Source organism: Scytonema hofmannii PCC 7110 (assembly GCF_000346485.2).
GTDB lineage: Bacteria > Cyanobacteriota > Cyanobacteriia > Cyanobacteriales > Nostocaceae > Scytonema > Scytonema hofmannii.
Genome location: NZ_KQ976354.1, coordinates 8,791,333 through 8,849,003 on the forward strand (window position 1 = coordinate 8,791,333; position 57,671 = coordinate 8,849,003).

General features: G+C 42.0%; 48 protein-coding genes and 1 pseudogene (1 of these 49 running past the window's edge). 19 read left to right on the forward strand and 30 right to left on the reverse strand.

Translation table 11 applies throughout. From position 1 onward, the window contains the following. Nucleotides 1-214 precede the first annotated feature (214 nt). A complete protein-coding gene (locus tag WA1_RS37230) occupies nucleotides 215-763 on the forward strand; it encodes a restriction endonuclease subunit R (RefSeq protein WP_272819315.1) in 549 nt (182 codons plus the stop codon). Between the two features lie 105 nt (nucleotides 764-868). Here WA1_RS37230 and WA1_RS37235 read toward each other — a convergent pair whose 3' ends face one another. Continuing rightward, nucleotides 869-2,473, reverse strand: a complete 1,605-nt coding sequence (locus WA1_RS37235; RefSeq protein ID WP_017750156.1) for a bifunctional ADP-dependent NAD(P)H-hydrate dehydratase/NAD(P)H-hydrate epimerase — start codon at nucleotides 2,471-2,473, stop codon at nucleotides 869-871. 52 nt (nucleotides 2,474-2,525) lie between these two features. After that, nucleotides 2,526-3,194 carry a hypothetical protein gene (locus WA1_RS37240; protein ID WP_148662850.1) on the reverse strand — a complete coding sequence of 223 codons (669 nt, stop codon included), beginning with the start codon at nucleotides 3,192-3,194 and terminating at the stop codon, nucleotides 2,526-2,528. A 363-nt stretch (nucleotides 3,195-3,557) separates the two neighbouring features. On the opposite strand from WA1_RS37240, the gene mnmA reads away from it, so the two are divergent. Together mnmA and WA1_RS37250 are read left to right on the forward strand one after the other, a co-directional pair. Continuing rightward, nucleotides 3,558-4,613, forward strand: a complete 1,056-nt coding sequence (gene mnmA / locus WA1_RS37245; RefSeq protein WP_017750158.1) for a tRNA 2-thiouridine(34) synthase MnmA — start codon at nucleotides 3,558-3,560, stop codon at nucleotides 4,611-4,613. A gap of 216 nt (nucleotides 4,614-4,829) precedes the next feature. Further along, nucleotides 4,830-6,305 (forward strand): IS5 family transposase, encoded by a 1,476-nt coding sequence (locus tag WA1_RS37250; RefSeq protein ID WP_026135401.1) that lies wholly within the window; start codon nucleotides 4,830-4,832, stop codon nucleotides 6,303-6,305. 495 nt (nucleotides 6,306-6,800) lie between these two features. Here the strand turns inward: WA1_RS37250 and WA1_RS53835 are convergent, their stop codons facing one another. Together WA1_RS53835 and WA1_RS37255 are read right to left on the reverse strand one after the other, a co-directional pair. Next, the gene (locus WA1_RS53835) at nucleotides 6,801-6,947 is read right to left on the reverse strand and encodes a type II toxin-antitoxin system RelE/ParE family toxin (RefSeq protein WP_272819316.1); all 147 of its coding nucleotides are present in this window, start codon (nucleotides 6,945-6,947) and stop codon (nucleotides 6,801-6,803) included. Then, a complete protein-coding gene (locus WA1_RS37255; RefSeq protein WP_017749289.1) occupies nucleotides 6,944-7,132 on the reverse strand; it encodes a hypothetical protein in 189 nt (62 codons plus the stop codon). The genes WA1_RS53835 and WA1_RS37255 overlap by 4 nt, the downstream gene beginning before the upstream one ends. A gap of 170 nt (nucleotides 7,133-7,302) precedes the next feature. On the opposite strand from WA1_RS37255, the gene sat reads away from it, so the two are divergent. The 3 genes from sat to WA1_RS37270 all read left to right on the forward strand — a co-directional run bounded on the left by sat (nucleotide 7,303) and on the right by WA1_RS37270 (nucleotide 12,171). Then, complete coding sequence (gene sat, locus WA1_RS37260; protein WP_017749290.1) at nucleotides 7,303-8,481, forward strand: sulfate adenylyltransferase; 1,179 nt, start codon at nucleotides 7,303-7,305, stop codon at nucleotides 8,479-8,481. Between the two features lie 383 nt (nucleotides 8,482-8,864). Beyond that, nucleotides 8,865-9,911: an RRXRR domain-containing protein gene (locus tag WA1_RS37265; RefSeq protein ID WP_017749291.1), complete on the forward strand. Its 1,047-nt coding sequence runs from the start codon at nucleotides 8,865-8,867 to the stop codon at nucleotides 9,909-9,911. A gap of 58 nt (nucleotides 9,912-9,969) precedes the next feature. Then, nucleotides 9,970-12,171, forward strand: a complete 2,202-nt coding sequence (locus WA1_RS37270) for a caspase family protein (RefSeq protein WP_017749292.1) — start codon at nucleotides 9,970-9,972, stop codon at nucleotides 12,169-12,171. Between the two features lie 161 nt (nucleotides 12,172-12,332). On the opposite strand, the gene WA1_RS37275 is transcribed toward WA1_RS37270, so the two are convergent. From WA1_RS37275 to WA1_RS53840, 3 genes are all read right to left on the reverse strand, one after another. After that, nucleotides 12,333-13,766, reverse strand: coding sequence for a tyrosinase family protein (locus WA1_RS37275; protein ID WP_017749293.1), 1,434 nt, complete (start codon nucleotides 13,764-13,766; stop codon nucleotides 12,333-12,335). A gap of 234 nt (nucleotides 13,767-14,000) precedes the next feature. Continuing rightward, complete coding sequence (locus WA1_RS37280) at nucleotides 14,001-14,879, reverse strand: S-methyl-5'-thioadenosine phosphorylase (RefSeq protein ID WP_017749294.1); 879 nt, start codon at nucleotides 14,877-14,879, stop codon at nucleotides 14,001-14,003. 189 nt (nucleotides 14,880-15,068) lie between these two features. Beyond that, nucleotides 15,069-15,641, reverse strand: coding sequence for a DUF2887 domain-containing protein (locus tag WA1_RS53840; RefSeq protein ID WP_017749295.1), 573 nt, complete (start codon nucleotides 15,639-15,641; stop codon nucleotides 15,069-15,071). Here WA1_RS53840 and WA1_RS37290 point away from each other — a divergent pair. Then, nucleotides 15,640-15,930 carry a recombinase family protein gene (locus WA1_RS37290; RefSeq protein WP_017749296.1) on the forward strand — a complete coding sequence of 97 codons (291 nt, stop codon included), beginning with the start codon at nucleotides 15,640-15,642 and terminating at the stop codon, nucleotides 15,928-15,930. The genes WA1_RS53840 and WA1_RS37290 overlap by 2 nt on opposite strands. A 213-nt stretch (nucleotides 15,931-16,143) precedes the next feature. Here WA1_RS37290 and WA1_RS37295 read toward each other — a convergent pair. Both WA1_RS37295 and WA1_RS37300 read right to left on the reverse strand, forming a co-directional pair. Continuing rightward, nucleotides 16,144-17,287 (reverse strand): annotated as a pseudogene (locus WA1_RS37295) (ISAs1 family transposase). Between the two features lie 39 nt (nucleotides 17,288-17,326). Next, complete coding sequence (locus WA1_RS37300) at nucleotides 17,327-17,812, reverse strand: hypothetical protein (RefSeq protein ID WP_017749297.1); 486 nt, start codon at nucleotides 17,810-17,812, stop codon at nucleotides 17,327-17,329. 67 nt (nucleotides 17,813-17,879) lie between these two features. Between WA1_RS37300 and WA1_RS57565 the strand changes: the two genes are divergently transcribed. The 4 genes from WA1_RS57565 (at nucleotide 17,880) to WA1_RS53845 (ending at nucleotide 19,105) form a co-directional block, all read left to right on the forward strand. Next, a complete protein-coding gene (locus WA1_RS57565; protein WP_158516742.1) occupies nucleotides 17,880-18,044 on the forward strand; it encodes a hypothetical protein in 165 nt (54 codons plus the stop codon). A 344-nt stretch (nucleotides 18,045-18,388) separates the two neighbouring features. Then, the gene (locus tag WA1_RS55920) at nucleotides 18,389-18,610 is read left to right on the forward strand and encodes a hypothetical protein (RefSeq protein ID WP_148662851.1); all 222 of its coding nucleotides are present in this window, start codon (nucleotides 18,389-18,391) and stop codon (nucleotides 18,608-18,610) included. Between the two features lie 25 nt (nucleotides 18,611-18,635). Continuing rightward, nucleotides 18,636-18,920, forward strand: coding sequence for a type II toxin-antitoxin system HicB family antitoxin (locus tag WA1_RS37305; protein ID WP_017749298.1), 285 nt, complete (start codon nucleotides 18,636-18,638; stop codon nucleotides 18,918-18,920). Continuing rightward, nucleotides 18,917-19,105 carry a type II toxin-antitoxin system HicA family toxin gene (locus WA1_RS53845; protein WP_081403017.1) on the forward strand — a complete coding sequence of 63 codons (189 nt, stop codon included), beginning with the start codon at nucleotides 18,917-18,919 and terminating at the stop codon, nucleotides 19,103-19,105. The genes WA1_RS37305 and WA1_RS53845 overlap by 4 nt, the downstream gene beginning before the upstream one ends. A 182-nt stretch (nucleotides 19,106-19,287) precedes the next feature. Here the strand turns inward: WA1_RS53845 and WA1_RS37310 are convergent, their stop codons facing one another. Then, complete coding sequence (locus WA1_RS37310; protein ID WP_017749299.1) at nucleotides 19,288-20,496, reverse strand: MFS transporter; 1,209 nt, start codon at nucleotides 20,494-20,496, stop codon at nucleotides 19,288-19,290. A 213-nt stretch (nucleotides 20,497-20,709) separates the two neighbouring features. Between WA1_RS37310 and WA1_RS37315 the strand changes: the two genes are divergently transcribed. Continuing rightward, nucleotides 20,710-22,398, forward strand: coding sequence for a GH3 auxin-responsive promoter family protein (locus WA1_RS37315; protein ID WP_017749300.1), 1,689 nt, complete (start codon nucleotides 20,710-20,712; stop codon nucleotides 22,396-22,398). Nucleotides 22,399-22,454: 56 nt separating this feature from the next. Here the strand turns inward: WA1_RS37315 and argJ are convergent, their stop codons facing one another. Continuing rightward, nucleotides 22,455-23,618 (reverse strand): bifunctional glutamate N-acetyltransferase/amino-acid acetyltransferase ArgJ, encoded by a 1,164-nt coding sequence (gene argJ, locus WA1_RS37320; RefSeq protein ID WP_017749301.1) that lies wholly within the window; start codon nucleotides 23,616-23,618, stop codon nucleotides 22,455-22,457. 270 nt (nucleotides 23,619-23,888) lie between these two features. On the opposite strand from argJ, the gene WA1_RS37325 reads away from it, so the two are divergent. Continuing rightward, a complete protein-coding gene (locus WA1_RS37325; protein WP_017749302.1) occupies nucleotides 23,889-24,176 on the forward strand; it encodes a type II toxin-antitoxin system Phd/YefM family antitoxin in 288 nt (95 codons plus the stop codon). After that, nucleotides 24,173-24,487 carry a type II toxin-antitoxin system RelE/ParE family toxin gene (locus WA1_RS37330; protein WP_017749303.1) on the forward strand — a complete coding sequence of 105 codons (315 nt, stop codon included), beginning with the start codon at nucleotides 24,173-24,175 and terminating at the stop codon, nucleotides 24,485-24,487. Before WA1_RS37325 ends, WA1_RS37330 begins: the two co-directional genes overlap by 4 nt. A gap of 241 nt (nucleotides 24,488-24,728) precedes the next feature. On the opposite strand, the gene WA1_RS37335 is transcribed toward WA1_RS37330, so the two are convergent. From WA1_RS37335 to WA1_RS60665, 8 genes are all read right to left on the reverse strand, one after another. Then, nucleotides 24,729-25,232 (reverse strand): DUF6174 domain-containing protein, encoded by a 504-nt coding sequence (locus WA1_RS37335; RefSeq protein WP_017749304.1) that lies wholly within the window; start codon nucleotides 25,230-25,232, stop codon nucleotides 24,729-24,731. Nucleotides 25,233-25,444: 212 nt separating this feature from the next. Then, a complete protein-coding gene (gene trpD, locus WA1_RS37340) occupies nucleotides 25,445-26,545 on the reverse strand; it encodes an anthranilate phosphoribosyltransferase (protein ID WP_017749305.1) in 1,101 nt (366 codons plus the stop codon). Nucleotides 26,546-26,646: 101 nt separating this feature from the next. After that, nucleotides 26,647-27,888, reverse strand: a complete 1,242-nt coding sequence (trpB, locus tag WA1_RS37345) for a tryptophan synthase subunit beta (RefSeq protein ID WP_017749306.1) — start codon at nucleotides 27,886-27,888, stop codon at nucleotides 26,647-26,649. 81 nt (nucleotides 27,889-27,969) lie between these two features. Then, nucleotides 27,970-28,779: a tryptophan synthase subunit alpha gene (gene trpA / locus WA1_RS37350; RefSeq protein ID WP_026135299.1), complete on the reverse strand. Its 810-nt coding sequence runs from the start codon at nucleotides 28,777-28,779 to the stop codon at nucleotides 27,970-27,972. Between the two features lie 139 nt (nucleotides 28,780-28,918). Continuing rightward, nucleotides 28,919-29,764 carry an indole-3-glycerol phosphate synthase TrpC gene (gene trpC, locus WA1_RS37355; protein ID WP_017749308.1) on the reverse strand — a complete coding sequence of 282 codons (846 nt, stop codon included), beginning with the start codon at nucleotides 29,762-29,764 and terminating at the stop codon, nucleotides 28,919-28,921. Between the two features lie 115 nt (nucleotides 29,765-29,879). Further along, nucleotides 29,880-32,075 (reverse strand): anthranilate synthase, encoded by a 2,196-nt coding sequence (locus WA1_RS37360; protein WP_026135300.1) that lies wholly within the window; start codon nucleotides 32,073-32,075, stop codon nucleotides 29,880-29,882. A 147-nt stretch (nucleotides 32,076-32,222) separates the two neighbouring features. Then, nucleotides 32,223-33,323: a 3-deoxy-7-phosphoheptulonate synthase gene (gene aroF, locus WA1_RS37365; RefSeq protein ID WP_017749310.1), complete on the reverse strand. Its 1,101-nt coding sequence runs from the start codon at nucleotides 33,321-33,323 to the stop codon at nucleotides 32,223-32,225. A gap of 323 nt (nucleotides 33,324-33,646) precedes the next feature. Continuing rightward, nucleotides 33,647-33,772, reverse strand: a complete 126-nt coding sequence (locus WA1_RS60665) for a hypothetical protein (protein WP_017749311.1) — start codon at nucleotides 33,770-33,772, stop codon at nucleotides 33,647-33,649. 591 nt (nucleotides 33,773-34,363) lie between these two features. Between WA1_RS60665 and WA1_RS37370 the strand changes: the two genes are divergently transcribed. From WA1_RS37370 to WA1_RS37380, 3 genes are read left to right on the forward strand one after another with little or no spacing between them, the layout of a single operon-like run. Continuing rightward, nucleotides 34,364-36,052: a prenyltransferase/squalene oxidase repeat-containing protein gene (locus tag WA1_RS37370; protein ID WP_017749312.1), complete on the forward strand. Its 1,689-nt coding sequence runs from the start codon at nucleotides 34,364-34,366 to the stop codon at nucleotides 36,050-36,052. A gap of 26 nt (nucleotides 36,053-36,078) precedes the next feature. Then, nucleotides 36,079-37,524: a cytochrome P450 gene (locus WA1_RS37375; protein ID WP_017749313.1), complete on the forward strand. Its 1,446-nt coding sequence runs from the start codon at nucleotides 36,079-36,081 to the stop codon at nucleotides 37,522-37,524. A gap of 40 nt (nucleotides 37,525-37,564) precedes the next feature. Next, entirely contained in the window at nucleotides 37,565-38,692 is a 1,128-nt protein-coding gene (locus tag WA1_RS37380; RefSeq protein ID WP_017749314.1) for a terpene synthase family protein, read from the forward strand. A 551-nt stretch (nucleotides 38,693-39,243) separates the two neighbouring features. Here WA1_RS37380 and WA1_RS37385 read toward each other — a convergent pair. The 3 genes from WA1_RS37385 to WA1_RS37395 form a co-directional block, all read right to left on the reverse strand. Then, entirely contained in the window at nucleotides 39,244-41,976 is a 2,733-nt protein-coding gene (locus WA1_RS37385; protein ID WP_017749315.1) for a CHAT domain-containing protein, read from the reverse strand. Nucleotides 41,977-42,152: 176 nt separating this feature from the next. After that, the gene (locus WA1_RS37390; protein ID WP_017749317.1) at nucleotides 42,153-43,937 is read right to left on the reverse strand and encodes a ShlB/FhaC/HecB family hemolysin secretion/activation protein; all 1,785 of its coding nucleotides are present in this window, start codon (nucleotides 43,935-43,937) and stop codon (nucleotides 42,153-42,155) included. After that, on the reverse strand, nucleotides 43,927-46,404 hold the full coding sequence (locus WA1_RS37395) for a beta strand repeat-containing protein (RefSeq protein ID WP_017749318.1): 2,478 nt from the start codon (nucleotides 46,402-46,404) through the stop codon (nucleotides 43,927-43,929). Before WA1_RS37395 ends, WA1_RS37390 begins: the two co-directional genes overlap by 11 nt. Nucleotides 46,405-46,878: 474 nt before the next feature. Between WA1_RS37395 and WA1_RS37400 the strand changes: the two genes are divergently transcribed. Further along, nucleotides 46,879-47,382, forward strand: a complete 504-nt coding sequence (locus tag WA1_RS37400) for a COP23 domain-containing protein (RefSeq protein ID WP_017749319.1) — start codon at nucleotides 46,879-46,881, stop codon at nucleotides 47,380-47,382. Nucleotides 47,383-47,489: 107 nt separating this feature from the next. Here WA1_RS37400 and WA1_RS37405 read toward each other — a convergent pair whose 3' ends face one another. The 8 genes from WA1_RS37405 to WA1_RS37440 form a co-directional block, all read right to left on the reverse strand. After that, complete coding sequence (locus WA1_RS37405) at nucleotides 47,490-49,994, reverse strand: tetratricopeptide repeat protein (RefSeq protein WP_017749320.1); 2,505 nt, start codon at nucleotides 49,992-49,994, stop codon at nucleotides 47,490-47,492. 532 nt (nucleotides 49,995-50,526) lie between these two features. Next, nucleotides 50,527-51,264 carry a peptidylprolyl isomerase gene (locus WA1_RS37410; protein ID WP_017749321.1) on the reverse strand — a complete coding sequence of 246 codons (738 nt, stop codon included), beginning with the start codon at nucleotides 51,262-51,264 and terminating at the stop codon, nucleotides 50,527-50,529. Between the two features lie 21 nt (nucleotides 51,265-51,285). Continuing rightward, nucleotides 51,286-52,335: an aldo/keto reductase gene (locus tag WA1_RS37415; protein WP_017749322.1), complete on the reverse strand. Its 1,050-nt coding sequence runs from the start codon at nucleotides 52,333-52,335 to the stop codon at nucleotides 51,286-51,288. Beyond that, nucleotides 52,332-53,468 (reverse strand): T3SS effector HopA1 family protein, encoded by a 1,137-nt coding sequence (locus WA1_RS37420; RefSeq protein WP_017749323.1) that lies wholly within the window; start codon nucleotides 53,466-53,468, stop codon nucleotides 52,332-52,334. Before WA1_RS37420 ends, WA1_RS37415 begins: the two co-directional genes overlap by 4 nt. A gap of 24 nt (nucleotides 53,469-53,492) precedes the next feature. Further along, nucleotides 53,493-54,683 (reverse strand): phosphotransferase family protein, encoded by a 1,191-nt coding sequence (locus WA1_RS37425; protein ID WP_017749324.1) that lies wholly within the window; start codon nucleotides 54,681-54,683, stop codon nucleotides 53,493-53,495. Between the two features lie 198 nt (nucleotides 54,684-54,881). Continuing rightward, nucleotides 54,882-55,142: a hypothetical protein gene (locus WA1_RS37430; RefSeq protein ID WP_017749325.1), complete on the reverse strand. Its 261-nt coding sequence runs from the start codon at nucleotides 55,140-55,142 to the stop codon at nucleotides 54,882-54,884. 118 nt (nucleotides 55,143-55,260) lie between these two features. Further along, nucleotides 55,261-55,506, reverse strand: coding sequence for a hypothetical protein (locus tag WA1_RS37435; RefSeq protein WP_017749326.1), 246 nt, complete (start codon nucleotides 55,504-55,506; stop codon nucleotides 55,261-55,263). 123 nt (nucleotides 55,507-55,629) lie between these two features. After that, nucleotides 55,630-55,887, reverse strand: coding sequence for a hypothetical protein (locus WA1_RS37440; protein WP_017749327.1), 258 nt, complete (start codon nucleotides 55,885-55,887; stop codon nucleotides 55,630-55,632). Between the two features lie 1,454 nt (nucleotides 55,888-57,341). Between WA1_RS37440 and WA1_RS37445 the strand changes: the two genes are divergently transcribed. Next, nucleotides 57,342-57,671, forward strand: partial view of a helix-turn-helix domain-containing protein gene (locus tag WA1_RS37445; protein WP_017749328.1) — the 5' portion only. It continues 276 nt past the right edge of the window; the window shows 330 of its 606 coding nt (coding positions 1-330); the start codon lies at nucleotides 57,342-57,344; its stop codon lies beyond the right edge, outside the window.

Sequence of the window (57,671 nt, forward strand, 5' to 3'; positions counted from 1 at the left end):
GTAAGTTTACGGCTCCCAGGGATTGGGTAGGCGCAGTTAACATTATGTTGGCTGCTTTGCAGGCTACCGCCTTCCAGGTTAAGGGAACACAACTGTCTATTGAGTCCTTAACCCAGGATGTTGTAGTTTCATAATCTCGTGAGAGATGTGAGGCTTAAAGGTAGCACTTCAGCTAGTTGAGGATGAGCAATTTTTCCGGGAATGGCAAGATAATTTGCCAGAAATTACAGAAATAGAAAAGCAGCGACTTGACGGAGTTAAAGCAAGTTATGCCAACATGCTCCGATATCCTCCTATGCTGGAGAATACTGTCAAAATGGTGGCGTTATCTCCTCTGTTAGAATTAGCTGGCTTTTATTTACCTCCTTTTCATATTAGATCGGAAAAATCTATAGAAATTTCTGCTGAAGATGAAGGAGTCATTGTCAAAGGAGACATTGATGTCTTAGTTTTATTTGAACAGATGTGGATAGCAGCGATTGAGTCTAAGCAAGCACATTTCTCTCTTGATGCAGCAAGAGCACAGCTACTAGCTTATATGCTGGCTGATTCGCATTCAGATAAACCAACCTTTGGATTAATTACAAATGGTGCTAATTTTCGATTTATTAAATTAGTAAAAGGAACAAACCCTCAATATGCTTTATCCAAGCTTTTCGATATTTTTAATCCTGGAAATGATTTATATCAAGTTTTGAGCGTGTTGAAAAATCTGGGATTTATGATATCTGTAGGTTGGGTTGAGGAACGAAACCCAACATGAATTCTCTTGATATGAATTTCCATACAAATCGTTACAGGTATGAGATGATTAGTTTGTAGTTGAGATGCATGCGCTAAAGCGCAACTACAAACGTAATATGACTTCTTAACGCAGTACTTGTAATAAATACTGTGTAAGTGTATGTGCATCTACGCCTAGCTCTGTTCGCTCTTGTGCTGCTAGAATCGCTGCTTGAGAGTGCCACCAAGCTGCAGTTGCAGTAATATCTTCTATGGGAATGTTTTTAGAAGAAGCTTGAGCTAGCAATCCACCTAGTAAACCGGTTAGTACATCCCCACTACCTCCTCGTGCTAAAGCTGGGGTACTTTCGGGATTAAGCCAAACTATACCTTGAGGAGTGGCGATCGCAGTTCTTGCTCCTTTCAACAACACGACTGCAGTACTTTGTTCGGCTGCTTCTCTGACTGCCTTCACTCTATCTTTATTGGGATCGGAAATATTGGGAAATAATCGCTTAAATTCACCAGCATGGGGAGTGAGTACTGTAGGTGCTTGTCGCTTTTGTAATGTAGGAATAGTTCCCATATCGGCTAAGATATTTAAGCCATCGGCATCTAGAACTAGCGGGACTGTACTGTCTAGAACTTCTTGTAAAATTGGGCTAGCATCTCTTGTTAAACCAGGACCGCAAGCAATAGCATTAAATTTACTGAGGTCAGTATTTTCTGGTAGCTGAAGTTGCGCGAGCGCTCCTGACTCAGTTTCCGGACAACCAATAATCAGTGCTTCTGGTAACTGTGCCACCATTATAGACTTGAGAGATTCTGGTACAGCAATGGAAAGCATCCCGACACCACTTGCTCTTGCTCCTAACCCAGTGAGTAATGCTCCTCCAGAATAGCGACGCGAACCACAAATAAGTAGTAGATGTCCTTCCTTGTATTTGTGGGTGACTGGTGGACGGGGTAAAGGGAGAGTGGAAAGCGCAGTTGTTCTGGCGATACGTTTTATACTTAGTAATTTACCTAGTATGGCGTGTATGTCAGCCAAGGGGATATCAAAATCTATTAATTCTGCTTTGCCAACATAGTCTAAAGCATGGTCTTGCAATAAACCAAGCTTCCATAAACCTAAACAAAGTGTATGGGTCGCACGTACCGCAGTTCCCAAAACTTCCCCAGTATCTGTATGCAATCCTGAAGGTAGATCGATGGAGATCGCTGGTTTATGCCATTCATTTAGCTGGTTAATAGCTGTAGCAATAGGATCGGAGATTGCTCTTTCCAAGCCAAATCCAAACAACCCATCAACGTATAGGTGACAATCCGCCAGTTGCTCAATTGATTGGTAAGAAGGAATACCTATACTTTGAGCGTACTGTAAGTGTTGGGAAGTTAATTCTTTAAGTTTGGAGAAAGGACAATAAATGCTAACTTCATAACCGCGAAAGTACAACTCACGAGCAACAACTAAAGCATCACCGCCATTGTGACCGGGACCGACGAGAATTCCAACGCGGGGAGAAGGGGAGTAGGGAGTGGTGAGTGGGGAGTGGGGGAGGAGGTGGGGAGTGGGAGGGGAATAGGTATTAGTTTCTGCCAATTCTCTTTGGATGCGATTGGCAATTAATCCCGCTACTTTTTCCATCAAAGCTGCTACAGGCATTCCCCCGGCAAAAATACGTCCTTCGATCTCCCGCATTTGTTGTGCGGTGACGACTACCTGTGAAATAAGTTCTTGTCTATTCATAAATTTTGGATTTTAGATTCTAGATTTTAGATTAATGCAAAATCCAAAATTGTTATTTGCCATAATAAACTCTGGCATTCGATAAAGCCCGATTTCGGAGATAGCTGTTTAAACTTTCTGCTTGCGATCGCTCTTTAAAAGGTCCAACTCTCACGTGTTCGCCCCGTGGCTCATTTCTGGCTTCCACATATTCTCCATACCTGACTAATCCTTTAATCCGTTTTTCAAGATCGCGCAAGTCTTGGGAAATAGCAGGAACGACTACATAGTAACATTTATCACCATAAACTCTGCATTTACTACCAGGGAAGGGTCTGTCTGGATAGGGTCTATCTGGGTAAGGTCTGTCACCGACAATCTGTCCATTTGAAATCTGGATAGCTCTAACGCCTCTTAAACCATTGGATACTAGCCTGTTAGCTAGCCTTTGCATACGATATTCTCCACACTCATACCCTGCTTGAATGGCATCCCTATAAAAGAAAGCGTCGCGTACTACTCGCCGGACTCGACTTAGCCCGTTACTTCTATCCACCAATATACGATAGCACTCTCTATTATCTCGGTAGTCCCAATCTAGTCTCTGAGGTGCGCTGTCTTCTTGATAGCTTTCAAAAGGTGGAGGGGGAGGTAATGTTTCGTATTGACCATTTGCAGAAGTCAATGGCATCAGCACTACTACCCATCCTCCTAAAAGTAAAAACAGACAGTTAATGCTCAAAAATGTTGTGTTCCTGTTTAGTATGTTTTTTGACATATTTATTGGTAACTAACACGCAAAAAGTTGGAAGTATAAAGTATGAAAAATAAAATGTTTTTTGGTAAGTTTACCGTGTCTCGTAAGCGGAAACAATTGAATTAGTCGAAATTTAAGCGATCCATCCCCTTATCGGTACAATATTTCACATTTTATCTTTTATCCTTCACACTTTATCCTTGAGTCAGGTGGGCAAGAAAGCGTCAAATTTGGTACGCTTAAATTACCGCTTTGCATATCATGGGTAAAGCTTACAAAGTTTGACACAGAGTGCCAAACTGTATTTCTTAGGAAGCGGTCACTAGCGATCGCAAAATATAACGGAGTATGAACAAAGTCGTAGTAGGTCTTTCTGGTGGCGTTGATAGTTCCACCGCTGCAGCCATTCTGCACAATCAGGGCTATGAAGTGATTGGTCTGACCCTTTGGTTAATGAAAGGAAAGGGTCAGTGTTGCTCTGAGGGTATGATAGACGCGGCTTACATTTGCGAACAGCTAGGCGTTCCCCATCACGTTGTTGATATTCGGGATGTCTTTCAAACAAATATTGTCGATTTCTTGGTAACTGGTTACAGCGCGGGGATCACACCTTTACCTTGCTCGCAGTGCAATAAAACAGTGAAGTTCGGTCCAATGTTGCGGTACGCTCGCGAAAATTTGGGATGCGATCACATTGCTACGGGTCATTATGCCCGCATTCAGTACGATGAAGCAACAGGGCGTTACCAACTGTTGCGAGCTGTTGATCGCAATAAAGACCAGTCCTATTTTCTGTATGACTTGTCACAAAATTTACTATCAGGTTCCGTGTTCCCTCTTGGTGAAATGCTCAAAGCGGATACCCGTCGCATTGCCGCAGAACATGGTTTGAAAACTGCTGATAAGCCAGAAAGTCAAGACCTATGCTTGGTAGAAAGTAACGGTTCAATGCGAGCATTTCTTGACAAGTATCTTGCGCCCAAAAAAGGGGATATTATAGATACCACAGGGAAAGTTGTGGGACAGCACGAAGGTGTCCATCACTACACAATCGGACAGCGAAAAGGCTTGGGGATCGCAGCCGCCGAACCACTGTATGTCATATCTCTAGATGCAGTGAATAACCGCGTGGTTGTAGGCGATCGTACAAAAGCAACTCAGCCAGAATGCACGGTAGGTCAAGTTAATTGGGTATCCATAGCCGAAGCATCCAGCCCCATTGGAGCTGAAGCACAAGTCCGCTATCGGTCAACACCCGTACCAGTTACAGTCATTCCTCTAGAAAACTCTCGCGTCCGCATAGTATTTGACGAACCCCAATTCAGCATTACCCCCGGACAAGCAGCAGTATGGTATGACGGAGAAAAGGTTTTAGGTGGCGGAATTATTGAGCAATTTAATTAGAGTGGTTAGTAGTTAGTAGAGGCGCAAGGCATTGCGCCCGTACATGGTTAGTGGTTAGTTGTACTTTTAATTAGGGCTTGCTGAAAAAGAAAAAAAGGAGACAGTCTCTAAATTCTCAGACTATAGAAGTATATTCAGGTGCAAGAGAGGAGGGTAGAATAGCCAAAAATGCTTGCATCACTGCGATCGGCAGCATCAAGTATGCTGTTAGTAACCATGTACCGAAAACAGGGACAAACTTCAATCCCAACTGAAAACTTTGAACTCCCGTTCGAGGGCAAGTTATCAGAAGATAATCGTTGGGTAATGATGGCTGCTTTCATTCCTTGGACAGAATTTGAAGAAGAATATTCTTCATTTTTCTCAGTAGAGATGGGAGCACCTGCCAAATCTTTTCGGATGGCATTAGGGGCATTAATAATCAAAGAAAAGTTGGGGATAAGCGATAGAGAAACAGTAGAGCAAATTAAAGAAAATCCTTATCTACAGTACTTTATAGGAATGTCATATTATAGTAATGAAGCTCCATTTGATGCATCAATGTTGGTACATTTTCGGGAAAGAATTAGTGTGGAGCTTGTTAACAAAGTGAATCAAGAAATGGTGAAGAAGATGCTAGAAGCAACATCTTCTAAACTATCTGAAAAAAAAACAGAATCACCAGAAGAAGAAGGTGAGACACCCAAAAATCGGGGAAAATTAATAATAGATGCAACTTGTGCTCCGGGTGATATCAGCTATCCGACAGATTTAGAGCTACTCAATCAAGCAAGAAAACAGACAGAGAAAATTATAGACTTACTTTACGAACAGACTTTGGGTCAATTAGAGAAAAAACCAAGAACCTATAGAGAGAGGGCTAGAAAGGATTATCTAGCAGTCGCTAAAAAACGTCGCGTTTCCCAAAAAGACAGGAGAAAAGCAATTAGAAAACAACTTCAATATATCAAAAGAAACTTATCTCATATTGAACAGCTAATTATTTCAGGAGCCTCTCTGGAAGATTTAAGTCACAGACAATATAAGATGTTGCTTGTAGTTGCAGAAGTCTACCGTCAACAACTCTGGTTGTATGAAAATAAAAAACAGAGTATTGACGACCGCATTGTCAGTTTAACCCAACCACATATCCGTCCAATTGTCCGAGGGAAAGCTGGTAAATCGGTAGAATTTGGGGCAAAATTGTCTGCTAGTTGCTTTGAAGGATATATATTTTTAGACCATATAAGTTGGGATAATTTTAATGAATCAGGAGACTTAAAAGCTCAAGTAGAAGCCTTTAAAAATTACACAGGGTACTATCCAGAATCTGTTCATGTTGATAAAATTTATCGCACAAGAGAGAACCGAGCTTGGTGTAAAGAAAGAGGTATTATAATGAGCGGACCTCCTTTAGGAAGACCCCCAGCTAATGTTAGTAAAGAAAAAAAGAAACAAGATTTAGAATCTGAGAGAATTCGTAATTGTATTGAGGGAAAATTTGGACAGGGGAAAAGAAGATTTAGCCTCAATCGCGTGATGACGAAACTTGCTCATACTTCTGAAACTGCAATTGCTATTACTTTTTTAGTGATGAATCTTTCTACTCAGCTCTCGCGGCTATTTTATGCTTTTTTATGTCTATTTTTTAAAACTACACCTTTTTCCCCATTTACTATTATTGAAAATAATCAGTCCTTAAATCATAGATAGCATCTGCTTATATTAGACCCTTGTTGAGTAACTAATCAATTCTTATCTTGCTGTTTTCTGACTTTTTCAGCAAGCCCTAATTAGGGACTTCCAAATAAAAAAGTCTCCCAAAATTTCTTGTGGTGCGGGCTTCTAGCCCGCCAATAATATAGGACGGGCGAGGACGCCCGTACCACAAGATTGGGTAATTTATTTCTTGGAAATCCCTAATAGGGGTAAAAAAATCCCATAGGGCGTAACCGTACCAGATGGTTGACGCTCCCCATACCTAAAGGTAAGGGGATTCTGCAAGAGTTTCAGCCGTATTTCTTGCATACCCGACTGTTGGAGTTTCCCGCACGTGGCGGTGATTCCCGTAGGCTTGGTTCCTGGACTCCACCCATCAAGGATCGATATCTTCCGAGGTATGACTTTCCCCCAGTCCGGGGGTAGGGTTTTAAAAACCTGTTTGATTAAATTTTAACATACTTGACTGCGATTAAAATCGCCCGCGCCTTACCCCCATGTCGCGCATCCAGGGGCTTGCACGGCGCGGATAATTCGGTCAACTACTCTAGCCGCATACTGTGGTGAGTTTTGTGAAACGTAAGCATAAATAGCAGACAGATTTTCTACGGCTGTATCAGTCCAAAAAACTTTCACTCTCGTATTCCAAATTTTGCCCGAACGTCTTGCACAGATGTAACTCTACCAGCTTTACTGTCAGCAAGTCCAGCTTCAACTACTTGCCTAACATAAATCTCGTACATCAAGTCGTCCCATGTGCAGTTTTCTGGCAATCTATCTATCAACTTTCGAGCTTCTTCTTTAATGTTTAGACTGTCCATGAGTTTAGCACGAACCTAGCTTTACTTATATATTATAGACGACCCGTGACCACTAACCGCTCATCCCTAACCTCTAATCCCTAACCCCTAACACTTAACTAGTGCTCAAGATTTGGTAACTTAATTAAATAGCTAAAAAAAAATGTAGTTATCACACAGAAGGCACAACCTTGAGTTATCATCTTGATGCTATTGCGCCGCATGGCGGGCAGTTGGTGAATCGCATCGCTACACCCGAACAAAGGCAAGAATTTCTCTCAAAAGCTGACTTTCTACCGCGAGTGCAACTGGATGAACGGGCGGTTTCCGATCTCCAAATGATAGCAATTGGTGGTTTTAGTCCACTCACTGGTTTTATGAACCAGGAAGATTACAATCGCGTTGTTACAGAAATGCGGTTGGCTAACGGTAGTGTTTGGGCAATTCCCGTAACGCTATCTGTAGAAGAGGAAGTCGCTGCTTCTTTAAAGGAAGGCGGATTCATTCGCTTAGATAATTCTGCAGGTGAGTATATCGGTGTTTTAGAACTCACACAGAAGTACAGCTACGATAAAAGTCGCGAAGCGATTAACGTTTACCGTACTGACGATTCCAACCATCCTGGCGTACAGGTGTTGTACAATCAAGAACCAATACACCTTGCAGGTGATGTGTTGTTGCTACAACGCGATCCCCATCCTTTCTTTCCCAAATATCAAATCGATCCCGTAACATCGCGGCAAATGTTTGGGGAAAAGGGTTGGAAAACTATCGTTGGGTTCCAAACTCGTAACCCCATCCACCGCGCTCACGAGTACATCCAAAAGTGCGCTCTAGAAATTGTGGATGGTTTGTTTTTGCACCCCTTAGTAGGCGCAACAAAAGAGGATGATATTCCGGCTGATGTGCGGATGCGCTGCTATGAAATTTTGCTAGATGGATACTACCCTAAAGATAGAGTCATTCTGGCAATTAATCCTTCTGCAATGCGCTATGCTGGGCCTAGAGAAGCAATTTTTCATGCCTTAATTCGCAAAAACTATGGCTGTACTCACTTCATCGTGGGTCGGGATCATGCTGGAGTAGGAAACTACTACGGTACTTATGATGCTCAATACATTTTTGATGAGTTTCAACCAGAAGAATTGGGCATCGTACCAATGAAGTTTGAACACGCTTTCTACTGCACGCGCACCCAGCAAATGGCGACAAGTAAAACAAGTCCAAGTAGCCCTGAGGAGCGCATTCACTTATCGGGAACAAAAGTGAGGGAAATGCTGCGTCGGGGAGAGTTACCCCCACCAGAATTTTCTCGTCCAGAAGTGGCAGCAGAATTGGCAAGGGCAATGCAAGTGCCATTACCAGTCTAAGGCACATTCGGTACAAAGAATCAAGTATAAACTTTTACTTTACACTACAGACCTCAGCCCTTAAGCTGATACTGAATCCAGTGCTAAACTGAAAGTTTTTTTGTGCAAGCATCTGGCAAACTAAAAGGGCGGACGGACTGAGGGCTGATAGCTAATTGTCACTGACCCCCGAATAGAATTCAGGGGCTTGCAACAGGGAGATTCACCAATCCTGAATGCGAGACTAAACCAGAGTCTAGACGCTAACCATTCACGTTAGGACAAAAAACTGAACTGCTTGGGCGTAGTAGCCCACAAGACGTTAGAAATGCTTCCCTAGTTTTTACCTTCTCTAGCAGTCAGTGTCGAAGGGATATATATACCTAGCAATAGGACTTATCGTAATGTTTGTACCAGTAGTAGACAAAAATAACCGTCCTTTAATGCCAACAACTTGTGCTCGCGCAAAACGTTGGATTAAATCGGGAAAAGCGACACCGTTCTTTAAAAAAGGAGTGTTTTGTGTTCGACTAAATCAAGAACCATCAAATAGAAACACGCAACCAATAGCAGTGGGCTTAGATCCAGGATCTAAGCGCGAAGGTTACACGGTAAAATCAAAAGCTCATACCTACCTGAATATCCAAACTCATGCCATTGATTGGGTAAAAGACCACGTAGACACTAGGCGAAATATGCGGCGTGCTAGGAGATATCGTCATACTCCGTGCCGCAGAAATCGCAAAAATCGACTGGTTAACAAACAAAAACTACCACCCTCAACACGTAGCCGATGGCAGTGGAAGCTGAGGATTTGCAAGTGGTTAGTTCAGATATTTCCGGTATCGGTTTTCGTGGTTGAAGATATCAAAGCCAAAACTTGGAAAAAGGCACGTAAATGGAATTCAATGTTTAGTCCATTAGAGGTCGGGAAAAAATGGTTTTATTCCGAAATAGAACAATTAGCTCATTTAGAGATTAAACAAGGTGCAGAAACTTATGAAATGCGCCAAAACTTGGGTTTGAAGAAATCCAAAAACAAGCTGTCCAACAAATTTGACGCGCATTGTGTTGACTCTTGGGTATTAGCTAACTGGTTTGTTGGCGGACACGTTAACCCCGATAATACCAAGCTCATCGAAGTTATACCTTTAGAATTCCATCGTCGTCAATTGCATAGGTTGCAGCATCAAGCGGGACATATGCGACCTCGCTATGGTGGGACAATCAGCGATGGTTTCAAGCGAGGGTCAATCATCAAACATCCCAAATATGGGTTTTGTTATGTTGGGGGTTGGCAAGAATTTCCTACCAAGAAAGATCCCAATAGAAAAACGATTTCGCTCCACGCGCTTGCTACTGGTAAGCGATTGACTCAAAATGCGCTGTCCAAAGATTGTAAGTTTTGCGCTTACAGTTCTTGGAGAGCGACGCCTGATAAATCAGGCTGAGTCGTGTTTCCTCCGTGGGCTAAAGCCACACGGTTTCCACACTCTCAGGAGTTTTTAGATGAAGCGGCGGACGTTTTTACAAAGGATTGGCTCCATACTCGCGATCGTGGGTGTCACTGACAACGAGTGGTTGACTTTGGGAAACCGCTATTCTCAAGCTTTGGCACAACCAAGACCGCACAAGTTGGCATTATTGGTAGGCATTAATCAGTACCCACAATTTTCATCACTAACAGGTTGTTTGACAGATGTAGAACTCCAAAAGGAACTGTTGATTCACCGCTTTGGTTTTCAACCGTCAGATATTCTCTGCTTAACGGACGCTAAAGCAACCAGGGAAGACATTGAGCTAGCTTTTTCAGAACATCTCGTTAAGCAAGTTCAGCCCGATGATGCGGTTGTATTTCACTTTAGCGGTTATGGCAGTCGCATTCAGTTGGAAACTTCGCAAGATACCTTGCAAAACGCTCTGGTTACCGTTACGGAAAAAGAATATACACAAGATAATAAAAATGTCAACTATTTATTAGAAGACACATTGCTGTTATTAGTGCGATCGCTACCCACACATCGCGCAACAGCAGTCTTGGATACAAGTTACTACGTTCCCCAAACATCGTTACCAACAGGGCTAAGAACTCGCGCCCGTCCGGTTTCAGTAGATACTGTTGTGGTAGAAGAGGAAGTTCAGTTACAAAAACAACTGAAGGAGAAGGTGTCTGCGCCCTCGCCCGGTGTTGTACTCACAGCAACCTCTCATTCCAAACAATTGGCACGAGAGATACAATTATCTGGGTTTAGTGCGGGATTATTTACATACGCCTTAACACAATATCTGTGGGAAACTACCCCAGCAACAACAGTTCAGGTTTGCATCTCTCATGTGGCAGGTACTTTACAGCAGTTAGGTAGTACCAAACAGCAGCCTGCAATACTAGCTGATAAAACTGATAAAAACAATCCACAAGCACGTGCATTCGTTGCCAATCATTTTCTTCCAGACTCGAACTTGGGGGCGTCTGGAGTAGTGATGGGAATTGAAGAGGATGGGAAAACTCTTCAGCTTTGGTTGGGAGGCTTACCTTTAAACGTATTGGAATACTTGGGAGCTAATTCCCGCCTGACTCTCGTTCCGTCAATACCAAACTCCCAACTCGTATTGCGATCGCGAACTGGTTTAATGGCAAAAGCACAAATTGTCAATATTGAGAGCGAACCAAAAGTTGGGCAACTCATTCAAGAAGCAGTGCGGGTGCTACCTAAGAATGTAGGTTTAACAGTTGCTCTTGACACCAAACTCGAAAGAATAGAAAGAGTCGATGCGACAAGTGCTTTTTCAACAGTTTCTCGCTTATCGACTGTAGTAGCGGGAGAACAACTCGCTGACTACGTATTTGGAAAACTGCCAGAATCCAAGAGTAAAGAATCAGGTGCAACAAATTCAACAGTAGTCTCTCTCAGTCGCTATGGTTTGTTTTCTCTGGGTGGAGAACAAATCCCCAGTACCTTTGGAGAAGTGGGAGAAGCTGTAAAAGTCGCAGCCCTGCGCTTAGTACCAAAACTGCAAACCCTTCTAGCTGCAAAACTATGGCGACTTACAACAAATGAGGGTTCATCACTTTTGGGTGTGAAAGCAACATTGGAGATGCTTGGCACTCTAGCACCGCGAACGTTAATGCAACGAGAAACATTGCGAACTCAAAATACAGAAGCATCAAGTAAAAAGACATTTAGCCCCGAAACTGGGGATATACCCACCGTGACGATTGGTAATCGGATACAGTATCGAGTGGAGAACACAAGCGATCGCTCAGTCTATTTAATGCTGTTGGGGCTAAATAGTAGTAAAACAGCGATCGCGTTATTTCCTTGGTATAAAATGATTGAAACTGAAGCTGCAGAGGGTCAACCACAGCTTGTTAATTTAGTGATTCCTCCAGGAGAAACCCGTGTTTTCCCGCAAACAACTTCCGGTTTTGAATGGGTTGTACAAGCACCAGCGTCTTTAGCTGAAACCCAACTCATTTTTAGCACTGCACCCTTTACTCAAACTCTTGCTGCGTTAGAAACTGCCAAAAACCCAAAAGCAGAACAGCAACGCATTCAGCCTGCAATGAATCCTCTAGAAGTTGTACAAGCCGTGCTGCAAGATTTACACAATGCCAGTGCAGCCACTGAGATGAATGGTACAGCCTCTGATTCTTATGTGTTGGATGTGAATCAATGGGCAAGTTTAAGTTTCATTTATCAAGTAGTTTGAGTTGAAAATAGGGAGTAGGGAGTAGGGAGTGGGGAGTAGGGAGTAGGGAGTGGGGAGTAGAAATGTAATATTTAAGCGGAAATTAGAACCCCGGTTTCTTGAAGAAACCGGGGTTCTGACAACCCAATTATCGCATCCCTTGCAGTATTGCTATGAGTCTTTCAAACACCTGCCACTTTTTTCACACCACCTTTAGAGAGTTGGCGTGATGAAACCTTAAGAGTATCGTAGGTATAGCCATACTTTTTGTAATTCAAAGTATTGGCGGGTGTAACAATATCATCTGAAGAAAAACTAGGCAGTAGAGATAATAAATCTCCCGGACCCCAGTTTGCAGGAGTCGATTCACCTCCATCCCAAGGCCACAATCGGTCATTGAGATTCTCTCCGTATTTGTTACCTGAAGCAGGATAATAAGCGCTACCTCTATGACCTTTTTCTTGCCACTCAGCCCAAAGGCGATCGACATTGGAATGAATCAACCAAAAGACGGGATCGTTGATAGAACCAGCCAGGTCAGCCATTGTACCTAGAGGTTCGGGACGACCTACGGCAGGGTCAAACGTAGCCCCACCAACAAAGCTATGGAAATAGTTATGTTGAAAAACTCCGGGTGTTGGTTGTCCTGTAGAATTTGGTTTAATAAAACCTTCTAACGTTAGGCGAAAAGTTTGATAGTCGTTAATGGGAAAAAGTTGGTCTACATCTTCTTTAGGCACAGGATAATTATTTGTGGGAGGCACTTGCAAAAACCGCAAGATTGTGTTGCCTAATGTTTCTCCAGATGGCTTAAAGTGCAAGTCTGGATTTAAAACCCATCCGCTTGCTAAGGAGAAAGGTCCGGATAAAACTGGTCCCCCTTGAACCTCTACCAAATTTGGAGCGCCAGAACCGCCGTTTGAACTGTTCGGTGGTGTAAAGCCATTTGGAGCACCATTGGGAGAACTGTTTGAAGATGTGGGTAGACCTCCTTGAGCGTTACCCAAATCTAAAGGTATGCTAATGGTTACCCCTTGACCATTTGGTCCCATAAAGTCATCTTGAAAGATAACTGACAAAGCTTTAGCATCTGTCCAATCCCAGTAAGGAAGCGTTACGCTGGCGTCTACCGATCGCAAAGCTTGTTCAAATCTGTGTATAAACTCACGATGCCAGGGTAAGAAGAGGTCACTTTCATGAGCACCATCATGTCCAGCCGCAGGACCTCGAGCACTGTCAAACATTAAACCCATGGCTGCAACATGCACTGCAACAAATTGGTCGTAGATACTCAGCTGACTACCTTCTGAAAAGGTATGCTTTAGTGTCTTCAGGGCATTGACAAATGCATGTTTCTCTTCTGAAGTCAAATCAACAACATTCTTTCTCACTTTTGCAGTCACTACTTGTCTGCGAGCAAGACGAATACTGTCGGAATATCTGCTAGCAGAACCATTATGATTAACATCAAGTGCGGCTAGATTAGTATTAATACTGGCTTGCTCGTGCTTGTAAGGCTCAGCATTATAAGAAATTGCTGGGGTTCCAAACACGATTAGGACTGCAACCAGCCCAGCAAGAATGAGTGTTTTGATAGCTTTGCGAGAGATTTTCATAGTCTGTATGCGATTTTTGTTAAGCTCCAAGACTTTTTAGAGACTTGGAAAAAACAATAAGTACTAAGTATATAAATTTACAGAATACAGAATTGACCGCAATAGAAAATCTTTAGCAAAACCCTTCTATTCTTTCGTAAGTAAGGCAAAAGCTATCTTTTCTCATACTCATTTTTTTAAGCCAAGAAGGAATAAAAAATTACTGGTCACTGGTCACTGGTCACTGGTCACTGATTACTGGTCACTGTATTTTTTCAGCAACAACTCCAATTTCTCTTTTGTCGCTGGTGGTGCTTTTTCTAAGTTAGTTAAAATTGCATACTTCAAAGCTGAGTGTGCATCGCTAGGCGGTGGATTGTCGCTCAAACGTTTGACTGTTTCTTGAATAACCCTTTGGGCATTGACAGCATTTTTCTGTAAATTACTAACTACCATCTCCACGGTCACGCTGTCATGGTCTGGATGCCAACAATCGTAATCTGTGACTAGCGCCAGAGTTGCATAGGCAATTTCTGCTTCTCTCGCTAGTTTTGCTTCTGGCAAATTTGTCATCCCAATGACAGTTGCATCCCAGCTACGATAAAGATTTGATTCCGCCTTTGTAGAAAATGCGGGTCCTTCCATACATACATATGTACCACCACGATGTAGGGTGATATCGGGGAGATTTAAGTCAGCGATCGCATTCGCTAAAACTCTAGCCAAATTCTTACAAATGGGATCGCCAAAAGCGATGTGAGCAACAATTCCTTCACCAAAAAACGTCGAAACTCGATTTTTAGTCCTATCGATAAACTGATCGGGAACCACCATATCCAATGGTTTAGCTTCTTCCTTTAAAGAACCAACGGCTGAAGCAGAAATTAGATACTCTACGCCGAGTTGCTTCATGGCATAGATATTGGCGCGAAATGGCAACTCTGAGGGTAACAACGTATGATTGCGTCCATGACGAGCTAAAAATGCTACTGGAGTTGCATCCACTGTCCCCAGTATTAAGGCATCAGATGGCGAGCCAAAAGGCGTTTGAACTTGTACTTCTGTCACATCTTTCAGTGCATCCATTTTGTATAAACCACTACCACCAATAATTCCAATACGAGCCTTTGCCATTATTTTTAACCAAATTTGTCATTTGCCATTTGTCATTTGTCATTAGCACAACACAAATGACAACGGACAAATGACAGTTAAAAATATTTTCTCACTTTCTTAGTTCCGTGAGTGCTTCTCTCTAAGTCATCAAGCAAACAATTGGTTAAATATAAGTGTCCTATAAACAGCCTGTCCTGTAAGCAGGTTTTACTGTTGAGTATTTTTTCTCACAGTTTCGACATCCACTTCTAGGGAGTCTGCAATTTGCTCAATGCTTAACCCTAACTTTATTAGTTTGGGAATCATCTTTAACTTTGTCGATAGCGCACCTTCTTCTCTACCTTCTTCTCTACCTTCTTCTCTACCTTCTTCTCTACCTTCTTCTCTACCTTCCTGTTTACCTTCTTGATAAACTCTACTTGTTTTCAAGGAATCTAAATTCAGCATCACTTCAAGTTCCTCCCGACTTAAGTTGACAAATTTATCGATCGCCACTGCTTTAATAAATTCTAAAACCTTTTCCTCCAAAGTGGTATCAGTTAGTTCTTGTTGAGCTTGACCGATCAACTGTCTAGCTAGTTCTCCAGTTTTTTCTTGGCTTTTATTCTCGACTATTAAACGCATCACTCCTACAGACAGAGATGGGTTGGGAGTTTTCGCCAGTTCATCCAAATAAAAGCAGCGTAAATTTGGTAAGAAGAAATTCAAGTATGATAAAACTTTATCGATAATATAGTAGAATATAGTCATGTAGTACCAAGTCAAGGCTAAACATGACATGAAACTTGCGGATTACGCAAAGGCAATAGGTATATCTTATCAAACAGCATGGAGACACTTTAAAGCAGGTAAGATTCCATACCCCACAAAGCAACTAGACACAGGGACTGTGATTGTTGATTATAACCCTCAATTGAATGCGGCTAAATTACATAAAGCTGCCATATATGCTAGGGTTTCTTCGGCTGAAAATAAGGATAACCTAGATCGTCAAGCAGAGCGATTAATAAATTACTCCCTAGCTAAAGGTTATCAAATAGCTCACGTCGTGAAAGAGGTGGGGAGCTAGGGCAAACGCATTAAAATTTTCTAAAAAATAAGAATCATCAGATATATAGCTTTCAAATGATTTCAGCTATCGGAGAGAAGTCACTTTTTATTAATGCAATTGTATTTTCCCAATTCTCTTAATAATTTTCTTCTAAAATAAGATAAAATCTCACAAAAAGATGAGAACAGAATGCATTAACCCTGTTCAGAAAAATCAGAAATTCATAAAAATTCAAAATTTCATAATTCCCGCTAAAATTTTTTCCAGATACTCGTTATCCCATCCGGCTTTATTTCGTTTCCGTTTGACGCCTGCTTTTACTGTTTTATCTTGATTTAAAAGATTCAGGGCAATATGCCTAATGATTGCCAAATTTTGAGGAGCATTATCTTTTCGGATGCGCGAACTATCTTCATTAAATTGGACATCAAGAACCCAATGCAACTTATTTTCTATGTTCCAATGTGTACGTACTCCTTGGGCTAATAATTCAGCATTATTAGGTAAACTACTAATAAAATAACGAGTTTCTAGTGTGGTTGTCTCATTTTCTGTCCGCCATGAATTTATCATCCCAACGCTTGTAAGTTTTGACCATTTATTTTCTGGATCTATTAAGTCTTGAATATTACTTAACACCACACATTGTCGAATTTCCTGACGACCATGACCCAATTCATCTTGACGAACTTCGCTCTTATCAAACCCTTGAAATTGGTTACTAATCGCTGATTTAAATAGAGAGTCAACTCGTTCATATAATGAATTTTGATTTCTTTTTAAAGCAATAACGTAATCTCCACCTTGTTCCACAATCTGGTTGACGATTTCTTTCTGACATCCAATGGCATCTATGGTTACAATGCAGCCATGAAGACATAAAACTTTTAATAATTCAGGAATTGCTGTAATTTCATTTGATTTTTCATTAACTTTCACTTGTCCTAAAACTAGACAATTAGCAGACGCCCAAGCGCTAACCATATGTATGGCTGCTTTATCATTCGACGTATCATAAGAACCACGAAGTGTTTTTCCATCAATTGCTATTATCTCTTGATTGGTTAACTTACTAATAGATTTAATCCAACATATAAAACTGTTTTGAAATTGTTCTGGATTAATGCGGGCGAAGACTCAAAGCAATTGTATCGTGACTCGGAATACCATTTGGTAATTCTAAAAATTTTTTCAACCATTCTTGTTTTGACTCTCCAAACAACTCAATATCTTCCCATGTGTCTGCTCCACAAATGACAGCACAGATAGAAATTGTGATGATATCAATTAATTTGTGTAGTTTTCGGCGTTCTATTCTCGGATCGTCAATATTTCTAAAATGTTCAGCTATTGTAATTTGAGGTTTTAGTTTCATAATCATTAATTACTTATTTTTTCAACATAAATAAAAAATTTATTTTAAATCATTAAATGATATGGCATTTGAATAAAGCTTTGAAAGAAGCTTGGCAACTGTTTGACGAGCTGACTTTTTGTGTTTGAGAATTTTTTTGGCTAACTCAATTGCCTCATTCATCCTAATTGATTTTGTAACATTTTCAATACTGTCCGAATTGGTTAACATAGAATTTGTGATTGTTTCAAATTCACTCTCGAACCCCGGCCTTGATTTTGTGATAATTTCATCTTGGCGATGCTGCAAGGCAGCCGCTTCGCGAGCGCAATCCGATGATTTCGTGATTAAGTCAAAATCTGCTCGTTTTGATTGTGACACATTTTCAAAACTTTCCCCAGAATCAAGTCTATGAGCTAGCTCCATCACTTGTGTGGCCAGAACTTTTGGTACACGAATCGTAATTGTGTCTTTATTATTCCAAATTGCTTTTCTACCCGCATTTTCACGTCTTCCTCCCCTGTTCCCGTGGCGTGATAATTTCATGTGCTGAACTTTCTACTGAATTAATCACACAATCATTTTAACTACTACACGGAGGCTAAATCAACTTATGACAATTTATGAGAATAACTATCTCCATTTTATTGGATTCGGGTATGGGTTGCGATCGCAAAAACCAGTGATCGCAACCCACACCCGAATCTTGATTTTGTCACATATTCATTTTCTGGGAGTTTTGATTTTGATACAAATTCAAATTTGGCTTCAGCATTAAGTCTGAAAGCTAGTTCTATTATACTTTCCAATTCTTTTTATCACTCCAATAGGGTTGTTTTTCACGCCGCCCGACCCAATTGTCTTTTCGTAATAATTTCATTTACTAAATCTCTGACAAGCATCCCCATCCATATCTACGTATTTTTGTCAAGCTCATTTTTGACAAGTTTTAATGCGTTTGCCCTACTCTGGTTGACCGATGAGTTCAAAGAATAATTCAGGTATTTCTTTGAATATTTCATAGAAAAGTGGGTCGGCAGTCATACATTTTTTGTTAATGAGATTGAAATTTCATTAGTATAAAATACTTGATTTTTATTTAATAAAAAATATTTTATTGTCATGCTAGCAATTCACAAGGTATTATCATTCAATGCTATGAGGGAATTGTTCTTACTACTATACCCACGACTAGCAGCACCTCCGCGATCGCCTGCTGTACCCTTATTAGAAGGAGGTGGTGGAGGTACAAATTTGATTGGAGTTGCTATAATAGCAGTAAAATCTCTACCACTGCTGGTAAAAATCGTTTATTTGAAGTGCCTGCTGATAAAACTAAGTTAAGTAGTAAGTTCTATCACTAACGAGAATGCTAACTTATAAAGCAATGTATAAGTTTCTCAATGAGGGCGTGCATGGGGAGGTACTAGACTTCCCTGGAACAATTACGTTTGCTCCTAATTTGGAAAAAGCGCGAAGTTCATTGGCAAATGCACTTGTTGAGATGGCGGAGACAAACCTGGTCAATGGTGAACCTTTGCCTAAGCCTAATCCGCTATTTACAGATCCTGAGGCCGATCTAGAAGAACCTATTCACCTGATTCTCTCAGCAGCTTCTCGTATACGAATTGTTCCCGATCTAGCTGCATCATGAAGCGCCGAGATTTAATTCGTCATTTGAGCCAGCACGATTGTATATTGGTACGTGAGGGAGGAGAGCATTCTATCTGGGAAAACCCTGCAAACAGCCATCGTACCTCCGTACCTCGTCACAGAGAAATTCCTGAATACACAGCACTGAGAATATGCAAGCAGTTGGAAATTCCTCCTCCATTTTAGGCTAACCCAAGAGTTTGGAAAATTACTTGTTTGCTACTTCAACTTAAAAGTGCCGATCTAAAGATGCTGGGAATGTGAATGTGAAAGTTACTGGGGAAGTGGATATTGCCGATGTGAAAAATGGATTTTCCAGTGGGATGGACGTGAGAGAATATCCAGCGTCTTGACACAAGTTCACAATATCACCGTGAACCGTCACTGGTCACCGATCCCTGGTCACTGTTAATGTTTTTTTGGCTTAAGAAACTGAGAAAACTAATGACGATCCCTACAGCACCTGCTACATAAAACACGGTTTCACCACTGCTTTTCCACACGGGTCCGAGAAAAACTGGGGACAAAAATTGTCCTAAGGAAGAAATTCCCGTGCCGATCGCCAATATACCAGAACGCTGATTTACAGGGGATAAGTCAGATAATATACTGTAAAGATTGGGCATAACGATGCCAAATCCCATTCCAAATAAAAGCGCAGCGATCAAAGCTAATTGAATGTGTTGCAGATGGGGAATTGTGATTAATGTGAGCGCCATCAACCCAAAGCCCACACCAATAGCTGGGGTAACCCCGAATCTCTTGGCTAGCAAACTAGCACCTACTGCGGACATGATAGCCGCGCCGATGGCTCTTGAAGCGAGAATCGCGCCATTGAGTACCGTATCAGCTCCAATGGCAGCTTTAAAATAAAGAGGAGCATAAACAATCACGACATAGAATATACCTGAGGCAAGTCCCAGTACCAACAAAAGTATCAGAACACTAGGCTTTAGCAGGCTTGTACTTAGCTTTTGGGTGTTAGTTAAGTCAAGAGTCGCTGCTTGTTGAAACTTTCTTTTTTTTAAAACCAACGCTGCTGCTAGCGCTACAGGCAATGCCAAGACGTAAAGACAGAAAGCAAATCGCCAGTGAGTAGACCCTAACCATCCGCCTAAGAGAGGAAAGATTATACTGGCAGTTGCTAGCGCACTAGTAGCGTAACCCATAACTCGCGATCGCGACTCTCCTTCATACATACCACCCAGCAGACCTATACTGGCAGCTGCAATACCGCCATTACTTACACCCAATAGAGCACGCGTCCATAGCAGAGAGTCAAAGTTCTGCATTAAGCCCCCTGCTGCGCCAAACAAAGCATAGCAGATTAGAGAGAAAATCAAGACTTTCAGTTTACCGATACGGTCTGCCAAAATACCCAGCACTGGACTGGAGAGGGCGGTCATCAAAGTGTGTATACTGACAACAGTTCCTGCCCACCCCGGATCGATCCGTAGTTGCTCTACAATCTCTGGAAAAACAGGTGCCACGATACCACCCGTCATGCTAGTTAGACAGCCTGCCGCCAATAGTACTAATAGTGTGGGAGCCTGCTTAGAAAAAGAAATGTTGGTCATCTATGTCTGAGTTACTTAGTTACCAGTTAACATACCAGGATGCAGAAGTAGACACATAAAAGACCAAAATAGCTCCCGTTAGCTTCAACTTTATGAGTTATTCATAAAATGACTTTCAGCATAACAAAGCTTTCTGATGTAAAATCAGCACCTGTGGATAGACTGATATACAGTAATTCTTTCACAAAAAGCTCTGACTTTTACAAAACCTCAATGGCAAATTTCTTTTTTTCACTTTTAAGCACTGCAGCCAGACAGTCGAAAGCAAATTTTGTGAGAAAAACTCGTCGAATCAGTGCAGTGCAAGAGAATTTTTTACGCAACCTGTTGCTGGCACATCAAGATACTGAACTAGGTCGGAAATATGGGCTAAGAGATATCAAAACTATCGATCGCTTTCGAGAGCAAGTCCCAATTCTACCTTACAGCAGCTATGAACCTTATACTACGCGCATAGCAAAAGGTGAAGCAAACATTCTGACAGCAGAACCAGTGGCTCACCTCATTCAGACTAGTGGTTCGACTGGAAAAAAGAAACTAGTCCCAGTGACTCGGCGAACTCAGAAATCTTTGGAAAGGGCTTATTGGACGAGTACTGGCTTTTTATGTGAGGCGCTTTCAGCACGGGGGCTAGAGTTTGGTAAAATAATGGTGACCAAGTCAGTACAGCTGCAAGGACGTACCACTGGCGGTATTGAGTATGGCACAGCTGGTGAAGTTAACCTTCGCATGAGTAAGTTTATCTGTCAGCAGCTATTTGCTAACCCTTATGAAACCCTACAGGTAGCGGATAGCTTGGCGCGTCATTATATTTGTTTGCTATTCGCCTTGCGTGAAGAGTCCATGCGGGGGATGGCGGAAAGCTTTCCCATGCTTATATTGCGGAATTGCAGTTATTTAGAACGCTACGCAGAAGAATTAATCCGAGATATCGATACTGGAGCGATCGCAAGTTGGTTAAAAATCGATCCAGAACTGCGAGCAAAATTAGAGAAGGGATGGTTTGCCAATCCCAAGCGAGCCGCACAATTAAAAGAAATCTGGAAATCCCTTGGACGAATAGTCCCCAAACTCGCTTGGCCTAATTTGTCATTTATTATCGCTGCACGTGGAGGAACGTCAGACTTTTATTTTGAGCGATTTCCTACCTACTTTGGAGATATACCAGAATTTGGCGCAGGCTATTCCACCTCAGAAGCTATTTTTAGCATTTACCACGACCTGAATGACGATAGCAGTATCTTAGCGATTGAGCAGGGCTTTTTTGAGTTTATTTCAGAAGACCAATGGGAAGCAGAGCATCCCAAAACCTTACTAGCCAATGAAGTAAAAACTGGAGAGCGGTATCGCATTTTGGTAACTAATTATAGTGGTTTCTACCGTTACGACATTGGTGACATTGTGGAAGTTCTTGGGTTTTACGAACAAACACCCCTAATCGTTTTTCGCTACCGTCGAGGCGGACTGCTTTCTGCAATAAATGAGAAGACAACTGAATTTCACGTAACACAAGTAATGCAGGCTTTGCAACGAGACTTCAGCGTACCCTTAGAAGATTTTTGTATCACCTTGTCCGAAAATGATTTCCCATCCTACTATTTAGTAAACATTGAACTTGCCTCTGGTCATACACTCAGCAATCCCCAAGCCTTCCTAGCCAACTTTGACAGCAAGCTAAAGGAAATTCATATTTCCTACGAAGTCAACCGCCGGGATCAAGTACCACCTCCCCGACTCCGAATCTTAGCGCCAGGTAGCTTTGCGACCCTCCGCCAACGCCAACTGCAAAATGGCATTCCAGATGGGCAATTGAAAGTCCCTCATATTAGTGAAAATAGGGCTTTTCTTACTGGTTTACCAGTTCAACATGAGGTTAGGTTAGCAGTGACCAGTGACCAGTGACCAGTGACCACTAACAACTAACCACTAACAACTAACCACTAACAACTAACCACTAACTAAGTTGAATATTTAGAATTAGTGTCTACATACCCTTCTGATAAGTCGCACCCCCATACAGTTGCAGAAGCTTCACCAATATTAAGGCTTACATGGATATTCACTTTATCCTTTGACATAACTTGTCGCAATTGTTCGAGATTTTCCTCATTTGAACTATTCGGATAAAGTTGAATATCATCAAATCTAATGACAACATTATCTGGATTGATTTCGCGAGCGCTTTCACATTTTCCCATCGCCATAGCCACTCTTCCCCAATTTGGATCTGCTCCATACACTGCAGTTTTCACCAATGGCGAATTCACAATTGCTTTGGCAACTCGTCTAGCTTGTGCATAATTGCTAGCTGAATCTACCATCACCTCAATCACTTTAGTAGCGCCTTCTGCATCTCGCGCAACCATTAAGGTTAACTCATGAGCAATTTCATATAATGCACGCGTAAATTCATGTTCCTGAACTTCTCCAGCCAAACCATTAGCAAGAATAATAGCAGTATCACTAGTAGAAGTGTCAGTGTCTACACTCAGGCAATTAAAAGTTTTATCTATAGTGGGTCGAAAAATAGAACGCAGTACATCTGGAGGAATTGCAGCATCTGTAAAAAAGAAAGTAAGTAGTGTTGCCATATTAGGCTCAATCATACCGACACCTTTGGCAATTCCTACTAGTTTGGCATTACCAACTTGCCGTGTTGCCAATTTAGGTGTATTATCGGTGGTCATAATAGCACGAGAGGCTAAATGAAAATCAGCAGAAGCTAATTTTTTTCCTATACCTGATAAACCTGCTCGAATTTTTTCCATTGGGTAACGTCTCCCAATGACACCTGTAGAAGCTATCAAAATATTGTTTGCTGGAACTCCAGTTTCAGTAGAAACAATTTGTATAATTTCTTCTGCATCCGTTTTGCCAACAACACCATTAGCAACATTTGCATTTTTAGAGATCACAATAATTCCTTGTGCTTTTGAATCCTTTAAGTTCTCACGGCTAATTGTCACGCTTGAGCCAGCAAAAAGACTTTGAGTAAAGACTCCATCAGCAACACTTTCAACGTCTGATTTAACAAATAAAAAATCCTCGCGAGTATCTCGTATTCCCAAATTAGTCACAAATGTACTAAATCCTTGAGGTATGGAAGATGCCGTTAATTGCATATTTTTCCTAAGTTAATACTTTATGATGATATTGACCAGATGGTATTTTTATATTTGCTCCATAATGACTTGCTTAAGTCCAAATAATACATTTATTCGCTCAGTTTACCGTGTATTTAAAAAAAGAGATGAATGTAAGCTTCATATCAAGCTGATTCTTGAATATCATCGCTACTCTCAAAAATATTTGCATTATACTTGTGATAAGTGTACACTTAATTTGCACTAAATTTAGTGTACGTCCAAAAAAGTGCCTGCTTAGGAGGTAATGTGTTAGATATCAGCAGAGGTATTAATTCTCTCTCAAACTTCAAGCGAAATACCACTGAGTTCATGGAACAGTTACGGAAAACAGGTAAGCCAGTAGTTCTAACGGTTAACGGGAAAGCCGAGCTTGTAGTGCAAGATGTAGAATCTTATCAAAAGTTGCTTGAGCTTGTCGAAAGGCTTGAGACAATTGAAGCGGTCAAAGTAGCACTGCAAGAGATGAAGGAAGGAAAAGGGGAGCCTGTAGACGAGGTATTTAAGGAGATTATGCAATCGCTGGATGAGAAATGAAATATCGAGTCATTATTCTTCCAGTAGCAAAAGCTGATATGAAAACAGCAGCTAAATGGATCCGGCAGAATGATTCTTCAGAGAAGGCAAAAGCCTGGGTGAGTGAAATAAATAAAGCTATTGTAACTCTCAGTACTTTCCCTGCTCGATGTGCCTTAGCTCCTATTAGTGATACTTTTGAAGAAGAAATACGGCAACTACTTTATGGACAAGGACGGGGGATATATCGCATCCTTTTTACTATTCAAGATGAAACAGTTGTAGTACTTCGCGTACTTCATAGCGCAAGAGATATTGATTCAGAGTTTTAAACACTTTCTGAGAGAGCATCTTAATTTAGATTATGTAGAAAAAACATTAGAAGCGGTAAAAAAACCGATTTTAAAGCCAACTTTTGAAAGGAAATAGAATCTAATTTGAAGATAGGCGCTGGTGGACTAGAACGAAATAACGAGGTATTCTGGTCTCAGGATACCTTTATTTTATCCCTCTAGGTATGGGGTGAAGCTCTTGCTCTTCCCCTAACCTCTACTACCTATTTTCAAGAGCTTTCTATCGAATTTCTGCAAAATTCTCAATAGTTAAATAGACTTCTTCATCAGCTATTTGAGCACTGTAATCAATACTAATTTGGGTTGGGTAGCCGAATTTAGCATTGTATTGAGCATTTACGCTCTCTGCTCTACGCTTAATAGCATCTTGAATTACATTAAAAAGCTTGGGAATTGTATCGTATTGCTGAAAAAATTCTGGATTACTGACTGGTTGACCTGTTTCAACAGAAGTGATGGAAGTTGTTTGACCGTTTCGGACTTCAATGATGACTGGTCCTCTTGCATCAGGTATACAGAAGCAACTATTGCTAAGTGTATAGCGATAGTTGACAATATTCCGTTCATTCCAGAGATTTTGATTAAATCGCAACCGTCTTAAGTCCAAATTATTTGCTGCTGACGATTGTGTTGGTCGTCTGAAAGGTTCAGATAATACTGGAGTGGTTGAACTTAAAGACAGCATGATCCCCATACCAATAGCGATAGCAACAGGTAAGCGCATATAAATTTATAATAAATGTGCTCTAACACTTTAATACGCTCGCACCTAATTCACAACATTAAATATATTCTTTATTGGAATTTTAAATAAACTTTAAAAGTATATGAAAAATGCTTAAAGTTCGTCTGAGTCCTATATTTATCACGATCTTTATCAAATAAACAATTGGTTGATTGAGGACTGAAAATCTTCCAAATCCTCAATCCTCTTACTTATTGAAGAAATTGAGAAAGTTGTTCTAACTTATTCCAAGCAAGACCGCTTTGAAGAATATCTTTCGCGATCGCACAGGCGTTAGTCAAAGTCTCAAAATAATCGCCAGTCTCCGATACCGCTTCACCAACATACAGTGCTAAAGCTGTATTGAGAGCAACAATATCCTGCTGTGCTTGAGTCCCTTTCCCTTGAAGAACAGCTTTGAGAATTTCTGCATTTTCTCGGACATCTCCACCCTTGAGTTCGCTAATTGGCGCTGGAGTAATACCCAAGTCTCGCGGATCGAGTTCTAGCAAGTGCATTTGTTTGTTAGACACAACAGCTAAGTCAGTTTTATCTCCTAGCCCTGCTTCATCTAATTTTTCGCGTCCATACAACGCAACAGCCCGATGAGTTCCTAATTGATACAAAACTTTAGCAAACGTTTCTACCAAAGCTGGCTTATTCACTCCAATAACTTGTCCGGTTGGTCTTAAAGGATTAATCAGTGGACCGAGTAGGTTAAAAATTGTGCGGACTTTGAGAGTTTTTCGTAAAGGAGCGATCGCTTTAAGAGCAGGATGCCAATCTGGTGCAAATAGAAAAGTAATGCCAACTGCGTCCACGGCTTCTTGAGTTCTCTTACTGCTGGCTTTGAGATTTAAACCCAAAGCTTCCAATACGTCAGCCGAACCAGTTTTACCCGATGCCGAACGATTACCGTGCTTGGCAACTTTTACCCCAGATGCGGCAACCGTAAAAGCAACAGCTGTAGAAATATTAAACGTTGATGCTCCATCTCCGCCAGTTCCACAGGTATCAACGAGTGGTGAGTTACCAACAACGCTGTCTCGTAGTGTCGCTTTGATGGACTGGGTATATAGAACTTTAACCATACCCAACAATTCTTCAGCAGATACACCCTTCGCCTGAATTGCTGCTAAAATTGCACCCGACAGCGCAGGTGGAATACCTTCTGTCAGCCAACCATACATCAAATCGGAAGCTTGAGAAACTGTCAGTGATTCACCATCTAGCAATTGCTGTAATAAAGCAGACCAATTGGGAGGTTCGTAATTGAAAGCATCTTTTGCAACTTGAACTGGTGCTGATACCATAATCTTTGCTCCTCGTAAAGTACTTTCGTACACCAAAACAAATGAAAATTTTCTTCTCCTGTAGAGACGCGCCATGGGGCGTCTCTACAAATCCCTATTCCCTACTCCCCACTCCCTATTCCCTTCTTCAAGTTGGCAACTGTCTGTACATCCTTATCACCACGCCCAGAACAGCTGATGACAATTCGGGGGCTACCCGTTAATTGCGGACACAGGATTTCTAGAAATGCGATCGCATGAGATGTTTCTAGTGCTGGAATAATTCCTTCTAATTGAGACAGTCGTTGGAACGCGGCTAAAGCCTGAGAGTCTGTAACGCTGTAATATTCAGCACGTTCCATATCCTTTAAATAACTATGTTCTGGTCCAACACCGGGATAATCCAAACCAGCACTAATAGAATGTGCTTCCACAATTTGACCATCTTCATCTTGAAGCACAAAACTCATTGCACCATGCAAAACACCTATGCGTCCTTTTGTTAAAGTTGCTGCGTGTTTCTCAGTATCAATACCTTCACCGGCTGCTTCAACGCCAATTATGCGTACAGATTGTTCATTTAAAAATTCATGGAACAGCCCAATGGCATTAGAACCGCCACCTACACAAGCCAAAAGAATATCTGGAAGCCCTCCCCATTTTTCCTCACATTGAACGCGAGTTTCTTTACCAATAATTGCCTGAAATTCTCGTACAATCATGGGATAAGGATGGGGTCCAGCAACAGAACCTAAGATGTAATGGGTTGTTTCTACATTTGTGACCCAATCCCGAATTGCTTCACTGGTTGCATCTTTTAGGGTTCCAGTCCCTGCTTCCACACCTCGTACTTCTGCTCCCATCAACTTCATACGGAAGACATTGAGGGCTTGTCTTTCCATATCATGAATGCCCATATAAATGACGCACTGCAAGCCAAAACGAGCACAGACTGTAGCAGTAGCAACACCATGTTGACCTGCTCCTGTTTCTGCAACAATGCGCTTTTTCCCCATCCGCTTTGCTAAAAGCACTTGCGCTAAAGCATTGTTAATTTTATGTGCTCCTGTATGGTTTAAGTCTTCGCGTTTGAGATAGATTTGTGGTCCTGTTCCATCAGGTTTTTGATAGTGAGTGGTGAGCCGTTCTGCAAAGTAAAGAGGGGTCGCACGTCCAACGTAGTCGCGTAGAAGTGGTTGGAGTTCTTGTTGAAAGAGGGGGTCGTTTTGATATTTTTTAAAAGCAATTTCTAATTCGCTGAGGGCGGACATTAATGTTTCTGGGACGTATTTACCGCCAAATCGACCAAATCGACCTAGTGTATCGGGTTGTTGGGTGAAGAGGGAAGTATCGTTTGCTAACATTGAAAGTTCCTTTTTATCTAAAGAATATTGAACCGCAGATGAACGCAGACGGACGCTGATGAATGTATTTGTGTGTGAGGTTTAGCGAATATTCGCTACTGATATTGATGCTTTCAATTCTTGACAGAAGGTTTTAATTGTTTCTAGTCCTTGTTGGGGTGTTCCTTCTGCTAAACGTTGGACAAAAGCACTTCCTACAATGACTGCATCTGCACCCCAGTTAAGGGCTTGGCGAGCTTGTTCTGGACTTGAAATACCGAAACCAATTCCGATGGGTTTGTTTGTAACGTTTCGGATTTCTTTTAGTACGTCTTTAACTCGCCCTTGCAGTTGCGAGCGTACTCCTGTGACTCCTGTGACGCTTACTAGGTAAATAAATCCTTGAGATTGTTGGCTAATTGCTTCTATGCGTTCTTTGGAACTGGTTGGGGTGACTAGCAATGTGGTTTCGATTCCAACTTGAGTGGCGGAATTTAGCAGTTCGCTGGCTTCTTCTAGAGGTAGATCGGGTACGACTAATCCTTTGATTCCTGAAGCTGCAATTTGTTTGAGGAATGGTTGAATACCTAGGTTTAAAATGGGGTTGTAGTATGTGAATAAAATGAGAGGCGATCGCAAACTGGGGGTTATTTCTTGAGCCATTTCCAAAACATGAGCCAAGCGAGTTTCTTTTTTTAAAGCACGGGTTGCTGCTGCTTGAATGACTGGTCCATCTGCTAGTGGATCTGAGTAAGGAACTCCTAATTCGATAAAGTCAGCACCATTAGAATCTAAAATTTGTAGAGCTTGTGCTGTGCTTTCCAGATTGGGGTCACCAGCTGTGATAAAAGGAATTAGAGCACACTGGTTATTCTTGCGTAAAGATTCAAAACGTTGAGAAATAGAAGTCATATTGATGGGTAATACCATTTTGGATTTTAGATTTTAGATTTTGGATTGGGAAAGCTTTGCATGGACTAAATTTTACATTTATTTCATAGTCCGCGCAGGCGGACTTCGTTTGTATAGCCACGACTTCCAGTCGTTAGGTTTATAAATTCAACAAAACCTTAACAGCCTGCTCTAAATTTTTTTGCTTCACTAAAGATTCTCCTACCAAAACAGCCTTAGCACCAGCCTGAGCAACTAAATCCAAATCAGCAGATGTATACAATCCCGACTCACTGACAACTGTAATATCCATGCTGTCTAATTTTTCTCCGCGCTGTGCTAACAAATGCTGAGTGATTTCTAAATCAACAGTAAAATCTTCAAGATTGCGATTGTTAATACCTACTAATTGTACATTTGATAGTGCCAAAACTCTATCAAGTTCAGTAAGAGTATGCACTTCTATAAGAACACTCATGCCAAGATATCGAGCAAGATTGATAAACTCTTGAAGAGTGTCATCTGATAAGATAGCAGCAATCAGTAGAATAGCATCTGCACCACTCACGCGTGCTAAGTAAATTTGATAAGCATCAATGATAAATTCCTTACATAGCAAAGGTAATGTGACCTTTTGTCTGATAACCTGCAAATTTCTAAAACTACCTTGGAAGAATTTTTCGTCAGTCAGCACTGATAGACAAGAAGCACCACCTCGTTCGTAAGCTTGAGCAATTTTCACAGGATCGAAATCAGCACAAATAACTCCTTTACTGGGTGAAGCTTTCTTAACTTCTGCAATTAAACTCGGTTTCTTGGAATTGTTTTGTAAAGCAAAGAGAAAGTCTCGAACAGAAGGAGCCGTAGCAATTTGATTGAGTAAATTGGGGAAAGGTAATAGCTCGCGTCTTTTGGAAACTTCTTGTTGTTTGTAACGTACAATCTCTTCAAGAATATGGCGAGGTTTGAACGATTGAGCGATCGCTTGGTTATCTATTTGAAGCATAAGAATAACATTTGATGATTTACAAGTGGATTTACCCCCCTTAATCCCCCCTTGGAAAGGGGGGAAATCGGATTTTCGGTTCCCTCCCCTTTACAAGGGGAGGGTTAGGGTGGGGTTACGCAACCAGGGCTGCAGAAGGTATTGAAGTGAATGCATGGACTACATTCTTGATAATTTCTAGCCCGACTCCTCCGGTCATGGTCATAATTGATTCGGGATGGAATTGAACGGCTGCGATCGCTAGTGTCCTGTGCTCAATTCCCATAATCACACCATCATCTGAAAGTGCTGTCACTTTTAATTCTTCGGGTAAACGTTTGGGTAGAGCATATAATGAGTGATATCTACCGACTTCAAATGATTGTGGTAAACCTTTAAAGGTGATGGAGTCTGAAGCAACAACAGAAACACCAGAGACTTTTCCATGTTGAGGATAGTTAAGAATTCCTAGTTCACCGCCGTGTGCTTCTACAATTCCCTGCAATCCCAAACAAACACCAAAGATGGGAATTTGACGTTTTTTACAAGCTGCAATTGTCTCTGTTAATTGGAAGTCACTGGGTCTACCAGGTCCTGGAGAAAGGACAACAAGGTCTGGGCGTTCTGTATCAAATACGGATTCTGAAAAACCATGACGCAGTGTTGTAACCGTTGCGCCAGTTTGACGGATGTAATTTGCTAGAGTGTGAACAAAAGAATCTTCATGGTCAATCAGTAGGACGCGTTTACCGATCCCAGGATTTGTTTGAGAGGAATCAGCAATAACGCGATCGCAGGAATTAGAATTTTTCTGTTTGCTCTGGTTGAGGGTTTGGAAGAGAGCAGCTGCTTTAGTGATGGTTTCTTGGGCTTCGGCTTCTGGTTCGGAATCATAAAGAACTGTTGCACCGACGCGCACTTCTGCTATAGAGTCCACATATCGCATGGTTCTGAGAATTAAACCCGTGTTTAAATCTCCTTTAAAGGTTAAGTATCCAACCGCACCACCATACCAACGTCGAGCACTGCGTTCGTGTTGTTCGAGAAACTGCATTGCCGATCGCTTTGGTGCGCCTGTAACTGTAACCGCCCAAAGATGAGTGAGAAATGCGTCTAATGCATCAAACTCAGGTCGCACTATACCTTCAACGTGATCCACAGTATGGATTAAATGACTGTACAATTCAATTTGGCGGCGAGCAATGACTCGAACCGAACCAGGTTCGCAGATGCGCGACTTGTCGTTGCGATCCACGTCCGTACACATTGTTAGTTCAGATTCGTCTTTACGGGAGTTAAGAAGCTTTTGAATTTGAGCGGCATCATCAATTGCATCTTTTCCACGTTTGATTGTACCGCTAATAGGGCAAGTTTCAACGCGCCTGCCTTCAACTCGCACAAACATTTCAGGAGATGCACCAATCAAATACTCTCCACCGAGATTAAAAATGAATCCGTAAGGGCTGGGGTTAATTTGCTGCAATGTTCGGAATAGTTCGGTGGGAGGCTGTTCGCAAGATTGGAAGAAGCTTTGACTGGGTACAACTTCAAACAAATCGCCACGGCGGAAGTAATCAAGGGCTGTCTCTACTTGGTTTTCATACTCACCTTTTTCATGGTCGGAAGTTTTACTGGGAGTCAGGCGTTTACCTCGATAATCAATCACTTCACCAGTGCGAGGTAAGCCGCGAGTACTACCAAACTGGGTCACAAATTCGTACTGCAAACGGAATGCGCTTTGTAAATAGTGGTCAACAATGACTATTTCATCAGGTAAATACAGTAATAAATCTCGTTGGTCGTCAGCACGTTCTATACGCTTTGGCATTTGTTCAAATTGGAAAACCAAGTCATAGCCAAATGCGCCGTAGAGTCCTAAGTGCTGGTCTTCAGGGCTGTGGAAGGTATATAACAATTCTCGCACAATACTGAAGACTGATGGTTGTTTACTTCTTTCTTCTTCCGCAAAGAACCGTTGTGTTGGTTGGACAGAGCCAGTAACACGATTGTGTTCTCTAATAACTGCTTGTAAATGTGAGTTTTTGCCAAGGAGTTCTGCTAGATAAGGTAGCAAAACCATACCCCGCTCGTTATGTGCTGTGATTGTAAAGGAGTTGTCACGAGTCACTAGTTCTAGGGGGGGATTGACAAAACCAATTTCCCATCTTTTATAACGTCCAGGGTACTCGTAGCTACTCTTAAGCACACCTCCGCGTTGGGAGTCAAGACGTAGTAACACTTCTTCAATACCAGTTTTAATGGAAGTCTTAGTTACTGAGCGAGACACAAAAATTCCACCGTTGGTTGTGTAGCAATGAATATCTAGATACACTGGTTGTTCCTCTATTATGAATGGGGAGTGGGGAGTAGGGAGTGGGGAGTGGGGAGGGAGTGAGGGAGGGAGTGAGGGAAAAAATGACAATTGACCAATGACAAATGACAAATTCCCATTCCCCATTCCCCATTCCCCATTCCCCAATTAGAAATATGGGGTTGAAAAACTTTTGGAAAGGTCTGCTGGTGCTGCTACTGCAAAAGGTAATCTGTTCCAACGACCATAGAATTGAGCCAGAGGAGTTATCTCTTGCATGATTTTCTCAAATCCTTCAAATGTCAGAGATTGAGGACCGTCTGATAACGCTTTTGCTGGATTGGGGTGAACTTCAATCATTAAGGAATCTGTTCCAGCTGCGATCGCGGCTTTTGCCATTGAGGGTACAAATTCTGACTTACCTGTAGCATGACTGGGATCGATCATGATGGGTAGGTGTGTCAATGTACGCAACACGGGAAGTACGGAAAGATCGAGAACGTTGCGAGTGTATTTTTGGTCAAAGGTACGAATACCTCGTTCGCACAGAATGACATTTGGGTTACCAGCAGCTAAAATATACTCAGCAGCCATCAGCCATTCTTCGATAGTGGCTGACAATCCCCGCTTTAAGAGAACGGGTTTACCCATAGGGCCCACTTTTCTTAGCAGTGGGAAGTTCTGCATATTGCGAGCACCAATTTGGATGACATCGGCTACTTCAGCCACCTTTTCCAGATCGGCGGTATCCATCACTTCTGTGATGATCCCCAGTCCACTTGCTTCCCTTGCTTTAGCCAACAAACCGAGAGCACTTTCTCCATGACCTTGGAAAGCGTAGGGTGAAGTCCGGGGTTTGTATGCTCCTCCACGTAAAAACTGAGCACCAGCTGCTTTGACAAGCAACGCTGTTTCTACGATCATTTCTTCACTTTCAACGGAACAAGGTCCAGCTACGATGACAAGAGGATGGTCTTGACCGAAAGCCACAGGTCCTCTGGGCGTTGGTACAATCACCTCGCTGGGTTTTCCATGACGAAATTCTAACGATGCTCGCTTAAAAGGCTTATTAATTCTTAAAACTTGCTCAATAAAGGGACTGAGTTGTTGGACTTGCTCAACATTTAAACTAGATGTATCTCCGACTAAACCAATGACGACTTTGTTGTTACTCTCTATGGTTTCTGGTTTTATGCCCCACTGGCTGACATCTTGAATAATTTGCTCAATCTCTTTTGTAGCTGTACCGGTTTTCATGACTATAATCATGACTCGCTCTCCTGAAATTGTTTAGTTTACTGAGTTAGGTAACTTGTGCGACATCACAAGTTTTAAGCTTTTAACTACGAATCTGTTTTGCTGAAAAGTACTACAGCCTTGTTTTTCAGTTTTCCAAATTTCACCGGAAAAAACTAGTCAGAATAAGTCATGTCTTAAAGTCTGAAAAAGTCATATTAAGTCATCTATGAAAGTCTGAAAAAGTCATATACATGAGTTTTTTCCTTGATTAGCAATAATTTCAGCTATTATGTAGAATTGTTAAGTCAAGATTTTACAGTTTTAAATCTAAGTCCGCGATCGCTCTACGTTATCTATCTAAATGACTGCGTTCCATCTTCAAATGTTTCTATAAACATGGCAAGGAAAATGTTATGAGCCTCTTGCACAAGCAAACCATATCCGCGTGCATCTGCGTGCATCTGCGGTTCATTACTCATTACTAACACCAAATGCCAGTAAACCAAAAAAGTTTTCTCAGAAGGGCGCTCGCTATATATTTTGTAGCCTAAAATACTTTTTTATAACCCATCCTCTCACCAGTCAACTATAAGACGAAAACCTTTCTCTAAAATGCATTTGTCGTCTTTTTCTGAATAGTCTTGACAAATGTGCAAGCTGTATGTATTGAAAATATTTGATATTCTACAAAATTTTTTTTGCCAAAAAGTTTACTTACTCACATTAATTATTTATAATGAGAGAATATTTGTTAATTTTCCATTGAATGGAGTATGCCTGTAGGAGTGCTATTGCCTTGTGCTTCTACAAATGAGTACATTCCATCCAAAAGAAAATTGCTGTTTTTAGCTTTTGAAACCCTTTGGAAAAACTTGTATTTTATATTACTTCAATCAAATCTACACACTTGCCATCTACGAGTTAGACGTATATAAACTGGAAATTTTTAATAGTCCCCTATGAAAAAAGCTCGTAACAAAGCATAAAAGTTTTTTATTCCTTCTGTCTTGACTATTGCTGCTTTATTTTCAGTCAAGACATCCTTGAAATTCAACCAAGGAGAGCTAAAGATGGTTATTTCTTTAACCAAGCAAAGTCAGTGTACATTAGCCTTAAAGCTACGAGACATGATATTGGCTTTACTGCAAGAGATGGTAGCTGACTATGATGAAAAGTGGGGTGGAGGGAAAATGTCCGCCGCTGCTTACGATACTGCTTGGGTGGCTATGGTAAGAGAGCCACACAATCCCGAACAGCTAGCCTTTCCAGACTCTTTCAACTGGCTTCTTAGGCATCAATCAAGAGATGGTAGTTGGGGTTATCCACCTCAGACAATAGTACCTACCTTAGCAGGTCTTTTAGCCTTGCTGAAAGCTCCACAGCAAACTGAATCAACTCGCAATTCTGCTAAGCGTGCTGAGGCGCATCTACGGACTGCCTTAAGACAATGGTCAATCGCTAATCACGAAAGCGTTGCTTTTGAAATTTTAGTTCCAAAACACTTGGAAGAACTGGAAAACTTGGGTGTGGTGTTTGAGTTTCCAGGTAAAGCTGAATTGCTAAAAATTTATCATCATAAATTGAGCATTGCCTCCCTGGAACTGATTTACAGCGGCAAATCTGGCTTGATTCATTCTATAGAAGCTTTCGCCCCTTTTGTTGATTTTCAGCGATTGAAGGCACTACAGGTAGCCAACGGTAGCTATGGCAACTCACCTGCAGCGACTGCTGCTGTTTTAATTCATAGTCCTGAATGGGATACACCTGCTGCTGATTGGTTAACACACTTATCGAATCAAGCTCGCAGGATTGGCGATCCGGGTGCTATGCCCAATGCCTATTCAATTGATGTTTTTGAGGGTTCTTGGGTCTTATACAACCTTTTCCAAGGAGGGGTCGATTTCAATGATGAGGCTTTTCGCTCAGTTGGAAAGAAGTTATTAGTCTGGTTGCAAGCAAGCATAACCCAGAAAGGAGCAAGCGTCAGCCGATTGATAGGAATACCAACAGACTCAGATGATACCGCAATGGTACTGGCGGCGCATAATTTGTTGGCTGACAAAACAGGAATGAAAAAAGTATCAGTAGATTGTTTACAGCACTTTGAGCGCGACACTCACTTTGCTTGCTATGAGTTGGAGGGAAGTATTTCTTTAAGCCCTAATGCTCATGTGCTTTCCGCTTTATTAAGCGTACCCACTCCTCCTGATTGGATTGTGAAAAACAATAGTATTAATAAAGTAGTTGACTACCTTTACAGCACAAGGAACAGCGCTGGTTACTGGGAAGATAAGTGGCACCTGAGTCCTTTTTACGCTACAGCAACTGCAACGATGGCTTTGGCAAAACATCTATCCCCATCTGTAAGACATAAGTTGCAACCAACAGTTGAATGGGTGTTAACAACTCAGTCAGCAAAAGATGGTGGTTGGAGCATGAATGGCAGTGAATGCTCGACACTGGAAGAAACAGCTTACGCACTTCAGATTTTGAATGCTGTTAGGCAAAAACTACTAGGAAAAACATTGCTAACAACCGAAGCAAGCTTAAGCCAAGCTATTAGAAGGGGCGTGAACTACTTATGGCAGCATTTGGATGAATTAAGTTCTACTACAGAAAAAGCCGGAAATTCGAGATTACCTCTTTTATGGCGAGATAAAGAGTTATATGTGCCTTTACGAATAGTATTTTCGGCGGTGCTGGCGGTGCTGTATCGAGCTTTTGCGGATGAGCAAGTTGTTCCTGGATGGGCTAGATGAACAAAAATAAATAGAGTAGTAAGAACATGGCAATCAAAGAAAGTTATTCTCAACAACAGCAAACTTTAAAGAACGCGGATACAGCACGGGAGCATCAAATCAATCAATCATCTTTTGACTCTTCTCCCAGGCTAAAAACTTCTCCGGTCTTACGCGGGTATCCGTTCGTTGGTGTCTTAACCGAGTTATTGCGTAATCCTCTGCGATTATTTCAACGAGCTGTCAAAGAGCACCCAAGCGAGATAGTTGCACTGAAATTAGGACCCATTCAAGCTCATCTAATCACTCAACCTGACCATGTTCAGTACGTATTGAACGATAATTGGCAGAATTTTGGCAAGGGTGAGGTTATGTGGAAACCAGTTCGGCAAGTGATGGGCAACGGTTTGATCACGAGTCAGGGCGAAAGCTGGTTTCGCAGTCGGCGCTTAATGCAGCCAATGTTCACAGCCAACAAAGCCAACGCTTTGACGGAACTTCTAGTTAAGATCATTGCCCAGGATCTGGCATATTTTGAAAAAGCAGCAGACGGTGGAGCCATCAATATGGAATATGAAATGGCGCTGCTCACACAAAACGTTATCCTAGGCGTCATATTTGGTTCGAGTATCAACCACTCTAGAGCTGAAAGTTTGGTCAAGGCGCTAAAGATTCTGATGGAAGAATCCAGCCGTCGTGCTTTCCTTTGCTTTCTCCCTAAGCAATTTCCAATACCAGGAGAGAGAGCTATTCGCAACGCCATCCAGACTACCGACGATACAATTCTCACTATCATTAGTGCTAGACGCCAGAGTAACGTTAACCACGGCGACTTGCTTGAGTGGTTGCTACTTGCTCGTGATGAAGAAAGCAAGACTGGGATGAACGATCAACAACTGCGAGACGAGAGCCTCTCGCTTTTCCTTGCAGGCTACGAGACTACATCTACCACGCTAACATGGATCTGGTATCTGCTTGACAAATACCCGGAAGTGGAGCGCAAACTTCGGGCAGAAATTGACGCTGTCATTGGCAAACGCCATCCCACTTCTGCTGATGTCCCTAAACTACACTACACCAAAATGGTTATCCAGGAAGCTATGCGGCTTTATCCACCTGGCTGGTTCTTGGCGCGAGTTGTCCAAGCGGATGATGTTATTGATGGTTATGCGCTCAAAGCAGGGACTACGGTTTTGCTATGCCCATATTTAACCCATCGTCTGCCCGAGTTCTGGGATCGACCAGAAGTTTTCGACCCAGAACGATTTGCTCCAGAACATAGGCAACGACATTCTTACAACTACTTTCCATTTGGTGGTGGACCGCGCTATTGTGTCGGCAAACACCTTGCTCTTTTAGAAATACAATTGATTGTCGCCATGATCGTGCAGAAGTACCGACTAAGGTGTGTCTCTGGACATCTTGTCGAGGCATTTCCTGGAATCACTCTTCGCTTGCGCTATGGTTTACAAATGACTCTGGAACTAGTTTGACGTCAGTCGTATCAAATTTAGGATTTTTAGAGGTAAAGTCATGGCAATGAAAAATAAAGTAGTTACAATAAATATTTCTGAAATCTTTGACTGGCGAGCTGTTGTACAACAGCACAAACCAGGTCAACATTCTGAGCTTCAACGCCAGCGACTAAGCATGTACCAAAGAGTGCTTCCCGAACTGGAAAAGTGGTCTACTATATTTGATCTTAATATTGCGGAGTGGTCTCCCATATACGGGTATGATTTGGCGAAGGGACGCGTGAAGTCTTGTGCTTACTATGGAATTTGCGGTGTAGAGTCAATAGACTATGACCTTTCATTGCTTTTGGCGAAACTCTGTTTTTGGTTATATGCTATGGACATACGCCTTGATGAGAGTCCTTCAATTAGTTATCTTGATGCTCGAGCAATGGAGATTATGAGTCCTTTCAAAGAGCAACTGATTGAGCAAGGCATCTTAAATTTCACATCAGACTTGCTAGCCGTTCCAAACAAGGAGGATAATAGCATAGATCGGAGGATAGCGCAGGCACTGTCCGAGATTTATTTAAGTTTCAAACAACTTTGTCACACACGACTCAGCAGCAGTGTTCAAGAATTCTGCTTATCCAATTTTGTTAAGGAATTTACTGCAGTCGTCAAAGCAATGCACTGGGAGAGGAAGCATAGTCTTCTGTTTCAGCAGTTTGATCGCCTCGGTTCTGGTCAAGATTTACAGATCACTTTAGAAGAATATCTAGAACTGGCACGTATCACAACGTGTTACCGCTTCGTGGCATCACCTGTAGTTGCCTTTGAAACTACCCCGTCATCAACTTGGATTCAGTGCGAAGAAGCAATGAGATATGGTGGAAGAATAGTACGTCTTGCGAACGATCTAGCGACTGCATTGCGAGAAATGGAGGAAGGCAAGATTAACGCAGTCTCAATAGTCCTGCGTGATTTAGGATTCAATCCGTTCGCCACCTATAGCTTGGAGAGTCCCGAAATTCGTGAAGCTTTACGTTTACTTAAAGAGCAAATGGAAGTGGAACTGATTCAGTTCAACCAACAGTTAAAGGCTTTGCCGCTTTCTGGTCCACTTGTCCACAACGTAGTCATAAATGTGGCATTTGCCATAGCTATGTATGAAAAAGGCGATTTTGAAGCTGAAGTTCCTTACTAAGCAAAAAAGCTCTAACACTTTGAATCATCTTCATGACTCTAATACAGTAAATCTGCTTAGAGTGCCTTAGGCAAAGCCTTAACAAACCCAACCCTTTCAATGCGAACAAATGAACTACTAAAGTAAAGGCTGAAACCCGCTCCCAGACACCGTGCAAAAATGAAGTCTCTCAGGTATTGATGCTTTTTTATGTAAGTGCATATCAAAAATGGTCAATATATTGCTTCTCGAATTGGACATTGTTTTGAAGAATATGGCGTAAGTTGGTATGACCAGTGGGACAACAAGTAAAAGATGGCAAAGCTGACAACTATAAGTTGGCAAAAACTAAGCTGTAATGCCCATGCTGACGTTGATATTCTTTGCTAAATGCGCCCGACTGACAACCAGAATTTGTCTACAAGTACCAATGACAACCATAAGTTGTTCACAAGACCTGCTAAAAATTACTGTGGTACACAATAGACACATGACAATCATATGTTGACAATCAGCACTGACAACGATAAGTTGACAATTTTGCCAATTTATCGTTGTTGCCCCAACCAGCCCTACTGCCAATTTCCCACCAAAACGTAAGAAGCCCAGTAATAAGGATGAGGAGGTAAAGCTTTAATTTCTTCAAATGGGGGCTTTGTCTTCAGCGCCTCTATCAAGGACAATTGAGCCATCTTGAGTGCATCTGATTTTTTCTCTCCTGGTTTTTTTAAGTCTTGGTAAAATTTACCCATAACTTCAGCAGTGGAAGCATCTCCCACAGGCCAGAGAGTTGCGATCGTACTACGTGCGCCAGAACGTACAGCGGTTCCAGCCAAACCTAAGACAGCACGTTCATCACCCGTAGCGGTTTCGCAAGCACTCAGCACGAGTAGATCCAAGTTTTCTTCTGCTTCGCTTAATAAAGCACTCAACTCATTAATACTGATACTTTTTCCATCACCTGTAATAATAAAGTTCTTTTCGGGATTAGAACTGAACAACCCATGAGTTGCTAAGTGGACGACAGGAAAATTGAATTTAAGCTGGGTTTGGATAGTTTTTGCGGTAAACTCTTGATTAAGGAGCTTCAATGAAGTTGGAAAAGCTTCTTTGATTTCATTTAATTCTTTAGGCACGTTAGTTAGAGCAGGAAAAATCTCTTCTTGTACCTTAATTTGCTCGCTGACTCCAGCTGCTAGAACCTTAAGCTGTTTCTGTTTTAATAATTTAGAATCTACGAGTTGCAGGCTTGGAACCAGCGCAACGCTATATTTCTCAATCAGATATTTTTGACCATCGTAAAGTGCAGCCATTGGCACTCTCTGCAATTGACCATTAAGTACAAAGACTAAAGTTTTAATTTTGTTGGCATTTAACTCTGTCTCAAAAGGTTGAATTAACCAGCTATAAAGCTGTTCAAAAATCGGTAAAACTCTCTGGGTATTTTCTTTTAGCTCCTGTGGATCTGGATTAGCAGTGGACAGGATATTGCGAGCGGAAGTATTCACAGTTACGTTGTCTAAGTTATCATACAGCCGATCTAGAACGTCATTCACTTGCTCCTCATTAACAGGAATTGCTACTTTCTGCAAGGGTTTTTCTGGTAAAGATAAGATAACTTCTAAGCGGTTTTTGAAAACAATCGGATAGATTACGGCTGCTTGGGGATCGAGATCGTCAATCTGCAACGCAATATTCGTTTCCTCAGAACAGGGGTCTTGAAAAAAATTGTCTAATTCTGCTAATTGTAGAGACTCTATGACCCTTCGGGCAAGCTCTAAGCGGCTTTTGGGCTTGTTCGCCTCAACTTTTTCCTGTGTCACGCTAGGGTTTGACACGACTATGGTACTTAGCTCGTTTGGACTCAGTTCTGATTTCAAAAGCAAATCCGCTAGTTCTAGATACACAGGTTTCACCTCTTGGAGAAAGTCAAACTGGATATCGCGATTGTTTGCGTTTAAATCGTTACGGAGAGACTGGAGAGTGTTGAAAGCACCTGTGTAAGCAGCAATTGCTCCTTTTGTATCTCCCTGTTCTCTCAGTAAACTCCCTAGTTGAGATTGCCAAAGATAAGTAATTTCACGTGTATCTCCTGTGACATTTTGTCCTGGCACTAAAATCAGAGCTTGTCGAGTCATTTGAAGTGCCCGACTTAGCTGCCCCTGTTGTTGGTATAATTTACCGAGATAACCCAGAGCATAGGTTTCCGATCGTCTGTCTTGTAAGCTTAGAGCCTTTTGCAGCGCCGAGTTCAAAATAGGTTCAACTTTGTCTGTCTGTTTGTTTTGCATTAAACCTTGAGCAAAGTTTATCTGGGCGTAAATTGCTGTACGATTTAGAGGCAGAGTAGCAAGAGTGGATTCAATCTGACTTTGCACAGCTTGTACATCTCGATCCAACTTCACCTTTAACTGAGTTAAAAAATCCCTCGCCCGTTCCACCAACTGAGGTTCACCAAACTTAGACCAAGAAGCGATACGCCGATTTGTTTGCTCTTCCCACCATTTTTCGATCTCTAGTAATAGCTTGAAGTGATTGAGTTGTGCCTGAATTTTAGAAATTGGTAAAGCTGATGTCACCGTTGCTGCTTGAACATAGTTCTTTAATGCTTCTTGGTAAGGTGCTAAAGCAGCTTCCTGAGATTTGCGGTCTATAATTTCAGTGACCACTTCATAGTCCCATCGGTCTCGTATTTGCTTTCCTAAAGCGCGTTCCGTGTTACCTAAACTCAACAAAACAGCACTAGCTTCAGGTGATTCCTTCATGACTGACAAACTCAGCTGCAAAACTTTTTTGGACTGTTTCAACAATCCCTGTCTTCGCAAGACTTCACCAAGGCTACGCAAACCAACAGCTTGGGTTTGGGAAATAGAATTTTGCTGTTGAGAGAGATTTGTCAAGAAGCTCTCTATTTGTTCTTGGCTACAGCTTGGGTTTTTAACAGCAAAAGCTTCGAGTAAAGTCTTGCAAGCTTTGGGATATAATCCTAAATCTTGAAGAGCTTGGGATCTGTTGATTAAGCTCTTACTTATCCCCTCGCGATCGCCCATTTGCTTATAAGCCCCAGCTGCTTCTTCCCACAACTTCGCAGCTTCATCGAATTGTCCAGCATTATAGCGTTGTTGACCTTCCCGTGCCAGTTGTAGCGCACGATTAGAAGAATTCTCAATTTTGACTTCTGGAATATAACTCTTTGCTTTTGCACGACTGATATTCATCCAAGCGGAAATACTTAAGGTGAGCACCAGTCCAAACAAGATTAAAAGGATGAAAACAACTATACGACGATACTTTTTAACAATCATAATCAGTTCCACCTTTAAAATGATTCTTTTTATTTCCTACTCCCCAATCCAAAATCCAAAATCTAAAATCCAAAATCGATTAATCCAAAATCTAAAATCCAAAATCGATTAATCCAAAATCCAAAATCTAAAATCCAAAATCGATTAATCCAAAATCCAAAATCCAAAATCAAAAATCAAAACGGTCTATACTCCAGTCGAAAATACACACCATTTTCTTGCAATGTCCTATCTTTTGAATTAATATCTATCAAAGGAATACCCCAATCCACGCGAGCGGCGAAATTGTCCCCCATCTCCCAAAGTAAACCAAACCCTACACCCAACAGGGTATTAGGATCTGGAGTTCCTCCATTTGTGTTCCAGCCAGTGCCAAAATCGATGAATGGTGTCAGCTGTAAAGTTCCTTCCACCTCCGGTACTCGCAAAATGGGCAGTCGTGCTTCTACAGAACCAAAAATACCATTGTCAGTCAGCAGAGCATCCTGACGATAGCCCCTCACAGTTGCTTGTCCTCCCAAACTAAATTGCTCTCGGGAAAGTAGAGAATCACCTGCTAGTTGAACGTTGAAACGAACCAACAGATTAGAACTCACTCCAGGCTTACCGTTTGCCTCTCCTAAACGGCGCAAATACAGCATTTGCCCTCGCCAAAGGAAAAATTGGCTATCTGGTTCGTTGGTGTTAACAGTAGCATCAAAGGCACCGATACCAACACTAAATTCAGAACGAGCAGCTAAAACATCTCGACGGCTGCGTTGGAGCCATTCTTGAGCGAAGTTCAGCTCTGAAATACGGGTTTTTCCTTCGTCATCCGCTCCTGGGAACAAAGGAATGTCAACTCCTGAAATAGATGAACTACTTTCTCGCCTAGCTGCTGAAAAACTGAGAGCAAATTCTTGGCTGCGTTGTGGAGTGGCTGTTTGAATAATTGGTTGGCGAAAGGTGAGTTCAAACTCGCGAGAATCCACCTCAATGTCTGCATCCTTAAAAGGAGGTTCAACGATGTTATTGTCACTAATCCGGTAATCAAAACGCAGGGTGCCATTACGAGGATTGATGGGCAGAGTATAATTACCCTCAAACCGATTACTGCCATCGGTATTGCTGTAGGCAAAACTTAACCTATCTCCCAGTCCCAGGAGGTTAGCTTCCGATATCTCGATACCGCGTTCAAGACTCCCGACAGCAGGGTTGCGGTTATTATCGAGCCTGAATTCGGTACTGAAGGTTTTTGCTCCCTGAATCGTCACCTCTAAGGAATTTGTACCTGGTTTAGTGCCAGCCGTCAGTTCAGCATCTAAACTTTCTATTAAAGGGTTGAGTTGCAGCAATTGCAGTGCTTCTTGCAGGCGGTTGACGTTGAGGGGTTTTGAGGTCGCTAAAGCAATGCGACTGCGGACATAGTTTGGGTTCAGCCGCCCTTTAGCAATATTAACCTTAATGTCTTCCAGACTACCTTCCAGTATCTGAATTTTGACAGTACCCGATTGGATTTCTTGACTGGGGATGTAAGCACCAGAAGTGATGTAGCCCTTTTTAATATAAAGCTCAGTGACTTTATTAGCCGCTTGCAGGAGTTGGTCAAAAGTGATGGGTTCTCCAATAAAGTCAGCCGTCACCTGGTTTAACTCTTCTTGCCTAAATACAGTGTTACCGACAAACTCAAACTTTTCAACGGTAACCATCCTGGGTACATTCTGGATTTCGTCAGGAGATGGAGGCGCTATCGGAGGAATCTGGAGTGGTTCTTCCTGTGGGGGAAGTGGAGTGGGCTGGGGTTGTTCTGGGGGAATTGGGGTAACGGGATTAATCGGCTGGGTTTGTTCTAAGGGAATTGGGATAGTGGGGTTAGTAGACTGCGCCCAAGCAGAGGGTGTGTTATGGAATATGAGCAGTAGAGGAAGTAGGCGTATAAAGAGGAGGGCGAGATGGGGGGATAGGAAGACATTATTGACCATGGCACGACGATGCGATCGCTCCAGCAGTGTAGTAGGTAACTATGGGGGCATTAGCAGTGAGAACAACAGTACCTTTTGGGTTAACATACCAGCCTCGGGCTGGAGGTGGTAGTGTTGCTGTATGCGTTTGCTTAATAGCCATCGTTGAAGGAGAGAGATTTTCTGCTTGGTTCGGCTCAAAACTTACTAAAGCTTGACTGCTGAGTAGCTCGTTGGGTTGGGGTGGCAATCCTCCGCGTCCGGTGATGGTAAACTCACTCCTATCCTGTTCTTTCTTTGCTGTACACGCCTGCACCACGACTTCTTCAGGTTGAACTATCTCTTGTGGCACATCAATCGCTTCTTGATTTGCTCCAACATCCGGTGTGATGAATTGTACTGCACCATCTAATCCTAGTTGGGAACTGGCAGTAATCTTGCATTCTGGGCAAACAAATAATCCTTGAGTGTTGATTTGGATGTTTCCTCCTCTCCCCTCGAAAGCATTGGCGGTGATTCCACTATTTTCCAGCAAGACAACAAAATCAGTGGGACTAGAGCCAGTAATGGTGATGTTGCCACCGTTACCAGTTCCACCTGCTTCTGCCGATATTTGACTGCCGTGGCGCATTTGTAAAGAATCTGTTTCAAGGATGATGTTACCACCTTCACCAGATTTAGTAGCAGCTGTGATACTACCTCCGTTGTCCAGCAAAATAGAGCGAGCGTTTACCCTAAAGTTTCCTGCATTACCTGACCCCTGATTTCTCACGGTCACTTGACCACCATCCGTGACTCTCAATTCACCTGTATTAATTGTCACGTTTTGTGCTGCTCCACTTGGTATCGCAGGTATGCGAAAAGCCTGTTGGAAGCTTTGATCCGGTAAAATGCCAGAGGAGCCAATCAAACTTGGATTTATAGCTCCTAGTACGGTACCTTTCACTTCCACGAATTCCGGGGCGTTGATGGTAACATTGCCAGCCGAACCACTTCCAAAGGTAGAAGCATCGACCCTTCCCCCATCCCTAACTGTCAATCTTGGTGTACTGACTGTCAGGTCACCAGCATCCCCAGCTACGTTTGTGGTAGCAGCCAAAGCACTAGGTATGAAAAACTGAGGTTCGACGCCAATAATGTTTATAGAATCAGTAGCATTTACGTTCAGATTTCCTCCTCGACCTGTTCCAAAACTAGTGGAGACAATGGTTCCTCCAACCGTCGCAGTCAAACGCCCAGTTGACACAGTATTATTGCCTGAATCTCCAGAACCATAAGTGGCAGTTATGATAGAACTGGAAACACTAGGATTAACAGCACTGACTGCATCGACTTGCACGGATTCAGAGGCATTGATATTGATATTGCCGCCTGTTCCCGATCCAAAGGTTTTCGGAAAGACGGTTGCGCCTTCTTCCACAACTAAGCGCTGGGTTGAGATATTAATGTCTCCCCCTCTACCTACTCCCACCGTTTCATTTGTGAGGCTGCTCCGAATAGTTCCATCTGCATTGGTTCCGCTCACTTTTACAGACTCTCTGGCGTTAACTTGAATTGCTCCTGCAGATTGAAACCCTTGATTTTGAATCAAAACGAGCGAGCCATCGCTGACCGAGAAGTTTTGCCCCTGTACTTGAATTGATCCGCCACTACCGCTTGCATCTGCTAAAGCCAGCGATCGCATCTCAATATCCTTGAAACCAGGCACTCCTTCATAGCCTAAAGTCCATCCACCCGCATTGGAATTAAGACTCACCTGACCTGCTGCTACGCTCCCTAACTCTACTCTTCCCGACTCTGCTGTTAAAGTACCTCCGTCTATGTTGATATTACCCCCAACCAAAGCCAAGGTTTGATTCGGTTTTACCCGCAGACCTGTTGAGGTACTAGTTCTCGTTACGGGCGAGAAGGTGGGATCGGCAACAGTAAAAGCTTGACTCGTACCTTGGACGCGAATTGTTCCTGGATTCTGCCCGAATTGCAAACCCACTGGAACACTAACAGTCAGCAAAGGGGAAGCTTGAGGATTTGTGGCGCTAAATTCCACTCCATCGGCAAACTTAATGCTATTCGCCGTACTACCTAAGAAAGAACCGCCAATATTCAGTTGAGCGTTTGGACCAAAGTTAATGCCACTCGGATTAATAAAGATGAGATTGGCACCAAAATTTTCTCTGATTAATCCATCAATATTAGAAATTGAGCCACCTGTGACCCGAGTGATAATGTTGTCAATATTATTGATATTTGTCGTGTTTTTAAAAAAAGCTTCACTCCCAGTTGGAACAGAGAATTCCTTAAAGCTGTGAAAGAGATTGCTACCGGCTTGTGTTCCTCCGGTAATTTCAAAGACGTTACCAGACTGACCAACATTGGTTGGAACAGTTCCATCTGAAGAGATTTGCGATTGAGAAGGGCTACCGAGCGCTAGACAGTAGAAGAGATAAACACTCGCTGCGCTTAAAGTTTGCAAGATCAGAATTTTCATCGAAAACACGGGTTAGGAGGAGGGGGTAGGAGGTAGGGAATTGCCCACGAGCAACTGTTTTGAATATGCAGCATTTAAAACTAGTGCATTTCAAAATCATCCTCTCTAGAGAGATATTTATGAAGTATATTTACATTTCAGTGAGATTAAGTATGCCAGTCAACTCTTAAGTTGCCAACTAATTTTGGTCAACCCCACTTGACTTCAGTCAAAAGAGGAGTTGCTGACGTTGAATAATGGAAAACCTTACTCAAACTAATTTCACTAGCACCCTGTTTGAGCTAAAAAAATTGTAAATTCTGGCACCCTGTTTTACATTTAAGCATGGTAGGCTTTACTTAAATCAACTTAAGTTTTATTTTTAGATTAAATCTAAGTAAATTCAACACACCATAGAGTTTACATTCAAGCCTCAATTTAGGTCAAGACGGGAACTTAATTCCAATGAACAAACATCAATTTAGGACAACGGCTATGTGGACAACTCCGATCTTCGCGTTAAGCTTGGCAGCATCACTATCTCAACCCAGCACAGCTGCTACTGCGAACGTTGCTTGCAAAACCAAAGCTAGTGTACCAACAGTGATTGCTACCTTTTCTGAACAAGGAACAGAGAAGGAAGTTACAGTCATGAGCTTCCTCCCTGAATATTTCTCGCCCAAAGATGCTTTGCAGAACTGCCAGAACACAGCTAAAACTTTGCAGACTCTTTACAATACAGAGAGTGCAAACTACTTGACAAATGACAAAGTCAATTCAAAATCTGTCATCTGCGTTGTAGAACGCAGAGGAATCGGTTGCGATCGCGACACTGCTCAGGTTTTATTTACCCTCAATTCAACAGTAAACTCCTCTCAAGCTTTATACGAAATGCTGGGCAGTGATTTTAAACAAGCACAACCTCCTGATGCTAGGACTGTCAGTAAAATTTACTCCGATCTCAAACCCAAACGTAGTCCTCGCTGGTGGCCCTTCTAATGAGACCAATTTGAACAGAGAATGCGACAGATAGTTAGCCCAAATCAAGTCTAAACATGACTTTCTCAATCCAAAATCTAAAATCTAAAATCCAAAATGGTATGAGATTATGGGCGGCAATTTATTTTTGCTTTCTCTACCACCCGATAATCTGACTTGAGTTTAAGAGCTTCTTCAAAAGCTTGAAGCCCTTTGTTGACTTCAGACGATCGACAGAACGTTAATCCCAAATAATACCAAGTTTCAGCTTTTTGAACTTGTGTCAGCTTGGATACATACAGCATCTCGTTAAATTGAGCAATTGCTTCATCGTATCGCCTTAAGCCCTGAAGCACTATACCTCGACTCCGTTGAGCAGCAAAATAGTTTGGATTGTATGCTAACGCTTGGTCATAGGCTTTCAGGGCTTCTCCGTATTCTTGTTTTTGCATTAACACCTTACCTTTATGGCTAAAAGCAACCGATAAATTTCTCTGACTGGTTTCTTTTTCTTTAATCTGGTCAAAACGTTTAATTGCTTCGTCAATGGCTGCAAGTGCTTTGTCGGTTTCCTTCAGTGCTAGCAGTGATTCAGTTTTGTTAATCCAGAAAATCGGGTCTTTTGAGTCGAGCGCAATGGCTTTATCAAAAGCAGCGATCGCCCGATTGTATTGCTTGAGGTTATGTAATGCCTCTCCTTTACAATTCCAACCATACACTGCCTTTGGCTCAATGATAGTTGCTGCAGAACAGGATTCGAGCATCTTGCTATATTCTTGTAAGCTACCTTGTGCATAGCCTCGGTTAGTCCAAGCTTGGTAGTAGTTACTATCAATGTTCAAAATCTTGTTATATTGCGCGATCGCTTCTTCAGCTTTTCCTTGGTAGTATAATTCATTGGCTTGTTGAAAAAGAATTTCCACCTCTGGATTTTTAAAGAAATTCAAGCGAATGATATTAACACCAAGGACAACTAAGCCGCCTATTCCTAGTAAAATCCAAATGGGTTTGAAAATTTTATTTCCAGGATTGGAAATAGGTGTTTTTTCTTCAATGATAGTATTTTCTGGAACCGATTTACTTTGAGCACTTTTAGTTATTTCTGAAGGTGAAATATTGTGACTTTTCTCTAATTGTTGAGTCACCCAATTCAAATGAAAAACAGATTGGTAAATACGATTAGAGACTTTTAACTTATCTTCCTGTTGCACGACTAATCCCAAGTTTAGCAGTTCTGCTTGTACGGGACTGTCATCAATGGGAACTTCTCCTAGATACAAGATTTGTTGGTAAAGCCGCAGCAGCGATAAAGAATCGCATCGCTTATTTCTAACAAGCCCCTCCTGAATCGACTTTAAATGCTCAGATGCTACTTGCGTTTCCCAATGATTAATTAAGCGACTTTGCACTAGATCCCGTACTCTTACTGCTTCCTCCCCTGAACGAATCAAAACTTCATCAAATTCAGCAAGTAATTGACAAAGCTTTTGGGTAAGAAACGGCTGAGCACCTGTCCATGACATGACTTCTTCTAGCAAAATGTCTGGGCGACTAGCTTTTTCATCTAATTTGAATGATTTAATCGTGTTGTGACTAAAAGGTCGTAAACGTGCTAACTCTTGGTCAATCCAACTTTGATTAAAAACAGATTGGTAAATACGATTAGAGGCTTTTAACTTATCTTCCTGTTGCACGACTAATCCCAAATTTAGCAGTTCTGCTTGTGCGGGACTGCGATCGATTAGAACTTCTCCCTGATGCAAAATTTGCTGGTAAAGTCGCAGCAGCGATAAGAGATCGCATTGCTTATTTCTCACAAGCCCCTGCTGAATCGCTTTCAAATGCTCAGATGCTGCTTGAGTTTCCCAATGATGAATTAAGCGATTTTGTACTATCTGTTGTACTCTTGCTGCTTCCTCACCTGCAGGAATCAAAGCTTCAACCTCTGCTAGCAATTGACAAAGCTTTTGGGTGAGAAACGGCTGAGCACCTGTCCATGACACGATCTCTTCTAGCAAAATGTCTGGGCGACTAGCTTTTTCTCCTAATTTAAATAAAGGTTCTAAACGTGCTAACTCTTGGTCAATCCAACTCTGATTAAAAACAAATTGGTAAATACGATTAGAGATTTCTAACTTATCTTCCTGTTGCACGACTAATCCCAAATTTAGCAGTTCTGCTTGTGCAGAACTACCATCAATGAGAACTTCTCCCTGACGCAAGATTTGCTGATAAAGCCGCAGCAGCGATAAGGGTTCGCACCGCTTATTTCTAACAAGCCCCTCCTGAATCGCCTTCAAATGCTCAGACGCTGCTTGAGTTTCCCAATGATTAATCAAGCGATTTTGCACTAGTTGCTGTACTCTTGCTGCTTCCTCACCTGCAGGAATCAAAGCTTCAAACTCTGCTAGCAATTGACAAAGCTTTTGAGTGAGAAACGGCTGAGCACCTGTCCATAACAGGATTTCTTTTAGCAAAATGTCTGGGCGACTGGCTTTTTCTCCTAATTTGAATAATTTAATTGTGCCGCGTTTAAAAGGTTGTAAAGTTGTTAATTCTGGAGTCGCTCCATTTTGATTAGAAGCTGATTGATAAAAGTGATTAGAGGATTCTGACTTGTCTTCCTGTTGCACGGACAAATTCCAAATTCAGCAGTTTTGTTTGTGTTAAATTTTCAAGCGAACCCCCGGATTCTGTCCTTTGGAGTTCTAACGGCTAACGCCGTGGGTTTCATATGTTTTTAGCTAGCCCTGTCGGTAGTAAAGTATTGTATACTAAAATCTCAGTATGCACTACTGTTCCTCTCGCTCAGAACTATTGAATCTTTATCGCAGAGTATGCGGCTAGGTAGCAGACTATTATTCTTTATGCACCCAAATAGATCCAAAGTCCCTGTGTTATTCCCAAGTAACTGACTTAATCCTTGTATATAGTTAATATTAATGTGTTATGCCATTTCATCTGTAATTTTAGCGAGATTAGTAGAATCTGAACGAAGAATATTATTCGCAATAAAATAACGTAGGGGCGCAATGCCTTGCGCCCCTGTATAGATGTGTTACTACCCCCCTTAATCCCCCCTTGGAAAAGGGGGAAACAAGAAATCAAATTCCCTCCCCTTTCCAAAGTCTGGGTTAGGGTGGGGTAAAAAACCCTAAGGAACAATTAAGAACCTTGTTGCTGCAACCAAGCCTGAAAAAAGGGTTCCATAATTCGCTCTTTGACTGATTCATTAAGTTGCGGCGGGAACCACTTTTCAACTCGAATAATGTGATAGCCAAGCTTTGTTCGAATAGGTCCAACCACTTCGCCTTCCTTCACGTTGGCGATCGCGTCTACAAGCTCCTTCATCAGTTCTGCTATAAACTGAATACCGACAAAACCGCCGTTTTCTTGGGACTTTTTCCCCTTGGAGTGTGCTACTGCTAAAGCATAAAAGGACGCATTTTCCTCTCGGAGTGCTGTGGCTATTTTTACAGCCTCTATCTCGTCAAGCACGATAATCTGAGAGAGCGCAACTCGTTTAAACTGCTCGCGGTTACCAACATACTGACCATCGACTGCAGCACCGAACAGATGCTCTCTTAACTTTTTCGTTAGCAGTGATACTCGAATCCCCTCAGACCAATCCTCTATTGTAATTTGCTGTGCTTCAACCCAGGCAAGGGTTTCAGAAGCACCTAACAGCTTGTGCTCCAATCGAAAGGCATCTCCGGCTACTTGCAACTCTTCATCAGAAACAGTGATATCGAACTGCTCGCAAGTGCGTAAAATCAGTGCATCTCGTTCAGCTAAAGCGGCAATTTCAGCAATTTTACAAGAACGCTGTAGATAAGCAATAATCTCAGCATGGGTTGCTGAGGGATTTTCTTGCAGTGTAAATTTTTCTAATGTTTCTTCCATGACTTATATGTAGAGATTACTTTACGATGCAGGAATTGCTATCTCAGGATTATAAAGTAAGCGTTCACGCGGAACATCCTGGATGCTCAACCGATTGCGATGTAAATCACCATACAGGTTGAGGTAGTCTATTTCCTCAGGCGTCAGCTTACCTTTAATCACATTGTTGATGGCAGCATCAACCTCCTGACGATTTCGCCAACCTGCCAAAGCGACATCTACACAGTTCTGTGATAAAGAGTAGCGATATAGATCGGGAACGGTAGGCTGCCAGCAATTTGCTGGTAAATTTCTAGGAGGCTGCCAAAGGGGGCCATACATACCAGCAGACTTAAATGTGACAATTCCCGGTCGCTGCGGGTTTTGGGCATCCAGATTGGCAAAAACTGTTTGCTGAGCGGTGCGATGAGCAATATTATGCCTGACCATAACCACATCTAAGAGTGGGCTATCAAGCCACTGTGCGGCAAGATCGAGATCGTGGAAAGAAGCTCCGACATAGCGAACAATCCCCATTTTTTTAAGACGTTCTGAGGTGCCAAACATACGTTCTACGGCTCGCTGATAAACCGCATTCGGACCTCTGAGATCGTCAGATACGCTCAAGCAATCCTGAATTGTGGTAGCATCTTTGCTGCCAATCCAACCCCAAAAAAAGATGTCAATATAGTCCATCTTCAAGTCAACCAATTGATCGACGAGGGCTGACATTATAGACTCTGGACTCTTAAGGACATAAGTTACCGTTGCCAGAACTACCTTCTCCCGTACCGAAGAACCACGTCCACATAACTTGCGGAGTGCATCACCCATTGAACTGTAGAGATAGTGGTGCAGATCGCTTGAGTAAAAAAAGTAATTAATTCCTTTATCAAAAGCGTGGAGGGTGTCTTCACTGGAGATGTGCCCTCCGCCTCCTAATCCCAGACAGCTAACTGTCAAGTCAGTCCGCCCCAGTTTGCGGTAAAACGGCAGATCGGATTCTGGAAATTTAGGACTAGCAAGACTGACTTGAGGGGATGGGGCTACGGGTTGCTGCAAAGACTCAGGGGTAAGGTTAGTGATTTTCATAAGTCTAAGGGAGTGTAAATGTCCTCTGAGTTGGCATTGAGGTAAGAACGTTGTACGTCAATTCCCAGCAAAAGGAAGTGATTGAGAATACGATTCATTCGTCCCTCAGTTGAATCATCTTCTTGCTGCCAAGCTTCTAGCAAAGCATTAGCAACAATTAGGCAGCGATTCATCCCAAAACTTTCTATCTCAGCAAATTTCTGGTCTGGTTCTTCGGCTAGTGCCAGTCCTGGTGCTAACCACTTAGTGAACAGAGGTACTTGTGGTTGAAACTGCGATCGCTGTTCTGTATAAACCGCTTCCAGGATTGGTCGGACAACTTCGTAGCGGCTCTTCTCAAAATAGAGCACGGCTGAATCATAACGCCTGTAAATTGAAGGGTTGTACAATGCCTTAAAGGTGAAGGGAAGGGCGATTTCATTAAGCCGCCGTGTCAAGTCACCCATAACTGCAACCGCACCTTCAGGACTTAAGTTGAAGTAGATACGGACTATTCCTCCAGACCGATCTATATTGCTGCTATCTGAATGACTGTGCCTGTTTGGACCTGCATTACTAACTGCCATGTAGAATCCACTTTGTACTCGATTACGCGGTAACTTGATGGCAACTAAGTCACCTACCGTAGCAGATTGTGCTTCTGATTTTAGATGACGATCTCGGTCAATATATAGAGTTAGACCGTTCTTGTTGACAACTAGATTACCATCATTCTCTTGCTTTAGCACAGTCCAACCTGGATCGAAATATCCTTTCCCACTATTGCTTTCGTGCAAGCGATCGTAGAATGCTAAGTCTACCCCCAAGTAGGTATTGTTCTCTAAATTTTGCTGCAGTGCTAAGTTATCTGAATCTGCATCCACTGCCAAAGCTTTTTCTAAGGAACCGTTGTAATAGGTACCGTAGAGAAATCTCTGGAGTTGTAAGCTCCGGTACTTACTCTGAAGCTCTGAAGGTAATTGCTGAAAGCGATCTACTGCCTCAGCAGTCAGTTCCATTTGTTTGTATTCTGGATGATGAATGCAGAAGTTGGGCATAATTTGAACCTTGCTAGCAATGTCTTCAAGCACGGCTAGCAGTGGCTTGGGTGCAGTATCTGGCAGTTGACTTTGCAAAGAATCCAGCAATTGCATAATTGTCTTTTACCGCTACAAATATTAATGTGAAACAACATTAGCGTGAGAGGGGATGAGTTCCGATTCTGGCATGCCAAACACCGTCTGGGTGAATTGTTCTGGATGGCATAGCAATGTCTTGGCAACCTGCAGCATACAAATCCCCGTGTTATTAAAGGTTTTTTGGTACTGAATTGTTGCTTGAATAGCTTGAATTAAAGCCAGACCGGAAAATTGCATAACTCGCTTCAAAAAATCAGGACGACGAGCTAAAATTTCTGGGAAATGCTCGAAATAAGCGCTAGCTAAGGCAGCAATAGAAGGTTGAAGCATCTCAAGGGGGATCGTGGCTAGGCGTAAAGATTCTTCGAGCGCGATCGCCTTACTTGTCACCAAGCTGCCTAACCAGATTTGCAGGTAGCTGGCAACAATTGTACCTAAATCGAAGGCAGGATCTCCCCAAGCCGATCGCTCCCAATCAATCAGTCGAACGATGCTTTCACCGGATTGCTCTGCCTTGAAGACAGCTTGTTCCCAATCAATCGGCAGTAGAATATTGTTTAATTTTAGGTCATTGTGTGTTAAGCAACAGCGCTCGGAAGCTTGATTAAGCTGTGCGATCGCTTTTCCAAGACTGTCGTAGCGCTGATAGAGTGCCAAGAATTTAATTCCATCAGAAGGAACCTGACCAAACACTTCAGGACTAATGCGTTGCAGCCCACGAGTGAGTCTTGCAACCGTGTCAGGGATTACCTCATTATTATCCGATTGAATAAAAAAGTCTCGATAGTCTTGACGATCTAGTGTTGCGCGGTGAATGGTGGCTAGAACAACCCCGATTGACGTTCCGATCGCGGTGGAGAAGACTTTCTCCTTACCGTAGAAAGCTGCTAGATCGCGATAATCATTGAGATAGTTAAAAACAATAATTGAATGCTCGGCATCAAAATGGAGTATTTCTGGAAGATGGGGGCGAAGGTAACTTAGCTCTGAGAATCGCTGTAAAAATTCGTGAATTCGCCATTCGCACAAAAACTCACCAGCCGTTTTCCCGTCTCGGTTATAACGCTCTTGCTTAATCAGGAGTTTACGACTGTCAGGCAAACTCAACAATAAGTTAAAGTTTTTGGCCACCTTTGGTTCTATCTCACTCTGCGCTTGCTCTTGTTGAGTACACAGACTATGTTTAACCAGGTACTCAACTGCATTTTGAGAACTCAGCAAAAATTTCATAAGTTAGCTTTCAAACTTATTAATTAAATAAATGAAATACCAAATTAAGACACCCTTACCTGGGTGTCTATTAGAGGTACCAGCACACTGAAACGCCTAGACAATAAGTAGGACAACTTAGCAAGTTCTTATCTCCATTAGGTCAAAGACTGACCGAATCGACCCTCAAACCCAGATCGATTTCACCGAGCAGTGCCGTTATCCTTTGGGACGACCACCAAAAAGATTACCTAAGTCAATCAAATTATTAAAACTGTCGGCACCCGTGACATTGAAGCCGCTATTCCCAGATATTAGGCTTTGTAAGCCTAAGCCTGCTAAAGTCCCACCTAATGCACCTAATATACCACCTTCGAGACCCCACATCTCGCGATCGCTCAACTCGTTGATAAAGCTTTCAGAATCGTGAAACAGATCGTAGCCTACAGGACGCAAATTGTTGATCTCGATACTTGCCATTTCTCTCCCTACTTTTCTTTACTTTTCATACTTTTGAACTAGCCTAGCTATTGGATGGAGCGTATACTGTTTGGATCACTTCGCTCTCTTTAGAAGCTTAGTTACCGCTAAGTAGCTATTACACAGCCCCTGTTAAGGAGAGCCCTGCTAAGGTACCCCCAGTTATCATACTTAAGGTACCCACAGTTGCGCCAGCTAACGGATCGCTAATGGTCGCAGGAAGTGTGAAAACTAACGTATCCAACGTTAAACCGCCTTGAACGCTCCAGACTTCGCGATCGCTCATCTCGTTGAGATAGCTCTCTGAATCTTGAAACAGTTCAGATCCAGCTAGCTGTAAATTCTTGATTTCGATGTTTGACATTTGCTTTTTCTTTACTAAATTATCTTCTTACTCTAAGACCAAAGAAAGGATTGCACGGAGCATATACTGCAAGCAGCGCTCCGCTTCCCCCCGATGCTGAGTTATGACACCGCTAAACAACCATTACACAGGGCCTGTTAGAGAGAGACCCCCTATGGTACCCGAAGTTAACCCCGAAGTTATACCACTTGCTGTCCCAACACTTGCACCAGCTAACGGATCGCTAATAGTATCTGGAAGCGAGAAAACTAACGTATCCAACGTTAGACCTCCTTGAACGCTCCAGATTTCGCTATCGCTCATCTCGTTGAGAAAGCTTTCTGAATCTTGGAACAGTTCAGAACCAGCTAGCTGTAGATTCTGGATCTCGATGTTTGCCATTTCCTATTCTCCTGGGATTACAATTATTTTGAGTGATTCGTATCATTACTTTTGAAAAAGAACTAAAAGTTGCTTAGCTCTGTCTGTAGGCTATCAAACCAAGATTTAATAGTTCAAGCATTTCAACTTTATTTTTTAGATCTAATGTAAGAAGTTTTTTCTTCACTTTAAATTGCGATTTAATTAATACTTTTCGTATTTAAATCATTATTACCATAATAAATGCTTTTTATCAAAATATATTGATATCTCTCAATAGGGTTTTTAGAAAAAAGTACCTGACTTATTTCTCAATTCAGCTAAAGATGTCACAAGATAACTGAAATCTTCCTACGAATCATACGAATCCTACTTTGGAAGACACTTAATAATTAATTTACACTGAGCAACGTATAAGACGTGTTGACGAGAGAAAGGAGCTTCGTTAAAGCCACTGAAATCAGAGGATACTCGATCCATTTTTATGTCTCGTAATTCTTTTTTTCGCTCTAAGTGAAGAAGTTATTTCTCCATTTGACGCATCCACGACTATGGTAACTCTTACTTTTCAAAATGATTCAACAGTTCTAAAAGGATTTTTTAAAGTATTGAGCGAATAGAATTCATTACTACACAAACAAAGTCCGCCTGCGTGGAAAGCATGAAGAATCAAGGATTTTAAACCCACGCAGGTGGGTTTTGCCTGTATAGCCGGGAATTCCATTCGCCAAGGCTTTACAAACATCTTCTAAAGGTATAGTTTTGAAACAAGTGCCTGATTTATTTCTCGTTTTGAATTACAAGATGCAATGAAATGGAATCTAATTCCCTACAATTCTCACAAATATTACGAATCTTACTTAAAGAAATCAAGCAAGTTTCTAGCACTTTAGATAGAAATAAATTACTCTCTGTAGATAGAATTCAATTTTATTAAAAAAGGAGATTTTTAAAAATAAGGAATGATAAATATTACTTATCCAGAAATTAATATTCATTTTCAAAATTGTCAATGTGTTCAACTATAGCGTCGGCACAGTAGTCAAAAAGGAGGGAAAAAATCCAGTTTCTTTGACTTGAGCCAACGAGATACCAAGCTTTGCAACAGCGAAAGACCGGGTTTTTGGAACTACTGTACTGGGGATCTAGCAACCAAAAACATCGGTTATCTGTACATATATATGCTACGCGAAGACAGCTATGAAACTTCAAAATTCCTTTACACAACTTTTCCAAAAAAATATCAAATAAAGCAGGATAGAGTCGGAGTTAAAGAGTACGAGTTACTAAATCCAAACATGAAAATTTTCTCATAAATCATTCCTGAAAATCATGAAAGATCTTCTATAATAGCGATAGAATTGTATTCTCAGAGAATAGTGTTTGAAATCGTTAAATTTTATGCGATTATACTCTGTCAATATAATAAATTTTCAGGAAATTCTAGAAAACAGTAAACGTATTAGGAAATTGCTATGGAAACCCAAAATCAGCTTTTAACAGCTTTTCAACGCAAGCTTCTGATGAAAAAGTTGGAAGCAGATTTACGAACTGAGTACCGTCGCCGCATTCAAATCATGCTAATGGCTGATGCTGGTCAATCTCAAACACAGATATGTGCTGCACTTGGGTGCTCTCAGGAGACGGCTAGGTACTGGATTGAAATGGCGCGAGCTGGCAAGGCGCATCGGTGGGAGGATCGCCCAATGGGGCGACCCAAGACAGTGAATGTCGAATATCTGAATCGGTTGAAAGACCTGGCCAGTCATAGTCCCCGTGAGTATGGCTATCCATTTGAGCGCTGG

Excerpts from the sequence above, each read along its gene's own strand:
- WA1_RS37235 (WP_017750156.1), bottom strand. The coding sequence starts at position 2,473 with ATGAATAGACAAGAACTTATTTCACAGGTAGTCGTCACCGCACAACAA.
- mnmA (WP_017750158.1), top strand. The coding sequence starts at position 3,558 with ATGAACAAAGTCGTAGTAGGTCTTTCTGGTGGCGTTGATAGTTCCACC.
- WA1_RS37250 (WP_026135401.1), top strand. The coding sequence starts at position 4,830 with ATGTACCGAAAACAGGGACAAACTTCAATCCCAACTGAAAACTTTGAA.
- WA1_RS37255 (WP_017749289.1), bottom strand. The coding sequence starts at position 7,132 with ATGGACAGTCTAAACATTAAAGAAGAAGCTCGAAAGTTGATAGATAGA.
- WA1_RS37265 (WP_017749291.1), top strand. The coding sequence starts at position 8,865 with ATGTTTGTACCAGTAGTAGACAAAAATAACCGTCCTTTAATGCCAACA.
- WA1_RS37270 (WP_017749292.1), top strand. The coding sequence starts at position 9,970 with ATGAAGCGGCGGACGTTTTTACAAAGGATTGGCTCCATACTCGCGATC.
- WA1_RS37275 (WP_017749293.1), bottom strand. The coding sequence starts at position 13,766 with ATGAAAATCTCTCGCAAAGCTATCAAAACACTCATTCTTGCTGGGCTG.
- WA1_RS37280 (WP_017749294.1), bottom strand. The coding sequence starts at position 14,879 with ATGGCAAAGGCTCGTATTGGAATTATTGGTGGTAGTGGTTTATACAAA.
- WA1_RS37290 (WP_017749296.1), top strand. The coding sequence starts at position 15,640 with ATGAAACTTGCGGATTACGCAAAGGCAATAGGTATATCTTATCAAACA.
- WA1_RS53840 (WP_017749295.1), bottom strand. The coding sequence starts at position 15,641 with ATGTCATGTTTAGCCTTGACTTGGTACTACATGACTATATTCTACTAT.
- WA1_RS37300 (WP_017749297.1), bottom strand. The coding sequence starts at position 17,812 with ATGAAATTATCACGCCACGGGAACAGGGGAGGAAGACGTGAAAATGCG.
- WA1_RS57565 (WP_158516742.1), top strand. The coding sequence starts at position 17,880 with ATGACAATTTATGAGAATAACTATCTCCATTTTATTGGATTCGGGTAT.
- WA1_RS55920 (WP_148662851.1), top strand. The coding sequence starts at position 18,389 with ATGCTAGCAATTCACAAGGTATTATCATTCAATGCTATGAGGGAATTG.
- WA1_RS37305 (WP_017749298.1), top strand. The coding sequence starts at position 18,636 with ATGCTAACTTATAAAGCAATGTATAAGTTTCTCAATGAGGGCGTGCAT.
- WA1_RS53845 (WP_081403017.1), top strand. The coding sequence starts at position 18,917 with ATGAAGCGCCGAGATTTAATTCGTCATTTGAGCCAGCACGATTGTATA.
- WA1_RS37310 (WP_017749299.1), bottom strand. The coding sequence starts at position 20,496 with ATGACCAACATTTCTTTTTCTAAGCAGGCTCCCACACTATTAGTACTA.
- WA1_RS37315 (WP_017749300.1), top strand. The coding sequence starts at position 20,710 with ATGGCAAATTTCTTTTTTTCACTTTTAAGCACTGCAGCCAGACAGTCG.
- argJ (WP_017749301.1), bottom strand. The coding sequence starts at position 23,618 with ATGCAATTAACGGCATCTTCCATACCTCAAGGATTTAGTACATTTGTG.
- WA1_RS37330 (WP_017749303.1), top strand. The coding sequence starts at position 24,173 with ATGAAATATCGAGTCATTATTCTTCCAGTAGCAAAAGCTGATATGAAA.
- WA1_RS37335 (WP_017749304.1), bottom strand. The coding sequence starts at position 25,232 with ATGCGCTTACCTGTTGCTATCGCTATTGGTATGGGGATCATGCTGTCT.
- trpD (WP_017749305.1), bottom strand. The coding sequence starts at position 26,545 with ATGGTATCAGCACCAGTTCAAGTTGCAAAAGATGCTTTCAATTACGAA.
- trpB (WP_017749306.1), bottom strand. The coding sequence starts at position 27,888 with ATGTTAGCAAACGATACTTCCCTCTTCACCCAACAACCCGATACACTA.
- trpA (WP_026135299.1), bottom strand. The coding sequence starts at position 28,779 with ATGACTTCTATTTCTCAACGTTTTGAATCTTTACGCAAGAATAACCAG.
- trpC (WP_017749308.1), bottom strand. The coding sequence starts at position 29,764 with ATGCTTCAAATAGATAACCAAGCGATCGCTCAATCGTTCAAACCTCGC.
- aroF (WP_017749310.1), bottom strand. The coding sequence starts at position 33,323 with ATGATTATAGTCATGAAAACCGGTACAGCTACAAAAGAGATTGAGCAA.
- WA1_RS60665 (WP_017749311.1), bottom strand. The coding sequence starts at position 33,772 with ATGAGTAATGAACCGCAGATGCACGCAGATGCACGCGGATATGGTTTG.
- WA1_RS37370 (WP_017749312.1), top strand. The coding sequence starts at position 34,364 with ATGGTTATTTCTTTAACCAAGCAAAGTCAGTGTACATTAGCCTTAAAG.
- WA1_RS37375 (WP_017749313.1), top strand. The coding sequence starts at position 36,079 with ATGGCAATCAAAGAAAGTTATTCTCAACAACAGCAAACTTTAAAGAAC.
- WA1_RS37380 (WP_017749314.1), top strand. The coding sequence starts at position 37,565 with ATGGCAATGAAAAATAAAGTAGTTACAATAAATATTTCTGAAATCTTT.
- WA1_RS37385 (WP_017749315.1), bottom strand. The coding sequence starts at position 41,976 with ATGATTGTTAAAAAGTATCGTCGTATAGTTGTTTTCATCCTTTTAATC.
- WA1_RS37390 (WP_017749317.1), bottom strand. The coding sequence starts at position 43,937 with ATGGTCAATAATGTCTTCCTATCCCCCCATCTCGCCCTCCTCTTTATA.
- WA1_RS37395 (WP_017749318.1), bottom strand. The coding sequence starts at position 46,404 with ATGAAAATTCTGATCTTGCAAACTTTAAGCGCAGCGAGTGTTTATCTC.
- WA1_RS37400 (WP_017749319.1), top strand. The coding sequence starts at position 46,879 with ATGTGGACAACTCCGATCTTCGCGTTAAGCTTGGCAGCATCACTATCT.
- WA1_RS37410 (WP_017749321.1), bottom strand. The coding sequence starts at position 51,264 with ATGGAAGAAACATTAGAAAAATTTACACTGCAAGAAAATCCCTCAGCA.
- WA1_RS37415 (WP_017749322.1), bottom strand. The coding sequence starts at position 52,335 with ATGAAAATCACTAACCTTACCCCTGAGTCTTTGCAGCAACCCGTAGCC.
- WA1_RS37420 (WP_017749323.1), bottom strand. The coding sequence starts at position 53,468 with ATGCAATTGCTGGATTCTTTGCAAAGTCAACTGCCAGATACTGCACCC.
- WA1_RS37425 (WP_017749324.1), bottom strand. The coding sequence starts at position 54,683 with ATGAAATTTTTGCTGAGTTCTCAAAATGCAGTTGAGTACCTGGTTAAA.
- WA1_RS37430 (WP_017749325.1), bottom strand. The coding sequence starts at position 55,142 with ATGGCAAGTATCGAGATCAACAATTTGCGTCCTGTAGGCTACGATCTG.
- WA1_RS37435 (WP_017749326.1), bottom strand. The coding sequence starts at position 55,506 with ATGTCAAACATCGAAATCAAGAATTTACAGCTAGCTGGATCTGAACTG.
- WA1_RS37440 (WP_017749327.1), bottom strand. The coding sequence starts at position 55,887 with ATGGCAAACATCGAGATCCAGAATCTACAGCTAGCTGGTTCTGAACTG.